The sequence below is a fragment of the Polaromonas sp. UBA4122 genome, from assembly GCA_002381615.1.
Classification (GTDB): Bacteria; Pseudomonadota; Gammaproteobacteria; order Burkholderiales; family Burkholderiaceae_C; genus Polaromonas.
Genome location: DFWY01000084.1, coordinates 30,158 through 78,775 on the forward strand (window position 1 = coordinate 30,158; position 48,618 = coordinate 78,775).

General features: G+C 59.1%; 42 protein-coding genes, 4 tRNA genes and 3 pseudogenes. 40 read left to right on the forward strand and 9 right to left on the reverse strand.

Annotation, left to right across the window (positions count from 1 at the left end; translation table 11 throughout):
- The 12 genes and pseudogenes from B3F77_RS11450 to B3F77_RS11505 form a co-directional block, all read left to right on the forward strand.
- Positions 1–561: efflux RND transporter periplasmic adaptor subunit (locus B3F77_RS11450; protein WP_414703002.1), on the forward strand; the 561-nt coding region annotated here is incomplete at its 5' end.
- Positions 562–696: 135 nt separating this feature from the next.
- Positions 697–798, forward strand: a pseudogene (locus tag B3F77_RS20985) (hypothetical protein); the annotation flags it as partial.
- A gap of 61 nt (positions 799–859) precedes the next feature.
- Positions 860–1,315: pseudogene (locus tag B3F77_RS11460) on the forward strand (efflux RND transporter permease subunit); the annotation flags it as partial.
- Positions 1,316–1,433: 118 nt separating this feature from the next.
- Positions 1,434–1,520 (forward strand) — tRNA-Leu (locus tag B3F77_RS11465).
- Positions 1,521–1,638: 118 nt separating this feature from the next.
- Complete coding sequence (tig, locus tag B3F77_RS11470; RefSeq protein WP_293605079.1) at positions 1,639–2,949, forward strand: trigger factor; 1,311 nt, start codon at positions 1,639–1,641, stop codon at positions 2,947–2,949.
- A gap of 92 nt (positions 2,950–3,041) precedes the next feature.
- A complete protein-coding gene (gene clpP / locus B3F77_RS11475) occupies positions 3,042–3,698 on the forward strand; it encodes an ATP-dependent Clp endopeptidase proteolytic subunit ClpP (RefSeq protein ID WP_293605080.1) in 657 nt (218 codons plus the stop codon).
- 126 nt (positions 3,699–3,824) lie between these two features.
- Positions 3,825–5,090 carry an ATP-dependent Clp protease ATP-binding subunit ClpX gene (clpX, locus tag B3F77_RS11480; RefSeq protein ID WP_293605081.1) on the forward strand — a complete coding sequence of 422 codons (1,266 nt, stop codon included), beginning with the start codon at positions 3,825–3,827 and terminating at the stop codon, positions 5,088–5,090.
- Between the two features lie 118 nt (positions 5,091–5,208).
- Positions 5,209–7,656, forward strand: a complete 2,448-nt coding sequence (gene lon, locus B3F77_RS11485; protein ID WP_293605082.1) for an endopeptidase La — start codon at positions 5,209–5,211, stop codon at positions 7,654–7,656.
- Positions 7,657–7,719: 63 nt separating this feature from the next.
- Positions 7,720–7,795: transfer RNA gene (locus B3F77_RS11490), tRNA-Gly, on the forward strand.
- A 97-nt stretch (positions 7,796–7,892) separates the two neighbouring features.
- A tRNA-Cys gene (locus tag B3F77_RS11495) sits at positions 7,893–7,966 on the forward strand.
- 65 nt (positions 7,967–8,031) lie between these two features.
- Positions 8,032–8,124 (forward strand) — tRNA-Leu (locus tag B3F77_RS11500).
- A 59-nt stretch (positions 8,125–8,183) separates the two neighbouring features.
- Positions 8,184–8,819: a DUF6806 family protein gene (locus tag B3F77_RS11505; RefSeq protein WP_293605083.1), complete on the forward strand. Its 636-nt coding sequence runs from the start codon at positions 8,184–8,186 to the stop codon at positions 8,817–8,819.
- Here the strand turns inward: B3F77_RS11505 and B3F77_RS11510 are convergent.
- Positions 8,816–9,499 carry a TetR family transcriptional regulator gene (locus B3F77_RS11510; RefSeq protein ID WP_293605084.1) on the reverse strand — a complete coding sequence of 228 codons (684 nt, stop codon included), beginning with the start codon at positions 9,497–9,499 and terminating at the stop codon, positions 8,816–8,818. The two genes, B3F77_RS11505 and B3F77_RS11510, sit on opposite strands and share 4 nt — an antisense overlap.
- Positions 9,500–9,673: 174 nt before the next feature.
- On the opposite strand from B3F77_RS11510, the gene B3F77_RS11515 reads away from it, so the two are divergent.
- From B3F77_RS11515 to B3F77_RS11525, 3 genes are read left to right on the forward strand one after another with little or no spacing between them, the layout of a single operon-like run.
- Complete coding sequence (locus B3F77_RS11515) at positions 9,674–10,912, forward strand: efflux RND transporter periplasmic adaptor subunit (RefSeq protein ID WP_293605085.1); 1,239 nt, start codon at positions 9,674–9,676, stop codon at positions 10,910–10,912.
- A gap of 12 nt (positions 10,913–10,924) precedes the next feature.
- The gene (locus tag B3F77_RS11520) at positions 10,925–14,104 is read left to right on the forward strand and encodes an efflux RND transporter permease subunit (RefSeq protein ID WP_293605086.1); all 3,180 of its coding nucleotides are present in this window, start codon (positions 10,925–10,927) and stop codon (positions 14,102–14,104) included.
- Positions 14,097–15,563 (forward strand): efflux transporter outer membrane subunit, encoded by a 1,467-nt coding sequence (locus B3F77_RS11525; protein WP_293605087.1) that lies wholly within the window; start codon positions 14,097–14,099, stop codon positions 15,561–15,563. The genes B3F77_RS11520 and B3F77_RS11525 overlap by 8 nt, the downstream gene beginning before the upstream one ends.
- A 61-nt stretch (positions 15,564–15,624) precedes the next feature.
- Here the strand turns inward: B3F77_RS11525 and murI are convergent, their stop codons facing one another.
- Both murI and B3F77_RS11535 read right to left on the reverse strand, forming a co-directional pair.
- Positions 15,625–16,446: a glutamate racemase gene (murI, locus tag B3F77_RS11530; protein ID WP_293605088.1), complete on the reverse strand. Its 822-nt coding sequence runs from the start codon at positions 16,444–16,446 to the stop codon at positions 15,625–15,627.
- A 45-nt stretch (positions 16,447–16,491) separates the two neighbouring features.
- Positions 16,492–18,045 carry a fumarate hydratase gene (locus B3F77_RS11535; RefSeq protein ID WP_293605089.1) on the reverse strand — a complete coding sequence of 518 codons (1,554 nt, stop codon included), beginning with the start codon at positions 18,043–18,045 and terminating at the stop codon, positions 16,492–16,494.
- Between the two features lie 118 nt (positions 18,046–18,163).
- On the opposite strand from B3F77_RS11535, the gene fumC reads away from it, so the two are divergent.
- The 3 genes from fumC to acs all read left to right on the forward strand — a co-directional run bounded on the left by fumC (position 18,164) and on the right by acs (position 23,088).
- Positions 18,164–19,576: a class II fumarate hydratase gene (gene fumC, locus B3F77_RS11540; RefSeq protein WP_293605090.1), complete on the forward strand. Its 1,413-nt coding sequence runs from the start codon at positions 18,164–18,166 to the stop codon at positions 19,574–19,576.
- Positions 19,577–19,627: 51 nt separating this feature from the next.
- Positions 19,628–20,809 (forward strand): Na+/H+ antiporter NhaA, encoded by a 1,182-nt coding sequence (nhaA, locus tag B3F77_RS11545; protein WP_293605091.1) that lies wholly within the window; start codon positions 19,628–19,630, stop codon positions 20,807–20,809.
- A 281-nt stretch (positions 20,810–21,090) separates the two neighbouring features.
- Complete coding sequence (gene acs, locus B3F77_RS11550; protein ID WP_293605092.1) at positions 21,091–23,088, forward strand: acetate--CoA ligase; 1,998 nt, start codon at positions 21,091–21,093, stop codon at positions 23,086–23,088.
- Between the two features lie 129 nt (positions 23,089–23,217).
- On the opposite strand, the gene B3F77_RS11555 is transcribed toward acs, so the two are convergent.
- Positions 23,218–23,532, reverse strand: a complete 315-nt coding sequence (locus B3F77_RS11555) for a c-type cytochrome (protein ID WP_293605093.1) — start codon at positions 23,530–23,532, stop codon at positions 23,218–23,220.
- A gap of 136 nt (positions 23,533–23,668) precedes the next feature.
- Between B3F77_RS11555 and B3F77_RS11560 the strand changes: the two genes are divergently transcribed.
- Entirely contained in the window at positions 23,669–23,911 is a 243-nt protein-coding gene (locus B3F77_RS11560; protein WP_293605094.1) for a TIGR04438 family Trp-rich protein, read from the forward strand.
- Between the two features lie 103 nt (positions 23,912–24,014).
- On the opposite strand, the gene ilvD is transcribed toward B3F77_RS11560, so the two are convergent.
- Complete coding sequence (gene ilvD / locus B3F77_RS11565; RefSeq protein ID WP_293605095.1) at positions 24,015–25,709, reverse strand: dihydroxy-acid dehydratase; 1,695 nt, start codon at positions 25,707–25,709, stop codon at positions 24,015–24,017.
- Positions 25,710–25,807: 98 nt separating this feature from the next.
- On the opposite strand from ilvD, the gene B3F77_RS11570 reads away from it, so the two are divergent.
- The 4 genes and pseudogenes from B3F77_RS11570 to B3F77_RS11585 form a co-directional block, all read left to right on the forward strand.
- Positions 25,808–26,806, forward strand: a complete 999-nt coding sequence (locus B3F77_RS11570) for a LysR family transcriptional regulator (protein ID WP_293605096.1) — start codon at positions 25,808–25,810, stop codon at positions 26,804–26,806.
- Positions 26,807–27,021: 215 nt separating this feature from the next.
- Entirely contained in the window at positions 27,022–27,837 is an 816-nt protein-coding gene (gene lgt, locus B3F77_RS11575; RefSeq protein ID WP_293605097.1) for a prolipoprotein diacylglyceryl transferase, read from the forward strand.
- A 298-nt stretch (positions 27,838–28,135) separates the two neighbouring features.
- Complete coding sequence (locus B3F77_RS11580) at positions 28,136–28,726, forward strand: malonyl-CoA decarboxylase domain-containing protein (RefSeq protein WP_349678411.1); 591 nt, start codon at positions 28,136–28,138, stop codon at positions 28,724–28,726.
- Positions 28,671–28,846 (forward strand): annotated as a pseudogene (locus B3F77_RS11585) (prolipoprotein diacylglyceryl transferase family protein); the annotation flags it as partial. The gene B3F77_RS11580 and the pseudogene B3F77_RS11585, both read left to right, overlap by 56 nt.
- 25 nt (positions 28,847–28,871) lie before the next feature.
- On the opposite strand, the gene B3F77_RS11590 reads toward B3F77_RS11585, so the two are convergent.
- Complete coding sequence (locus B3F77_RS11590) at positions 28,872–29,603, reverse strand: GntR family transcriptional regulator (RefSeq protein ID WP_293605098.1); 732 nt, start codon at positions 29,601–29,603, stop codon at positions 28,872–28,874.
- Between the two features lie 201 nt (positions 29,604–29,804).
- On the opposite strand from B3F77_RS11590, the gene dctP reads away from it, so the two are divergent.
- From dctP to B3F77_RS11655, 13 genes are all read left to right on the forward strand, one after another.
- Positions 29,805–30,827, forward strand: a complete 1,023-nt coding sequence (dctP, locus tag B3F77_RS11595; RefSeq protein ID WP_293605099.1) for a TRAP transporter substrate-binding protein DctP — start codon at positions 29,805–29,807, stop codon at positions 30,825–30,827.
- Positions 30,824–31,396 (forward strand): TRAP transporter small permease, encoded by a 573-nt coding sequence (locus tag B3F77_RS11600; RefSeq protein ID WP_293605100.1) that lies wholly within the window; start codon positions 30,824–30,826, stop codon positions 31,394–31,396. The genes dctP and B3F77_RS11600 overlap by 4 nt, the downstream gene beginning before the upstream one ends.
- A complete protein-coding gene (locus B3F77_RS11605) occupies positions 31,393–32,754 on the forward strand; it encodes a TRAP transporter large permease (RefSeq protein WP_293605101.1) in 1,362 nt (453 codons plus the stop codon). The genes B3F77_RS11600 and B3F77_RS11605 overlap by 4 nt, the downstream gene beginning before the upstream one ends.
- On the forward strand, positions 32,751–34,433 hold the full coding sequence (mdcA, locus tag B3F77_RS11610; RefSeq protein WP_293605102.1) for a malonate decarboxylase subunit alpha: 1,683 nt from the start codon (positions 32,751–32,753) through the stop codon (positions 34,431–34,433). The genes B3F77_RS11605 and mdcA overlap by 4 nt, the downstream gene beginning before the upstream one ends.
- 23 nt (positions 34,434–34,456) lie before the next feature.
- Entirely contained in the window at positions 34,457–34,774 is a 318-nt protein-coding gene (gene mdcC / locus B3F77_RS11615) for a malonate decarboxylase acyl carrier protein (protein ID WP_293605103.1), read from the forward strand.
- On the forward strand, positions 34,771–35,673 hold the full coding sequence (locus B3F77_RS11620) for a biotin-independent malonate decarboxylase subunit beta (RefSeq protein ID WP_293605104.1): 903 nt from the start codon (positions 34,771–34,773) through the stop codon (positions 35,671–35,673). The genes mdcC and B3F77_RS11620 overlap by 4 nt, the downstream gene beginning before the upstream one ends.
- A gap of 11 nt (positions 35,674–35,684) precedes the next feature.
- Positions 35,685–36,383, forward strand: coding sequence for a biotin-independent malonate decarboxylase subunit gamma (locus B3F77_RS11625; RefSeq protein ID WP_293605105.1), 699 nt, complete (start codon positions 35,685–35,687; stop codon positions 36,381–36,383).
- A 20-nt stretch (positions 36,384–36,403) separates the two neighbouring features.
- Positions 36,404–37,096 carry a malonate decarboxylase holo-[acyl-carrier-protein] synthase gene (mdcG, locus tag B3F77_RS11630; RefSeq protein ID WP_293605106.1) on the forward strand — a complete coding sequence of 231 codons (693 nt, stop codon included), beginning with the start codon at positions 36,404–36,406 and terminating at the stop codon, positions 37,094–37,096.
- A complete protein-coding gene (gene mdcB, locus B3F77_RS11635; RefSeq protein ID WP_293605107.1) occupies positions 37,093–37,980 on the forward strand; it encodes a triphosphoribosyl-dephospho-CoA synthase MdcB in 888 nt (295 codons plus the stop codon). The genes mdcG and mdcB overlap by 4 nt, the downstream gene beginning before the upstream one ends.
- A complete protein-coding gene (locus tag B3F77_RS11640) occupies positions 37,977–38,894 on the forward strand; it encodes an acyltransferase domain-containing protein (protein WP_293605108.1) in 918 nt (305 codons plus the stop codon). Before mdcB ends, B3F77_RS11640 begins: the two co-directional genes overlap by 4 nt.
- A gap of 169 nt (positions 38,895–39,063) precedes the next feature.
- Positions 39,064–39,291: a hypothetical protein gene (locus B3F77_RS11645; RefSeq protein WP_293605109.1), complete on the forward strand. Its 228-nt coding sequence runs from the start codon at positions 39,064–39,066 to the stop codon at positions 39,289–39,291.
- Positions 39,288–40,094: an enoyl-CoA hydratase/isomerase family protein gene (locus tag B3F77_RS11650; protein WP_293605110.1), complete on the forward strand. Its 807-nt coding sequence runs from the start codon at positions 39,288–39,290 to the stop codon at positions 40,092–40,094. The genes B3F77_RS11645 and B3F77_RS11650 overlap by 4 nt, the downstream gene beginning before the upstream one ends.
- Before the next feature lie 42 nt (positions 40,095–40,136).
- A complete protein-coding gene (locus B3F77_RS11655) occupies positions 40,137–41,657 on the forward strand; it encodes a malonate--CoA ligase (protein ID WP_293605111.1) in 1,521 nt (506 codons plus the stop codon).
- Positions 41,658–41,723: 66 nt separating this feature from the next.
- On the opposite strand, the gene B3F77_RS20990 is transcribed toward B3F77_RS11655, so the two are convergent.
- On the reverse strand, positions 41,724–41,981 hold the full coding sequence (locus B3F77_RS20990) for a universal stress protein (protein WP_414703003.1): 258 nt from the start codon (positions 41,979–41,981) through the stop codon (positions 41,724–41,726).
- Positions 41,978–42,907, reverse strand: a complete 930-nt coding sequence (locus B3F77_RS11665) for a DMT family transporter (protein WP_293605112.1) — start codon at positions 42,905–42,907, stop codon at positions 41,978–41,980. Before B3F77_RS11665 ends, B3F77_RS20990 begins: the two co-directional genes overlap by 4 nt.
- Positions 42,908–43,374: 467 nt before the next feature.
- Between B3F77_RS11665 and aceA the strand changes: the two genes are divergently transcribed.
- Positions 43,375–44,694, forward strand: coding sequence for an isocitrate lyase (aceA, locus tag B3F77_RS11670; protein WP_293605113.1), 1,320 nt, complete (start codon positions 43,375–43,377; stop codon positions 44,692–44,694).
- Between the two features lie 67 nt (positions 44,695–44,761).
- Here aceA and B3F77_RS11675 read toward each other — a convergent pair whose 3' ends face one another.
- Positions 44,762–45,121 carry a hypothetical protein gene (locus B3F77_RS11675; RefSeq protein ID WP_293605114.1) on the reverse strand — a complete coding sequence of 120 codons (360 nt, stop codon included), beginning with the start codon at positions 45,119–45,121 and terminating at the stop codon, positions 44,762–44,764.
- Between the two features lie 378 nt (positions 45,122–45,499).
- Between B3F77_RS11675 and thrS the strand changes: the two genes are divergently transcribed.
- The 3 genes from thrS (at position 45,500) to rpmI (ending at position 48,548) form a co-directional block, all read left to right on the forward strand.
- Positions 45,500–47,407, forward strand: coding sequence for a threonine--tRNA ligase (gene thrS, locus B3F77_RS11680; protein WP_293605115.1), 1,908 nt, complete (start codon positions 45,500–45,502; stop codon positions 47,405–47,407).
- Between the two features lie 87 nt (positions 47,408–47,494).
- Complete coding sequence (gene infC / locus B3F77_RS11685) at positions 47,495–48,103, forward strand: translation initiation factor IF-3 (protein ID WP_293605120.1); 609 nt, start codon at positions 47,495–47,497, stop codon at positions 48,101–48,103.
- Positions 48,104–48,344: 241 nt separating this feature from the next.
- Entirely contained in the window at positions 48,345–48,548 is a 204-nt protein-coding gene (rpmI, locus tag B3F77_RS11690; protein ID WP_293605116.1) for a 50S ribosomal protein L35, read from the forward strand.
- The last annotated feature ends 70 nt before the right edge of the window (positions 48,549–48,618 follow it).

Genomic DNA, 48,618 nt, shown 5'->3' on the forward strand with positions numbered 1-48,618 from the left:
ATGGCGGCGGGTACGCCGGTGGTGCGCATTGCGGCAGACGGCGTGCGAGACGTGGTGTTCTCGGTGCCCGAAGACAAGGTGGCCGGCATCAAGGTGGGCGCGCCCGTGAAGATCCGTATCTGGGCGCAAAACACCGAATTGCCTGGCAAGCTGCGCGAGGTGGCTGCGAGCAGCGATCCGGTAACGCGAACCTATCCCGTCAAGACTTCCACCAATGCCCAAGTGCCGCCTGCGCTGGGAACAACCGTTTACGTGGTGCCTGAAGCAGTGGGCGCGGTGGGAACACCGGTCATCAAGCTGCCGACCACGGCCTTGCGACAGGAAGGCAAGACCACGGCGGTGTGGGTGTTCGATAAGGCCAGCATGGCCGTCAAATCGCAGCTGATCCAGATCGCCACGCCGACGGCAACGATGTTGTTGTGGCGTCGGGTTTGCAGCCGGGGATGCTGGTGGTCAGCGCGGGCGTGCATGTACTGGCAGCCGGACAGAATGTCAGTATTTATAAGCAAAAAGGGGCTGAAACCGTCACCAGAACTGCACAAACAGCTCCTTATTTCGTAGCAACTCCTGCGGCGGCTGTGACTGCCCCTGCTTCTGGCGCGAAGTGAGGCCAGCATGACGCAAGCCTCCAAGTTCAATCTGTCCAGATGGGCGATGGACCATCCGGCGCTGACCCGCTACCTGCTGGTGGTACTGATGGTACTGGGCTTTGCGGCCTACTTCCAGCTCCGGCAGGACGAAGATCCGCCGTTTACCTTCCGGGCCATGGCGGTGCGCACCTACTGGACGGGCGCCACGGCGCAGCAGGTCGCCGAGCCGGTGACCGACAAGCTGGAGCGCACGCTGCAGAAAGTGTCCGCTGCTGATGCTGCAGTTGCAAAGTTTCAGCCGCGCCATGCTGGTATTTCTGACCGGGCCGCTCGGTATTGCCGGTGTGGCCGGCGCCCTGATTTTGTTGGGCCGACCCTTCGGATTTGTGGCTTTGCTGGGCGTTATCGCGCTGATGGGCATGATCCAGCGCAACTCCGTGATCCTGATTGACCAGATCGAGCAGGACCGTGCCCGGGGTGTGCCCGCCTGGGATGCGATTGTCGAGTCAGCCGTGCGCCGGTTGCGACCCATCGTGCTGACAGCCGCCGCCGCCGTGCTGGCCATGATTCCGCTGTCGCGCAGCGTGTTCTGGGGACCGATGGCGGTGGCCACAATGGGTGGGCTTGTCGTGGCGACCGTGCTGACCCTGCTGGCACTGCCGGCCATGTATGCTGCATGGTTTCGCGTAAAGCGCGAAGTGGGCGACCCACCGGCAACTGCATGAATCCGCTCAATGGAAGTTCGGCCGAGGAAAATCGTGGCCGATACAGGCTAAAATGAAAAGTTGACCGATTTCAAGCGGGAATTCAAAGTTTTTTCGGATTTCCGTTGTTATTTCAGGCGCGCGGGTGGCGAAATTGGTAGACGCACCAGGTTTAGGTCCTGACGCCAGTAATGGTGTGGGGGTTCGAGTCCCCCCCCGCGCACCAACCCTGAGTCTCTGTGGGCGGCAAGTGTCGCTCTCAAGCCATCAGGGGTTGCTGCATCGCCGCAGCATGTCAGGTGCAAGCCCTGTTTTGAATATTTTTTTGATTTTAGGAAACCATCATGGCCGTGACTGTTGAAACTCTTGAAAAGCTTGAGCGCAAAATGACGCTGACGCTGCCCCTCAATGCCATCCAGTCGGAAGTAGATACCCGTCTGAAGCGTCTGGCCCGCACGGTAAAAATGGACGGGTTCCGTCCCGGTAAAGTCCCCATGAGTGTGGTCGCTCAGCGTTATGGCTACTCGGTGCACTACGAAGTCATGAACGACAAGGTGGGGGAAGCGTTTGCCGCTGCAGCCAACGAAGCCAAATTGCGCGTTGCCGGCCAGCCCAGCATCAGCGAAAAAGAAGGTGCGCCAGAGGGCGAGCTGGTTTTTGATGCTGTTTTTGAGGTCTATCCTGAAGTCAAGATCGCCGATCTCGCGGGTGCTGAAGTTGAAAAGGTCAGTGCCGAAGTCAGCGATGCGGCCATCGACAAGACGGTGGATATCCTGCGCAAGCAGCGCCGCACCTTCGCTCAGCGCGCAGCTGATGCGCCCGCGCAGGACGGTGACCGCGCCACCATTGATTTTGAAGGCAAGATCGACGGTGAAACTTTTACCGGCGGAAAAGCCGAGGGTTTCCAGTTTCTGATCGGCGAAGGCCAGATGCTCAAGGAATTTGAAGATGCCGTGCGCGGCATGAAAAGCGGTGAAAGCAAGACATTCCCGCTGAATTTTCCCGCTGACTACCACGGCAAGGACGTGGCCGGCAAACAGGCGGATTTCCTGGTGACCGTGAAGAAAATCGAAGCAGCGCACTTGCCCGAAGTCAATGAGGCGCTGGCCAAGTCGCTGGGCATTGCTGATGAGACGGTGGAAGGCCTGCGTGCCGACATCAAGAAAAACCTGGAGCGCGAAGTTAAATCTCGCTTGTTGGCCCGCAACAAAAACGCCGTGATGGATGCGTTGGTTGCCAACGCCGAACTCGAGTTGCCGAAATCCAGCGTGCAGGCCGAGGTGGACCGCATGATTGAAGGCGCCCGCGCCGACCTGAAGCAGCGTGGCGTCAAGGACGCCGACAAAGCGCCAATTCCTGACGACCTGTTCCGCCCGCAGGCTGAAAAGCGTGTGCGTCTGGGTCTGGTTGTGGCCGAACTGGTGCGCGGCAATGACCTGCAAGTCAAACCTGAGCAACTGAAGGCCCACATTGAAGAACTGGCTGCCAGCTACGAAAAACCGCAAGAGGTGGTCCGCTGGTACCTGAGTGACAATCGCCGCATGGCCGAAGTGGAAGCGGTTGTCATTGAGAACAACGTGACCGAGTTTGTCCTGAATAAGGCCAAGGTCACGGACAAAGCCATTTCTTTCGACGACCTCATGGGCCAGAACTAACAGGGCGTAGCTTCTCCTGACGCTGGGGCTTGCGCTTTGCGGTGCAGGCCCCAATTCATTTTAGGTACAGTACAAACATCTTTGGAGAAAACATGATGGTCCGAAACAGTATTTATGGGGGTGCCTACGGCAACCCGCAAGGCAGCGCACAGGATACGCAAGGCTTGGGCATGGTGCCCATGGTGATCGAACAATCCGGCCGGGGCGAGCGCTCTTACGACATTTATTCGCGCTTGCTGAAAGAGCGCGTCATTTTTCTGGTCGGCCCGGTCAATGACCAAACGGCCAATTTGGTGGTGGCCCAGTTGCTGTTCCTGGAAAGCGAAAATCCTGACAAGGATATTTCCTTCTACATCAACTCTCCTGGTGGCTCTGTGACGGCTGGCATGGCGATTTACGACACCATGCAGTTCATCAAGCCGGATGTGTCCACCCTCTGCGTGGGCATGGCGGCCAGCATGGGTGCATTTTTGTTGTCGGCAGGCGCCAAAGGCAAGCGCTTTACGCTGCCCAATTCACGCGTGATGATTCATCAGCCTTCGGGTGGTGCACAAGGGCAGGCGTCGGACATTGAAATTCACGCCCGTGACATTCTGAAAACGCGTGACCAACTCAATCGCATCCTGGCAGCCAATACCGGCCAGACGATAGAAAAAATTGAACGCGACACCGAACGTGACTATTTCATGTTTGCCGATGACGCCAAGGACTACGGTCTGGTGGATCAGGTCATCTCCAAGCGCGCCTGATTAAAAGAGCAAATAGCTCAAAGTTGCACTGCAACAACGGCGTTTTTTGTAACAGAAACGCCGTTTTTTTATTGGTTATCATTAGTTAATAATTTCCCACGGCACCTCTTAAAGGCATCCCCACCCATGGCCGAAAAAAAAGGCTCCTCCAGTGAAAAGACTTTGTACTGCTCCTTCTGTGGCAAGAGTCAGCACGAAGTTAAAAAGCTGATCGCTGGCCCATCGGTCTTTATCTGCGATGAGTGCATAGATCTTTGTAACGAAATCATCCGCGACGAATTGCCCGCTGGCGCAGAGGTCCGCGATACGCGTAGTGACTTGCCTACACCGGCTGAAATCAAGGCGACGCTGGACGGCTATGTGATTGGCCAGGAACCAGCAAAGCGCACGCTGGCCGTCGCCGTGTACAACCATTACAAGCGCTTGCGCCACAAGGTAAATGCCAAAAAAGATGATGTGGAGTTGACCAAAAGCAATATTTTGCTGATTGGCCCCACCGGTTCAGGCAAGACCTTGCTGGCTCAAACGCTGGCTCGCACACTCAACGTGCCTTTTGTCATGGCTGATGCCACCACCTTGACAGAAGCCGGTTATGTGGGTGAAGACGTTGAAAATATCATCCAGAAATTGCTGCAAAGCTGCAACTACGAAGTAGAACGTGCCCAGCAAGGGATTGTGTACATCGACGAGATCGACAAGATTTCCCGTAAATCTGACAACCCTTCCATCACCCGTGACGTGTCGGGCGAAGGGGTGCAGCAGGCGCTGCTCAAGCTGATTGAAGGCACGATGGCATCGGTGCCCCCGCAAGGCGGTCGCAAGCACCCGAACCAGGATTTCCTGCAGGTCGACACCACCAATATTCTCTTCATCTGCGGCGGAGCTTTCTCCGGGTTGGAAAAAGTCATAGAGAACCGCACCGAGGCTTCTGGCATTGGTTTTGGCGCTACCGTCAAAAGTAAGAAAGCGCGCACCCTGACGGATGCGTTCAAGGAAGTCGAACCTGAAGACCTGATCAAGTTCGGCCTGATCCCCGAGTTGGTGGGCCGCATGCCCGTGGTCGCCACATTGGCCGAACTCAGTGAAGATGCACTCGTGCAAATTCTGACTGAACCGAAAAATGCCGTGGTCAAGCAGTTCAGCAAACTGCTCTCCATGGAGGGCGTGGATCTGGAGATTCGGCCTTCTGCACTGAAAGCTATCGCCCGCAAGGCCTTGGCCCGTAAAACGGGTGCACGCGGCTTGCGCTCCATTCTGGAGCAATCGCTGATTGACACCATGTTTGACTTGCCCAATGCCAGCAATGTAAGCAAAGTGGTTGTGGATGAGTCCACCATTGAGGAAAACAAGGCACCATTGTTGGTGTATCGCGAAACTGCAAAGAAAGCCTGAACGACAGAAAGGTCTGGGCGGGGATGCTTGAAAAAGCGGCTCCTGCGCCCCATGTCTGGGTTGACTGTGCTCCGCCTGACCAGGAAGCTGGTCTTCGCGTCTTACGTTTAAGGTTTATATGTCCGGACAAACTTCCCTGCCTTCCACCCTCATCGATTTACCCCTGTTGCCTTTACGGGATGTGGTGGTCTTTCCGCACATGGTGATTCCGCTGTTCGTGGGTCGTCCCAAGAGCATCAAGGCGCTGGAATCGGCCATGGAGGCTGAGCGCCGCATCATGCTGGTGGCTCAGAAAGCCGCAGCCAAGGACGAGCCCTCCGTTGAGGATATGTTCGAGGTGGGCTGTGTTGCCACGATCCTGCAACTGTTGAAGCTGCCCGACGGTACCGTCAAGGTCCTGGTTGAGGGACAGCAGCGCGCCAGAATCAATAAAATCGAAGAAGGCGAGCAGCACTTTACGGCCAAGGTCATGCCTGTCGAACCCGTAGCGGCTGTCGCTGGCGACAAGGGCAGCGAGATTGAAGCCTTGCGCCGCGCTGTGATGCAGCAGTTTGATCACTACGTCAAACTGAACAAAAAAATACCTCCGGAAATCCTCACGTCGATCTCGAGCATTGACGATGCAGGCCGCTTGGCTGACACGATTGCGGCGCACTTGCCGCTCAAACTCGATGCCAAGCAGGTGATTCTGGATCTCGCCAATGTCAAAGCCCGCCTCGAAAATCTTTATGAGCAGCTTGAGCGTGAGGTGGACATCCTCAATGTCGACAAAAAAATCCGAGGCCGCGTCAAGCGCCAGATGGAAAAGAACCAGCGCGACTTCTACCTGAATGAGCAGGTGAAAGCCATACAGAAAGAACTGGGTGAGGGCGAGGAGGGCGCGGACATTGATGAGATCGAGAAGAGGATCAAGGCGGCCAAGATGCCGCAGGAGGCGCGAAAGAAAGCCGAGAGCGAGCTCAAAAAGCTCAAGCTGATGTCACCCATGTCTGCAGAAGCGACGGTGGTTCGCAGCTACATCGATGTACTGACGGGCTTGCCCTGGAGCAAGAAAACCAAGATCAAGCACGACTTGGGCAATGCCGAAAACGTGCTCAATGAAGACCACTATGGTCTTGAAAAAGTCAAAGACCGCATTGTGGAATACTTGGCGGTGCAACAGCGCGTTGACAAACTCAAGGCCCCCATACTTTGCCTGGTAGGGCCTCCGGGCGTAGGTAAAACCTCTCTGGGGAAGTCGATTGCCAAAGCGACAGGGCGCAAGTACGTGCGTGTGGCTTTGGGAGGCATGCGTGATGAGGCGGAAATTCGCGGCCACCGCCGCACCTACATCGGCGCCTTGCCGGGCAAGGTGCTGCAAAGCCTGGCGAAGGTCGGCACCCGCAACCCGCTTTTTTTGCTCGATGAGATCGACAAGCTGGGCACTGACTTCCGCGGGGATCCTTCAAGCGCCTTGCTTGAGGTGCTCGATCCTGAGCAGAACCACACATTCGTTGATCACTACGTTGAGGTCGATTTTGATCTGAGCGATGTGATGTTTGTGGCGACGTCGAATTCGATGAACATTCCTCCGGCCCTGCTGGACCGCATGGAGGTTATCCGGCTTTCAGGCTATACAGAAGACGAAAAAACCAACATCGCAATGCGTTACCTGTTGCCAAAGCAGTTGGAGAACAATGGTGTCAAGGCGGACGAACTGGAGATCACCGAGCAGGCTGTGCGTGACATCGTGCGTTATTACACGCGTGAAGCCGGCGTGCGCTCGCTGGAGCGGGATCTCTCCAAGATTTGCCGCAAGGTCGTCAAAGGCATCCAGCTCAAGAAAATGATTCCCAAAGTGGTGGTGACGCCGGACAACCTCAACGACTTTCTAGGGGTTCGCCAATTCGATTATGGCCGTGCGGAGCAACAAAATCAGGTGGGTCAGGTGGTCGGTCTGGCATGGACTGAAGTCGGCGGAGATTTGCTGACGATTGAGGCTGCCGTCATGCCAGGCAAAGGTGTGATCACCCGTACCGGCTCGCTCGGCGATGTGATGAAGGAATCCGTCGAGGCCGCTCGCACTGTGGTTCGCAGCCGCGCAAAACGCTTGGGCATCAAGGATGAGATGTTTGAAAAACGGGACATTCACATTCACGTGCCGGATGGCGCCACGCCAAAAGACGGCCCGAGCGCCGGCGCTGCCATGACGACTGCGTTTGTTTCTGCACTGACCGGCATTCCGGTGCGCGGCGACGTGGCCATGACGGGGGAGATTACCCTTCGTGGCGAGGTGACCGCCATTGGTGGCCTGAAGGAGAAATTGCTGGCCGCTTTGCGTGGCGGGATCAAGACGGTGCTCATCCCCGAAGAGAATGCCAAAGACCTGCAAGAGATTCCGGACAATGTGAAGAGCGGTCTGGAGATCGTGCCGGTGAAATGGATAGACCAGGTGCTGCAGGTGGCACTTGAGCGCCAGCCCGTTCCGCTGCCAGATGAAGAGGCTGCAGTAGCCGCACCTGCTGGGGTTGCTGCACCTGCCGGGGCTGTCGTGCCTGCCGAAGCGGTGGGAACCGTGAAGCATTAGTCAAACTTTTTTAGCAGTCTTTGAAAAGCTGGAAAAAGTACGCTATAATTTAAAGCTGTGATCGCGGGAGTAGCTCAGTTGGTAGAGCGCAACCTTGCCAAGGTTGAGGTCGAGAGTTCGAGACTCTTCTCCCGCTCCAATTCAAAGGGCAGCACTTCAAAATGCTGCCCTTTTTTATTAGAGTAATCAGTTGTAGTCGATGGAGCTTACAAGCTTCACCGAAGCAGATAGAACATGGCGCGGTAACAAAGCGGTTATGTACCGGATTGCAAATCCGAGTAGGTCGGTTCGACTCCGGCCCGCGCCTCCATCAATTCCTTGCTGTCAGCCCCAATCAAGGGGCTTTTTTGTTTGACAATACAGTACGACGCTCTGGCCTGAGTGGTGAAATAGGTAGACACAGCGGACTTAAAATCCGCCGCTTCGTGAATAGCGGGCGTACCGGTTCGATTCCGGTCTCAGGCACCACTAGAGTTTCCAACCCCATGCGACGGGCGTCCCCTTGAAAACTGGGTAAGATAAATTCCATGTCCCGCTACAACACACCTTTTGAAATTCACGTTCACGGCGATGTGCCTTTGCGCGCGGACGTTACCTTTGAGCAATTGCAGGAGGCTCTCAAGCCGCTGTGGAAGTATGCGGGCTCAAAATCGCTGGCTGCGGGCGCTGCAAGTGCTTACGAAGAAGAACCCGGCATTCAATTTGATGTTCACAAACATTTGCTGCAGATGTGCTGGACGGTGCCGGGGGACGAAGATTTCCGTCAGGCACTTGATGAAATGTGCATGGGTTTGAATGACTTGGCCGAGATGGGCGCGCCCATTGAAGTGACTTTTTACGATTCGGACTTTGACGATGAGGAAGAGGGCGTGGATGACGAGGAGGCCCGTGATGACTTTGCCATGTACTTTGTCGGTCCTACGCCGGCCGCCATCATGCAGGTTCAGCGGGACTTGCTGGTGCAGGACATGATAAGCCTCATGGAGCGGCATTTCGATGCTTCAGAACTTGGCGAAGTCGTGGCGGCTGTGGACAGCTTGTTTGAGCGGCGCTTTGATTCCTTGGTCAATTCCATGCAGCTCGGCCGGCCACCGCGAGGACCCGGTGGGCCGCAGGGCGGGTCGGGCCACGGCGGTGGCCGTAAGCCCAGGCATCTGCACTAGACCGCTGGGGGTATGCGCTCGGCCTTGATAGTTGGGTCAAGCTCACTGGCAAAACCCATGCCGCGAAGGTAGACATTCATCACACATTGGCCCACTTCCAGTAGGTCAAAGGCTTGCGGGTCGAGCAGCCAGTTTTGTATCAAGCCGTCTATCAGGGCGTGTAAACCCTGCGCAGCCATGGAGGCGGAAATGGGCAGCTTGAGCTTCGTCTGACGGGACGTTGCGTTCATGCCTTGTTCAACAAAGCTTAAAAAGCCATGGCGCACTGCCAGATGGCGAAGGCGAACGGCCTGAAGCTCTTCGACATATTCCACTTTTTGTGTCGCGACCTCAAAGACACGACGGGTCTGCGCATCGCTAACGATCTGCTGGAGCGCGTTGACGGTGGCGCGCCGTATCCGGTAAAGCGCATTGGCATTGGAGGCGCTGGCCCCTGCCGGATCGCGATCTTCATGGTTGAAAGACGCCTCCATGGGCAGCGTGACCCGTTCCATCATGGCGTTGAACAGGTCGGCCTTGTCCTTGAAGTGCCAATAGACGGCACCGCGGGTGGCACCTGCACGCCGGGCAATGTCCTGCAGGCTGGTGCGAGACACGCCTTGCGCCTGAAACAGATGTTCGGCAGCATCCAGCAGCTTGTGGCGGGTTGCCAGAGCTTCTTCTTTGGTTCGACGGGCCAATCGATGTCTCCTGAAAGCAAATTTTTATGAGTACTGCCATACATTCATAAGTGTATGTAAACTATAACATTCGCAAAAACCCTTATTCTTCCCGTCTCCGGCGAAAGTGCTCTGTCTCAATCGCCGATGCCGCACTATTCTTTGCGCTTCCCCCAAAAAAAATCGAGGAACAGCATGCCTACGTCCCGCGTTGTCCATTCTTATTGGCTACCTAAATTTGTGCGTCGTCAGCCGCTTGTGGCCGTCGCCGCGCTTTCATTGCTTCTGGTTGGATGTGGCAAAGGCGGCAATGTCCCGGGCGGCGCGGCGCCGCCTCCCGCGCAGGTCGGTGTGGTGACGGTGACGCAGGGCGACGTCGGCTTGGTGACCGAACTGCCTGGACGGCTCGAAGCTTCGCGCGTCGCCCAAGTCAGGGCGCGTGCCGCCGGCATTTTGCAGAAGCGGCTGTTCCGTGAAGGCAGTGACGTGAAAGCCGGGCAGCCGCTATTCAGCATTGACGCGGCGCCTTATGCAGCCGCCGCCGCCAGCGCAAAAGCAGGCCAGGCGCGCGCGGAAGCCAATCTGGCGCAAGCGAGCGCTCTGGCCGAGCGTTACAAGCCGCTGGTCGAAGCCAATGCGATCAGCAAGCAGGAGTACGCCAACGCCGTGGCGTCGCAAAAGCAGGCAGAAGCCGATGTGGCTGTCGGCAAGGCCAACGTGCAAACGGCCAGCATCAATCTGGGCTATGCCTCGGTGACGGCCCCAATATCGGGCCGCATAGGCCGTGCGCTGGTCACCGAAGGCGCACTGGTCGGGCAGGGCGATGCCACCCAACTTGCGGTGATCCAGCAGATCAACCCCATGTACATCAACTTCACGCAATCCGCATCGGAGGTGATGAAGCTGCGCGCCGCTATGGAGAGCGGCCAGTTCAAGCGCGCCAGCGGCGCTGATGCGGCCAGCGTACGCGTCGTATTCGAAGATGGCACGGAATACCCGCGTCCAGGTCGCTTGCTGTTTTCCGATCTGACCGTTGATGCCACGACTGGGCAGGTGACCTTGCGGGCGGAGGTTTCTAATCCGGGCGGGCAATTACTGCCAGGCCTGTATGTGCGCGTGCGCCTGGAGCAGGCTCAGGCGACCAATGCCATCACCTTGCCCCAGCAGGCCGTGACGCGCACGGCGCAGGGGGACACGGTCATGGTGGTCGGGGCCGACGGGACAGTCACGCCGCGCAGCGTCAAGATCGGTTCAGCCAAAGGCGCGCAATGGGTGGTGCTGGAGGGCCTGAAAACAGGCGAGCAGGTCATGGTCGATGGCTTCCAGAAACTGCGGCCTGGTGCCCCAGTCAAGCCGGTGCCATGGCAGCCACTTGGCACCCAATCCGCCACTGCAAGCCCTGCTGCGCCCGCTGCTTCAGCGGCTGCAAAGTAAGGAGCCCGTCGCATGGCCAAGTTTTTTATTGATCGGCCGATCTTTGCCTGGGTGATTGCCCTGTTCATTCTGGTCGTTGGCAGCGTTGCGATCACGCAGTTGCCAATTGCCCAGTACCCGCCTGTGGCACCGCCTTCCATCGTGGTTTCAGCCAGCTATCCAGGCGCATCCGCCAGCACGCTGGAAGACAGTGTGCTGAGCGTGATTGAGCGCGAAATGAACGGCACTCCCGGCCTGCTGTATATGGAGTCGGTGGCCCAGGCCAATGGCACCGGCAACATCACCCTGAGTTTTCAGCCCGGTACCAATGCCGATCTGGCGCAGGTCGATGTGCAAAACCGGTTGTCGCGCGCGGCACCGCGCTTGCCGCAGGCCGTGACGCAGCAGGGTGTTCGCGTGGATAAATCGAACACCAACTTTCTTCTGTTCACGATTCTGTCTTCAACCAACCCGGCGATCGATCCGGTGGCACTGGGTGACTATGCGTCACGCAACATCATTCCGGAAATCCAGCGCCTGCCCGGTATTGGCCAGGCCCAGTTGTTTGGCACCGAGCGTGCCATGCGCATCTGGATTGACCCGGCCAAGCTTGCAGGGTTTGCGCTGTCTGTCTCTGACGTCACAGCTGCCATCCGGTCGCAGAATGCCCAGATTGCATCCGGCACGATTGGCGACCTTCCCAACGTGGCGGGTCAGGGCATTGCCGCCACCGTGGTCGTAGACGGGCAGCTTTCGAGTGTCGAGCAGTTTGGCAATGTGGTGCTGCGGGCCAACACCAATGGTTCTACTGTGCGCCTGAAAGACGTGGCGCGGATTGAACTGGGCGCTCAGACCTACGCCACGTCGGCGCGTCTCAATGGCAAACCTTCCACCGGCATTGGCGTGCAGCTCACGCCCACCGGCAACGCGCTGGATGCCGCCAAGGCGGTTCGCACCAAGATGGAGGAACTCAAGCGCTACTTCCCTCAAGGTGTCAGTTACACCATTCCCTATGACAGTTCGGGCTTTGTAAGCATCTCGATTCGCCAGGTGGCGGAATCCCTGGTTGAGGCAGTGGTGCTGGTGTTCCTGGTAATGTTCCTGTTCCTGCAGAGCATCCGCTACACCATCATCCCGACGATTGTGGTGCCTGTGGCCTTGCTCGGAACGTTTGCCACGCTGCTGGCGCTGGGCTTTTCCATCAACGTGCTGACCATGTTTGGCATGGTGCTAGTGATTGGTATCGTGGTGGACGATGCGATCGTGGTGGTGGAAAACGTCGAGCGCATCATGAGCGAAGAAGGGTTGCCGCCGCTGGAGGCCACGCGCAAGGCCATGGGTCAGATTTCCGGGGCCATTATCGGCGTGACGGTGGTGCTGATTTCCGTGTTTGTGCCGCTGGCGTTTTTTGCCGGCTCGGTCGGCAATATTTACCGGCAGTTTGCCACGGTCATGGTGGCGTCGATCAGTTTTTCCGCGTTCATGGCGCTGTCGCTCACGCCAGCGCTGTGCGCCACGCTGCTCAAGCCGGTGCAGGCCGGTCACAAGCATGAAAAAACAGGTTTTTTTGGTTGGTTTAACCGCGGCTTTGCGCGTACCGCCAAGAATTACGAAGGGCTGGTGGCGCGCCTGCTGCGCCGCGCCGGGCGCTACCTGATTATTTATGCTGCCATCATTGGCGTGCTGGCGCTGGTTTATACGCGCCTGCCCACTTCCTTCCTGCCGCAGGAAGATCAGGGCAACATGCTGGTCAATATCCAGTTGCCGCCGGGTGCCACTGAGGAACGCACGCGCGCCGTGATTGAACAGGTGGAAGGCTACATGCTCAAGCAGCCCGAAGTGCAGAGCATGGTGGGCGTGTTGGGTTTTAGTTTTTCCGGGCAGGGTCAAAACGCGGCGCTGGCCTTTGTGACGCTCAAGGACTGGTCAGAGCGCAAGGCCAAAGGACAGTCGGCGGACGCTTTGGCAGGGCGCGCCTTCGGTGCGCTATCCGGGATTCGTGATGCGTTCATTTTTCCCCTGAGCCCGCCGCCCATCCGCGAACTCGGTTCTTCCAGCGGCTTTAATTTCCGCCTGCAGGACCGCGCTGGCGCAGGCCATGAGGCTTTGCTGGCCGCGCGCAACCAGTTACTGGGCATGGCGTCCAAAAGCCCATTGCTGACACAGGTGCGACCCGATGGGCTTGAGGACGCACCACAGTTGCAGATCGACATTGACCGTGACAAGGCAAATGCGTTGGGTGTGAGCTTTGACGCCATCAATGCGGCACTGTCAACCGGGCTGGGTTCGAGTTATGTCAACGACTTTCCGAACCAGGGACGCTTGCAGCGCGTGGTGGTGCAGGCCGACGCACCCGCGCGCATGCAGCCCGATGACCTGCTCAAGCTCAATGCCAGCAACAGCCAGGGCCAGTCGGTCCCGCTGTCCGCTTTTGCCACCACGCGTTGGGTCAATGGCACCATGCAGTCGATTCGCTACAACGGCTACCCGGCCATGCGGATCGGCGGCAGCGCTGCGCCGGGTTTTAGCACCGGCGCAGCGATGGCTGAAATGGAAAAACTCGCGGCCCAACTGCCACAGGGTTTTGGCTATGAGTGGACTGGGCTGTCGCGCGAGGAAAAATTGGCGGGCTCGCAGGCTTTCATTTTGTATGGCTTTGCAATTCTGGCGGTATTTTTATCGCTGGCCGCGTTGTATGAAAGCTGGTCGATTCCGCTGGCCGTGATTCTGGTGGTGCCGCTCGGTGTGGTGGGCGTTTTGCTGGCGACCCTGCTGCGCAGCTATTCCAATGACGTGTATTTCCAGGTAGGTCTGATCACCATCATTGGCCTGTCGGCGAAAAACGCCATTTTGATCATCGAGTTTGCAAAAGACCTGCAGGCGCAGGGCAAGGGCGTGATCGAGTCGGCGCTGACTGCTGCGCATTTGCGTTTTCGGCCTATCGTCATGACCTCTATGGCCTTCATGCTCGGCGTGCTGCCGTTGGCGCTGGCGTCTGGCGCAGGTTCAGCGAGCCAGCGGGCCATCGGCACCGGCGTGATCGGCGGCATCATCACGGGCACCTCGCTGGCCGTATTCTTTGTACCTATTTTCTTTGTCATCATTCGCGGCTTTTTCAAGGGCAGCGAGCGACAACGACAGATCTATGCTGAACATGCCAGGGTGGCAGGCATCAAGGAAGATCAAGCCAATGAGGGGGAATCCCATGCGTAAAGCCCGGTTTGCGCCATTCGCGCTGGTGAGCGCTGCGTCACTGCTGGCGGGCTGTTCGATGATTCCGGTCTATGAACGTCCGGCAGTGCCAGTCGCTGCCAGCTATCCGGCCAACCCCGGCGCGGCTGCGGCCGCAGTGGATGATGCCGTGGCACCGCTGGCCGCTGATGTGGCTTGGCAGGACTTTTTTGCCGATGAAAAACTCAGGCACCTGATCGAACTGGCACTGGCCAACAACCGGGATCTGCGTGTGGCGGTGCTCAACATCGAGCAGACCCGCGCGCAGTATCAAATTCGGCGTGCTGATCAGTTCCCCAGCGTGAACGGCGTGCTCAGCGGTTCGCGCACGCCTTCGGGAAACGGTGGCATCACCAGTCTTTACAACGTCGGGCTTGCGGTCACGGCGTATGAGCTGGATTTTTTTGGCCGCGTCAGCAGCCTGAAGGAAGCGGCACTGAGCCAATACCTGGCGACCGGAGAGGCCCGCAAGACCGCGCAAATCAGCCTGATCGCCGCAGTGGCCAATACTTACCTGAGCGTTCTGGCAGACGAAGAGCTGCTGGACCTCACGCGCCAGACCCTGGCGACGCGCGAAGACTCCATGAAACTGAGCAAGCTGCGCTTTGACAATGGCGTGGTTTCCGAGCTCGACTACCGTCAGGCCGAATCGCTGGCTGAAGCGGCGCGGGTGGCTTACGCACAGCAGCAACGCCAGCGCGCGCTGGATGAAAATGCGCTGATCCTGCTGGTGGGCCAGCCCTTGGCTGGTGAATTGCCCACGGCTGCCGGGCAGGCCACGCCGCTTGCGCAAGCCCGACCCATGGCCGATGTGCCCGCCGGTTTGCCTTCTGACCTGCTTACTCATCGGCCCGACATCCGACAGGCCGAACAGCTTTTACTGGCCTCCAATGCCAATATTGGTGCGGCGCGTGCAGCGTTTTTTCCAAGGATTGCGCTGACGGTGGGCGCGGGCAGTGCCAGCAGCCACCTTTCAGGCCTACTGAAAGACGGCTCCTGGGGTTGGACCTTGGCCCCCCAACTGGTGCTGCCGATTTTTGACGCTGGACGCAACCTGGCCGGACTGGATTCGGCCAAAGCCGGGCGTGATATCGCCATTGCGCAGTACGAAAAAGCGATACAGACGGCCTTTCGCGAAGTCGCCGATGCGCTGGCCACCCGGGCCACCTTGGGCGATCAGTTGCGCGCCCAGCAGGCGCAAGCCAATGCCGAGGCAGTCCGTTTCAAGCTGTCTGACCTGCGTTACCAGAACGGCATTGCGAGTACCCTCGATGTGCTGGATGCGCAACGTGCGCTGTTCTCCGCGCAGCAAGCGGTGGTGCAAACCCGCCTGGCCCAGCTTCAAAGCCAGGTCACGCTCTACAAAACGCTGGGTGGCGGCTGGAAGGAGCCAGTGCAGGAGGCGCAGGGCCCGAGAGCGGAAAGTCTGCCCCGGCCTTGAGGTCGTCTATTTTATGAGTCTTTTAAGGCTCTAGCCCAATCAGCACGGGCGCATGCAGCTATTAAATAGATAGCTTTTTGACGGCGGCAGACAGACCCAGCCAGCGGCCGGCTGCCGCCTGCAACGTTTGCGGTTGGCCTGTGGTGAACAGGCTGACCTGTCCTTCGGCCGAAGGCGCGGGGAGGACTTCCGTCGGCACGGTTTGTACCAGCCGCTTCGTCTGGCGGGCGACGGCTATGCCGTTGTCAACGATTTGCACCTCCGGGCCGAGCAAGGCGCGCAGGTGTGCGCTGGCAAACGGGTAGTGCGTGCAACCCAGCACCAGCGTGTCGATCTGGTCTTTTTCAGTGCCAAATAGGCCCATGGCGCCCGTATAACGGGCGCAGAGTGCTATGTTTTTTGTAAAGTCACCAGTTTCGGCGCTGCGCTCTATGGCATCGGCCAGGCCGTCGCAGGGCTGCACGACGAAGGTGGCACGCTCGGCCTGCGAATCCAGCAGTGCCTGGAATTTGGCGCTGGCCAGCGTGCTGCGGGTCGCCATTACGCCGATGCGCCCGGTCTTGCTGAGCGCGACGGCTGGCTTCAGGGCGGGCTCGACACCGATGAGGGGCAACTCGGGATGTTCGGTGCGCAGCAGGTGAATGGTGGCTGCCGTGGCCGTGTTGCAGGCAATCACCAGCGCCTTGACGTTCTGGCTGACCAGGTGGCTCACGATGGCGCGGGAGCGGGCCAGCACATGCGCTTCATCGCGCTCGCCGTAGGGCGCATGGCCGCTGTCGGAGATGTAAATGAAGTGCTCGTGCGGCAGTTCGGCCCGCAGCGCCTGCAGGATGCTCAGGCCGCCGATGCCGCTGTCAAAAACCCCGATGGCCTGGGCCGTCAAGTGCTGCTTGCCCGTCGCAGGCTTTCAGGTTTTTCGGTGCACTTTTCAGGCACTGGTCACCGGAATGTTCTTGAACTCACCGGAGGCAATCTTTTTCTGCCACTCGGCCGGGCCGGTGATGTGCACACTGGTGCCGCCCGCATCCACCGCCACGGTGACCGGCATGTCCACCACGTCGAATTCGTAAATGGCTTCCATGCCCAGGTCGGCAAAGCCCACGACTTTGGCGTGCTTGATGGCTTTGGACACCAGATAAGCCGCACCGCCGACGGCCATCAGGTAGGCGCTCTGGTGTTTCTTGATGGCTTCAATCGCGACCGGGCCGCGCTCGGCTTTACCGATCATCGAGATCAGGCCGGTCTGGGCCAGCATCATTTCGGTGAAGCCGTCCATGCGGGTCGCCGTTGTCGGGCCGGCAGGTCCGACTGCTTCACCCTTGACGGGATCGACCGGGCCGACGTAATAGATCACCCGGTTGGTAAAATCGACCGGCAGCTTCTCGCCCTTGAGCAGCATGTCGGCAATGCGTTTGTGCGCCGCGTCACGGCCGGTCAGCATCTTGCCGTTGAGCAGCAGGGTGTCACCGGGCTTCCAGCTGGCGACTTCTTCCTTGGTCAAGGTATCGAGGTTGACCTTTTTGCTCTTGACGTAATCGGGCGTCCAGTTGACATTGGGCCAGAGGTCCAGGCTGGGCGGGGTCAGGTACACCGGGCCACTGCCGTCGAGCACAAAATGCGCGTGGCGCGTGGCGGCGCAGTTGGGAATCATGGCCACCGGTTTGCCGGCGGCGTGGGTCGGGTACATCTTGATCTTGACATCGAGCACGGTGGTGAGCCCGCCCAGGCCCTGCGCGCCAATGCCCAGCGCGTTGACCTTTTCGAACAACTCCAGGCGCAGCGCTTCGGTTTTTGTCAGCGGGTCGCCGGAAGAAGATTTGGCCTGCAATTCGTACATGTCCAGGTCGTCCATCAGGCTTTCCTTGGCCATCAGCACGGCTTTTTCCGCGGTGCCGCCAATGCCTATGCCCAGCATGCCGGGCGGGCACCAGCCTGCGCCCATGGTGGGCACGGTCTTGAGCACCCAGTCCACCACCGAGTCGCCGGGGTTGAGCATCGCCAGCTTGCTTTTGTTTTCGCTGCCGCCGCCTTTGGCCGCCACCGTGACGCGAATGGTGTTGCCGGGCACCAGCTCGGTGAAGATCACGGCAGGCGTATTGTCTTTGGTGTTTTTGCGCTCGAACTGCGGATCAGCAACAACCGACGCCCGCAAGGTATTGTCGGGGTGGGTGTAGCCCTGGCGCACGCCTTCGTTGATGGCGTCGTCCAGGCTGCCGGTAAAGCCTTCCCAGCGAACGTCCATCCCGACTTTCAAAAACACGTTGACGATGCCGGTGTCCTGGCAGATCGGGCGGTGGCCGGTGGCACTCATTTTGCTGTTGGTCAGGATTTGCGCAATCGCGTCCTTGGCCGCCGGGCTCTGCTCACGCTCATAGGCGCGCGCCAGGTGGGCGATGTAGTCGGCCGGGTGGTAGTAGCTGATGTACTGCAGGGCGGCGGCAATGGATTCGATGAGGTCGGCTTGCTTGATGGTTGTGGTCATGGTGCGTGATGAAAAAAGAGGTAAGGAGGGGAAGCGCGCTTATTTTCACGGCGGCCAAACTCTGCTACGGTAGCCGTCAGTCGTCTATTTTGACAGGTAACTCCGGCAGGTCCAGATCATGAAGACACGCATAGGCACACGTACAGAGCGCGACACCTTTGGCACTATCGAGGTTCCGGCTGACCGGCTGTGGGGCGCACAGACCCAGCGCTCCCTGCAGAACTTCGATATTTCGGGTGAACAGCAGCCGCGCGAACTGATTCATGCCCTGGCGGAGGTTAAACGCGCTTGCGCGATCGTCAACCACGCACTGGGCTTGCAGGACGAGAAAAAAACCAGCGCCATCGTTGCCGCGGCCGACGAAGTTATTGCGGGCCAGCACCCGGACGAGTTCCCGCTGGTGGTCTGGCAGACCGGGTCGGGCACGCAGACCAACATGAATGTCAATGAGGTGCTGGCCAACCGGGCCAGCGAACTGCTCGGCGGTGAGCGCGGTGAATGCCGGCTGGTGCACCCGAATGACGACGTGAACCGCAGCCAGTCGTCCAACGATGTGTTTCCTACAGCCATGCATGTGTCGGCCGTCGCGGCCATCACGCACAGGCTGCTGCCGGCCATGGCGAAGCTGCGCACCACGCTGGCGCAGAAGGCCACGGACTTTGAGGACATCGTCAAGATCGGCCGTACCCATTTGCAGGACGCCACGCCGCTGACGCTGGGCCAGGAGTTTTCTGGCTATGTGGCGCAACTGGAGCAGGGTGAAAAGCATGTGAGGGCTGCGTTGCCGCACCTCCACGAGTTGGCACTCGGCGGCACCGCAGTGGGAACCGGACTGAACGCCCCCAAGGGCTATGACGAACTGGTTGCGGCTGAACTGGCGCGCGTGACCGGCTTGCCCTTTGTGACAGCGCCGAACAAGTTCGAAGCCCTGGCCTCCTGTGATGCGTTGGTACATGCGCACGGGGCGCTCAAGACGCTGGCCGCCAGCCTGATGAAGATCGCCAACGACGTGCGCTGGCTCTCCAGTGGCCCGCGCAGCGGCATTGGCGAGTTGAGCATTCCGGAGAACGAGCCCGGTTCGTCCATCATGCCCGGCAAGGTCAACCCCACGCAGAACGAAGCGGTGACGATGCTGTGCTGCCAGGTGTTTGGCAACGACGTGGCCATCAACTTTGGCGGTGCCTCGGGCAACTTTGAACTGAATGTGTTCCGGCCCCTGATTGCCCACAACTTCCTGCAAAGCGTGCGCCTGCTGGCCGACGGGATGGTGAGCTTTAACGATCACTGCGCGGTGGGCATTGAGCCTAAGCGTGAGCGCATCGCGGAACTGGTCGGGCGATCGTTGATGCTGGTGACGGCGCTGAACCCGCACATCGGCTACGACAAGGCCGCGCAGATTGCGAAAACGGCGCACAAGGAAGGCAGCAGCTTGCGCGATGCCGCGCTGGCGTCTGGCTATGTGACGGGCGAACAATTTGACCGGTGGGTGGTGCCGGGCGATATGGTGGGCGCCAGAGCGGGCAAGGTATAGGCTCGCTAACGACTACACAAGATACCGCCAGGCGTCTGGGACAATAGTTCAATGCTTAAATTTGTTCACCGCACGTTTAATCAGTTCATCAATTCCCAGTCTCTCTCCGGCGTCGTTCTGGCGCTGGCCGCGGTGTTGGCACTGATTGTCAGCAACTCGCCCTGGAGCGAGGCTTACAGCCGCTTTGTGCAGTGGCCCGGCGAGTTGCGGGTGGGTCATGACTGGCTGGTGTTGTCAAAGTCGCTGCTGCATTGGGTCAATGACCTGTGGATGGCGGTATTTTTCTTCTTGGTAGGGCTTGAGATCAAGCGCGAAATGCTCGATGGCGAACTGGCCTCGCGCAGCCAGGCCTTGTTGCCTATTGGTGCGGCACTGGGCGGCATGGCGCTACCGGCACTCATTTATATGGGTATCAATGCCGGCGATGCAGTGGCATTGCGGGGATGGGCCATTCCTGCCGCTACCGACATTGCTTTTGCGCTGGGTATTCTGGTGCTGTTGGGCAGCCGCGTGCCGGTATCGCTCAAAGTGTTTTTAACCGCTGTGGCCATCATTGATGATCTCGGCGCCATCTTGATCATTGCGGTTTTCTACACAGAGGGTCTGTCGCTGTCCGCATTGATGGCGGCTGGTCTTGGTGTGCTCGTACTTGCCGCACTCAACCGGGCCAAAGTCATGGCCATCGGACCTTATGTGGCCGTGGGGCTGGTCATCTGGCTATGCGTTTACAAATCCGGGATACATGCCACGCTGGCAGGCGTGATTACCGCACTGGCCATTCCTTTGTCAGACGGCAGGGGCGGTTCGCCCCTGAGAAGGGCCGAGCATGCCTTGCATCCCTGGGTGGCCTTTGCCGTGTTGCCTATGTTTGCATTTGTGAACGCGGGAGTTTCACTGCAGGGTGTGACGGTGGCAACCTTGCTCCAGACCGTGCCGCTGGGCATCGCGGCGGGCTTGCTGCTGGGCAAGGTGATGGGCGTGTTTGGCGCGTCCTGGCTGCTGATACGCTTTGCCGGCGCGCGCTTGCCCGCCGAAGCCAGCTGGCATCAGTTTTTTGGCGTCTGCCTGGTCTGCGGTGTGGGTTTCACCATGAGCCTCTTCATAGGTGCGCTGGCGTTTGAGGGCCGGGCCGACGATTACCAGACACAGGTCAAGCTGGGGGTGCTGTGTGGCTCGCTGCTGTCGGGCGTGCTGGGGACCGTGATGCTGCTGCGCAGCGGGCGTAGCAACTGAAATGGCCGTTCAGTGATGGCCTTGACCCGCTTGACCTTTAGCACCGACGCATTCACATGGCCCAGCCACTCAGGCTGGGTCGGGGGCGAAAAATGGGAGCCTTTGAAAGAGTCTGGAAAGAGGGGGCTGTCATGACCAAAGAGTTTGAAATGCTGCAAAATCGTAGGCCACGCCATGCCTTAACCCATGTTTGGAAGCTGTAAGGTTCAAGGCAGTCAGTGGCCTGTAAGTGCGAGGCATGAAAGTATCAGCTATTCAATGACAAACAGGAGACAAAACCAATGACTATCCCTAGCTCTACCATCGAGTCCATGCTGGTTGAAAACCGCGTGTTCCCGCCCAGCGATGCCATGGTCAAAGCTGCCCGCATCTCGGGCATGGACGCTTACTATGCGCTGTGTTCGGAGGCCGAGAAGGACTTTGAAGGTTTCTGGGCTCGCCTTGCCCACGACAACCTGGTCTGGAACAAGCCTTTTACACAGACCCTGGATGAATCCAACGCGCCTTTTTACAAGTGGTTTGCGGATGGCGAACTCAATGCCTCAGCCAACTGCCTGGACAAACACATGGGCACCCCGGTAGAGAATAAGACGGCAGTCATTTTCGAGGCCGACGACGGTACGGTCACCAAAACCACATATAAGGAACTGCTGGACCGCGTAGGCCAGTTTGCCAATGCGCTCAAGGCCGAAGGCATCCAGAAGGGCGACCGGGTTCTGATTTACATGCCCATGACGCTCGAAGGCGTGATTGCCATGCAGGCTTGCGCGCGCATCGGCGTCACGCACAGCGTGGTGTTTGGCGGCTTCTCGGCCAAGGCGCTGCAAGAGCGCATCATTGATGCCGGTGCGGTGGCGGTCATCACAACCAATTACCAGATGCGCGGAGGCAAGGAATTGCCGCTCAAGGCCATCGTGGATGAAGGCCTGGCGCTGGGCGGCTGCGAGTCCATTAAAACCGTGTTGGTGTACCAGCGCACGGCCACCGCCTGCAACATGGTGGCGGGACGCGACAAAACCTTCACCGAGGCGCTGGCAGGCCATGGCACCGAGTGTGCGCCGGTGTCCGTGGGTGCTGAACACCCGCTGTTCGTTCTCTATACCTCGGGTTCCACCGGCAAGCCCAAGGGCGTGCAACATTCCACGGGCGGCTATCTGCTGTGGGCCAAGCTCACGATGGACTGGACCTTCGACCTCAAGCCTTCCGACGTGTTCTGGTGCACCGCCGACATAGGCTGGATTACGGGCCACACCTACGTGGCCTATGGCCCGCTGGCGGCAGGAGCCACACAGATCATCTTTGAAGGCGTTCCGACCTACCCCAACGCCGGGCGCTTCTGGCAGATGATCGAGCGCCACAAATGCTCCATTTTCTATACCGCGCCCACGGCCATCCGTTCCCTCATCAAGGCGGCGGAAGCTGACGAAAAAGTGCATCCGGCGCGCTCCGATCTCTCCAGCCTGCGCATCCTGGGATCGGTGGGTGAACCCATCAACCCCGAGGCCTGGATGTGGTACTACAAAAATATCGGTGGCGAGCGCTGCCCGATCGTGGACACCTTCTGGCAAACCGAGACGGGCGGCCACATGATCACCCCCTTGCCTGGTGCCACACCGCTGGTGCCGGGTTCATGCACGTTGCCGCTGCCTGGCATCATCGCTGCCATCGTCGACGAGACAGGTAAGGATCTGCCCAATGGGTCGGGCGGAATTCTGGTCGTCAAGCGGCCCTGGCCCGCGATGATTCGCACCATCTGGAACGATCCAGAGCGCTACAAGAAAAGTTATTTTCCTGAAGAAATGGGCGGCACGCTGTACCTGGCCGGCGATGGCGCGGTGCGTAGCGCCGATCGCGGTTACTTCCGCATCACCGGCCGCATTGACGACGTGCTGAACGTGTCAGGCCACCGCATGGGCACGATGGAGATCGAGTCGGCGCTTGCCGCCAAAACCGATCTTGTGGCCGAAGCGGCCGTGGTGGGCCGCCCCGACGACCTGACCGGCGAGGCGATCTGTGCCTTCGTGGTGCTCAAGCGCCCGCTGCCGTCCGGCGACGAGGCCAAGCAGATTGCCAAGGAACTGCGTGACTGGGTGGCCAAGGAGATTGGTCCGATCGCCAAGCCCAAGGACATCCGCTTCGGCGAGAATCTGCCAAAGACCCGTTCCGGCAAGATCATGCGTCGCCTGCTGCGTTCGATTGCCAAGGGTGAGACGGTGACACAGGATACCTCCACGCTAGAAAACCCGGCGATTCTGGACCAGTTGGGCCAGGCCTACTGAGAGGGGAAGCACTCGCTGGGTGCTATCGAAGTCATAGCTGCTTCCGCCCGTCATGTAAGGGCTGGAGCAGAAAAATACCATTAAAAAAGCCCGCTGAGTGAGCGGGCCTTTTGCTTTGGGGCGGGCTGATTATTTCAGCGTCAGGACCCAAGCCACCAGTTTCTTGGCTTCGTCAGGGCTGACCTGGGTATTGGCAGGCATGGGCACGGGGCCCCAGACGCCGGAGCCACCCTTCATGACTTTGGCGGCGAGCTTGTCGGCAGCGTCTTTCTGGCCAGCGTATTTGGCGGCAACATCTTTGTACGCGGGCCCCACCAGTTTTCTGTCGATTGCATGACAAGCCATGCAGTTTTTGGCCGTGGCCAACTGCAGGTCAGCCAAGGCAGGCGTTGACACTGCAAAACCTGCAGCCACGGAAGCGATGGCCAAAAGAATATGTTTCATGAGTTGTCCTCGTGTAGGGGTATGGATTCGGTTACAGTGAATTAACGTCATTGTAGGGACGCTGGTTGACCTTCTTTTCAAGGGGGGCAACATCAGCGGAGCAACCTGCTCTGGCCAAAATCTTCAGGAGTTACCTATGTATTTTTTATTGATTGGCATCGTCGTCCTGACCCTGAAATACTTGGAGATTGGCCCGGTGGCCACCTTGAGTTGGTGGATCGTATTGCTACCTTTTGCACTCGCGGTGGCTTGGTGGGCCTGGGCTGATGCCTCGGGTTATACCAAGCAGAAGGAAATCGACAAGATGGCCAAGCGCAAACAGCACCGCATTGACAAACAGCGCGATGCCATGGGCATGCGGCTTAAAAAAAGAAAATAAAAGTTCAAGTTTAGCGGCCCGCCTGAAGCAGTCCTGATATCAAAGTAAAGAGCCCGTGAAGTCTGTGATTCACGGGCTCTTTGTATTTACAAATCAGCAGGTATCAATAGTCGTCGAGCACTGCACCTTTGCTGGCACTGGACGCGTTGAAGGCAAACTTGGCCTGCACGCCGCGGGTGTAACGCGGTGCCGGTGCCTTCCAGCCGACTTTGCGGCTTTCCAGTTCGGCGTCGCTGATGTTCAGTTGCAGCAGAAGCTGACGAGCATCAATCGTGATGGAGTCGCCCTCGTTGATAAACGCGATGTTGCCGCCGGCAGCGGCTTCGGGCGCTACGTGACCGACCACCATGCCCCAGGTGCCGCCCGAGAAGCGCCCGTCGGTGATCAGGCCGACACTTTCGCCCAGGCCCGCGCCAATCAGCGCACCCGTGGGCGCCAGCATTTCTGGCATGCCGGGGCCGCCTTTGGGGCCGAGGTAACGCAAGACCATCACGTCACCGGCCTTGATTTTTCCGGCCAGGATGGCTGCGAGTCCAGACTGCTCATCATCAAACACGCGGGCCGGACCCGTCATGACGGGGTTTTTCAGTCCGGTGATTTTGGCCACGCAACCTTCAGGCGACAGATTGCCCTTGAGGATGGCGAGGTGGCCCTGTGCATACATCGGGTTGCTGATGGGGCGGATCACGTCCTGGTCGGCACGCGGTACATCGGGCACGTCCTTGAGCACCTCCGCGATGGTCTGCCCGGAAATCGTCAGGCAGTCGCCGTGTAGCAGGCCGGCTGTCAGCAGCGTCTTCATGACTTGCGGGATGCCGCCTGCGCGATGCAAGTCCACGGCCAGGTATTTGCCGGAAGGTTTCAGGTTGCACAGCACCGGTGTTTTCTGGCGGACGCGCTCGAAGTCGTCAATCGTCCATTCCACGCCGGCGGCATGCGCAATGGCCAGGAAGTGCAGCACGGCGTTGGTCGAACCGCCGGTGGCCATGATCACGGCCACGGCGTTTTCAATGGCTTTCTTGGTGACGATATCGCGCGGCTTGATGTCTTTCTTGATTGCTTCGACCAGGACCTTGGCGGATTCTTTGGCCGAGTTCATTTTCTCGTCGTGTGGATTGGCCATGGTACTGGAGTAGGGCAGGGAGATGCCCAGTGCCTCAAAGGCGGACGACATCGTGTTGGCGGTGTACATGCCGCCACACGAGCCGGGGCCGGGGACGGCGCGACGCTCAATTTGCAGCATATCTTCATCGCTCATGCGGCCGGCGGCGTTTTCGCCCACGGCTTCAAACACGCTCACGATGTTGAGGTCTTGGCCTTTGTAATGGCCGGGCAGGATGGTGCCGCCATAGACGTAGATGGCAGGCACATTGGCGCGCAGCATGCCCATCAGTCCGCCCGGCATGTTTTTGTCGCAGCCGCCGATCACCAGCACGCCGTCCATCCACTGGCCCTGCACGCAGGTCTCAATACAGTCGGAAATGACCTCGCGTGACACCAACGAATACTTCATGCCTTCGGTGCCCATAGACATGCCATCCGAGATGGTGGGCGTGCCAAACACCTGCGCGTTGCCACCGGCTTCTTCAATCGCGGCAATGGCTGCGTCAGCGAGCTTTTGCAGGCCGCTGTTGCAAGGCGTGATGGTGCTGTGGCCGTTGGCCACGCCGATCATCGGCTTCTTGAAGTCCTCTGCCTCGTAGCCCATGGCGTAGTACATGGAGCGGTTGGGCGCGCGCGATTTGCCTTCGGTGATGTTTTTGCTGCGGGGATTGAGCTGGATAGTTTTTGTTTCCATGGGGTGTCTCGTGAGGATTTTTATCGGAAAGCCAAGTATGCGTGCTTTGACTAATTCTTTCAAATCCATTGTTTATGTTGTATTAATATGTATGGCGTATGAATAATCTCGTCACCATCACTGATTCCCGTAAACCGCCTTTGATTGAGCTTCGCCTGTGGCGCCAGTTCGTGACCGTGGCCGAGGAACTCCATTTCAGCCGTGCGGCCCGGCGCCTGAACATGACACAGCCGCCCTTGACCCAAGCCATTGCGCAGCTTGAGACCACGCTGGGCCTCAAGCTTTTTGACCGCACCAAGCGCAGCGTTCAGCTCACTGCGGCGGGTGCTGCTTTGTTGCCTGAGGCGCGCGACCTGCTGGCGCGTGCCCAGGCCTTGCCCGCTTATGCGCGCGCCAGTGCCGACGGCGAAGCGGGGCGCTTGCGGCTTGCCTTTGTTTCCACGGTCGGGTTTGATTTGCTGCCGCGCTGGGTCCGGGCCTTCCGTGAGCAGCACCCCAAGGTGCAACTGGAGCTGATTGAAGCGACCGGCGATGTCCAGCTTCAGGCGTTGGAGCGCGGCGAAATCGACGCCGGTTTCATCCTGCATTCGCCTGGATTTGCGCCGCCTGGCCTGGCGTTCCAGCGCATCGCCCGAGAATCCTTGGTGGTGGCGATGCCTGAGCAAAGCGAGCTCGCGGGCAAAGACAGACTCACGCTCAAGGAACTGCTGGAGCAGCCCCTGGTGATTTTCCCGCGGCGCATCCTGCCTTCGCTCTATGATGCGATTTTTACGATGTACCACGCCGCCGGGCAATTGCCGCGCGTGGCACAGGAAGCCATCCAGATGCAAACCATCGTGAATCTGGTATCCGCTGGCCTCGGTGTTGCGTGGGTGCCTGAAAGTGTGCGGCAGTTCCAGCGGGCGGGTGTGGTTTACCGCAGCGTGTCTGCCGGAAAACCGCCGGAAAGAGCTGTGGGTAGAGCCGTTAGTGCCCAGAACGCTCAGGCTGCCCAAAGTGAGGTCCCTGAATGTGAGACCAGCCTGGTCTGGTCCAGCGCGAACGTGAACCCGGTGCTGTCGCGCTTTGTTGCGTTTATCGGCCAAGCGCCCAATTGAAGGCTTTGTCTCACCCACAACTCGTGTAGGGGCCACAGACCGACCGCCGGGCCACCCCAAAGCCGTAGGGGCAATGCAGTACGCGAAGTGAAAAGCGTGGGAGCCATCGAACGCAGCGCCGGGCCGCCCCAAGCAAGTTCAGCCCCCTCGGGGGGCAGCGCATTACACGAAGTGAAAAGCGTGGGGGCCATATCACTTGCGTGCAAAATACCCCCATGCTCGTTTATCCGCAAATCAACCCCATCGCGCTTCAGCTTGGCCCGATCGCCATTCACTGGTACGGCCTGACCTACTTGGCGGCCTTCGGCCTGTTCTTTTTTCTGGCCACCCGGCGTCTGCGGCATGAACCGTATGCGTCCATCACCGGCCCCGGAGCCTGGTCACGCAAGGACATTGAAGACATCCTATTTATGGGGGTCATGGGTGTGGTGATCGGCGGGCGACTGGGCTATTGCCTTTTCTACAAGCCCGGGTACTACGCCTCCCATCCATTGGAGATTCTGGCGGTCTGGCAGGGCGGCATGAGCTTTCATGGCGGCATGCTGGGAGTGCTGGCTTCGCAGCTGTGGTTTGCGCGCTCGCGCCAGCGGCCCTGGCTGCAAGTCATGGACTTTATTGCGCCTTGCGTGCCCACGGGGCTGGCCGCAGGAAGGGTGGGCAACTTCATCAATGGTGAGCTGTGGGGACGTTTCAGCGACCCCGATCTTCCGTGGGGCATGGTATTTAAGAACAGCGGCTCCATGCTGCCGCGCCACCCGTCGCAGGTCTACCAGTTTTTGATGGAAGGCCTGCTGCTGTTTGTGCTGCTGTGGCTGTACGCCCGCAAACCGCGCAAGATGGGGCAGGTCTCAGGGGCCTTCCTGGTGGGCTATGGCGTATTCCGTTTCATCGCCGAGTTTTTCCGTGAGCCCGACGACTTTCTCGGCATCCTCGCCCTGGGTCTGAGCATGGGCCAGTGGCTGTGCGTGCCCATGATCGCCGCGGGCATCTGGCTCTGGGTTTGGTCTACAAAACGCGGAATTCCCTTATAAAAAGGACATAAACAGCTATTTATTTGATCGCTAATCGGCTCGCGCCCGATGGCCCGTTCTGGAGCTCCGGACGGAAGGTACGCGGGGTTTTACCTGTGGTTTTATGGTGCAGTCCGCTTGATTTCGGATTTCCTGCTCTTCATAATTACACGTAATTATTTGAAATTACCGCAGCGATGGGGTCTGTGTAGCTTGGGCTGATAGAAGGGCGGTAGGTAGAGGGCTAGTCAGACGTTCCTTGGCCCCGGAAAAGGCGGCCTTGCGCGGTGCGCGCTTTGGCGATTCGCTGATCAAGCGCGTGGTTGAAACGCTCAAGGAAGAGTTTCCAAAGCTCAAGACATTTGCCACGCTTTCGCCGATTCCGGGATTTCGGAGTTGGCTGGGCAAGAATGCGGCCGCCATGCTTTCGACACTGGGCGACAAGGAGCGCTCAGCGCTGGGTCGCGCCATCGGTGTTGAGCCGCCCACAGCAGGACCCTTGCTGTCTGCCGCCGAAGACGCGCTGGCCTTGCCTGAGAAATCGCCTGTCCGCCTGATGCTGCTGCAATGTGCAGCGCATTACCTGGGTCAGGTACTGCAAGAGGGCAAGCCCATCGACCCGGTGGCGCGCTTTCATCTGGGCAACGGCGCTCGCATTGAGCGGATCAACTGGGCTGGCGACCCTTCACCCAAAGGGCTCAAACAGTCTTACGGCTTGATGGTGAATTACCTTTACAACTTGAAGCGCCTGGACAAGCACCGCGCCTTGCTTGCCGGGGGAAAATCCCCGCATCGGCCAGCATTGAAGATTTGTATATTTGATCTGTACTTAGAACTTGTCCGGCCTCAGGACCTTCCTTGTGGGCTATGGTGTGTTCCGTTTCATCGCCGAGTTTTCCCCCGAGCCTGACGACTTTCTCGAGGTCTTCGCCTTGGGCATGAGCATGGGCCAATGTTTGAGTGTGCCCATGATTTTTGGGGGGCGGGACTGTGGTGGTGGTTCGGGAAAATCACGGCACGTTGTCCCTGAACAAGCCAACGGAATAGTTGGCTCTTTATGTGGTCAGTGCATCTTTGGTTTTTGGTGCCAGATTCCGCGGCGCGGATGGTACGAGCTGCAATGCGTTGATCTGCGCTAATTCCATTTGCGCCAAGCCTGCGAGCAGGTCAGTAAAGCGCTCCCCCTGCACCACGACATGCCCCCGTATTGTGGCGGCAGCTCGTTCTTCATCATTCTCACGAAGGGCGTCGAGAATGGTTTGATGCTCATCGAATGATTTTTTTAGGCGATTATGGACCCGCAGTTGCAGCCGCCGGTAAGGCCTGAGCTTGCGTTGGAGCGCAAACGCCTGCTCGCTTAAGTAGGTGTTGTGTCCGGCCAGGTAAATTTTGTGGTGGAAGTCTTCATTGGCATAGAAGTAGGCGTCAGGGTCGCTGCTTGCCGCTGCGTTGCGGCACTGTTCATGGGCTGACTCCAATGCCAGCAGCTCTGCTTCGGTTATCCGCCGCGCGGCCAGCCGCGCACACATGGACTCAAGTTCCCCCATCACCTCAAACATTTCGATCAAACGCTGTGGTGTGACCCGCGCCACCACCGCACCGCGCCGGGGGCGTATTTCCAGCAGACCTTCACCAGCCAGCAGACTGATTGCTTCGCGGATCGGGGTTCTTGATACGTTGAACCGATTAGCGAGATCGGTCTCGTCAAGATGCGCGCCGGGCATCAAGAGGCCGGTGGCAATCTCTTCCTCAATGGCTTCGCGTAAATACTCTGATAACTTGCTCATGCAATTATTCTATATGTCTGATGTATGCCTTAACGATCTCATCTGTATTTTCTAGGGTATTCACCTAATACATAGACTATATGTCTGTATACATAATTCAGTCAAATCCAATTTTTTGCGATTTTTTTATAATTTTTATTCCCTACTTTTCGAATAGAGGCGGTGAAAAATTGCCCATCCATTTCAACCAAGGAGACAACAATGACTTTGACAAGACGAAATTTCATCGGTTCTGTGGGCGGTGCCGCTCTCGGTGGGCTGGCGGATGGGGCTTGGGCCCAAGCCGGAGGGGGATTGAAAATCTCCCACCAGTTTCCCGGTGGATCCCTGACAGAGGGCGACTTTCGTGATCGGCTGTGCCGGCGGTTTGCAGTCGAGGTCGAAAAGAGAACGGGTGGGGCACTTAAGGGCTCTGTCTACCCTGGTTCATCGCTGATGAAGACGAACGCCCAGTTCTCGTCGATGCGTAAAGGCGCGCTCGACATGAGTCTGGTGCCGCTGTCGTATGCTGGCGGCGAGGTGGCCGAGACTAACATCGGCCTGATGCCTGCGCTGGTGCCGAGCTATGAGCAAGGCGCGGCCTGGAAGACCGCCGAGGTTGGAAAACTGCTTGCCAAGGTGCTCGACGACAAGGATGTGATCATCGTCAGCTGGGTCTGGCAGGCCGGCGGGGTGGCCAGCCGGTCCAGGCCGCTGGTGACGCCCAACGATGCCAAGGGCCTGAAGGTGCGCGGTGGCAGCCGCGAGATGGACATGATGCTCAAGCAAGCCGGCGCTTCGGTTATCACGCTGCCCTCGAACGAGATTTACGCCGCGATGCAGACCGGTGCGATGGAAGCAGCGATGACCTCAAGCACCAGCTTCATCTCGTTCAAGCTCGAAGAGATCGCCAAGCACCTGACCTCCGGTCGCAACAGGACCTACTGGTTCATGTTCGAGCCGCTGATGATCTCGAAAGAGGTGTTCGGCAAGCTGCCCAAGGCCCAGCAGGATGTGGTCATGGCGGTGGGTGCCGAACTCGAAGTCTTCGCCCGCGACGCCGCCCGCGCGGACGATCAGGCTGTTGTCGACATCTACGCGAAGGCAGGCGCCAAGGTCTATGACATGGACGAGGCCACGCTTAAGAAATGGCAGGTCATCGCGCGCGAGACGGCGTGGAAAGACTTCGGCGGGAAAAGCGAGTCCTGCGCTGCGCTGCTGAAAGCCGCACAAAAACTGCTATGACCCATGGTATTGAAATCGGGTCTGCCATAGTTGGCATTGATCCCGACACGCCGAGGCTACTGCAACCGCTGGCCCGCGTGCTGCTGCGGGTCAATCAGGCCTTGGTCACGCTGGGCATGATCGCGTTGCTCGTGGCCTCGGTCGTGCTAACTTACAGCGTGATTTCACGCTACGTGATGAAAGCCTCCACTGACTGGCAGGACGAAGCGGCGGTATTCTGCCTCGTCGGCGCCACCTTTCTGTGCAGCGCGTTCGTGCAGGCGTTGCGTGGCCATGTGGCCATCGAAGCCGTCGCGGGCATGCTGCCGAGGTCGCTGAACCGGCTGCGCCTCATGCTCGTTGACCTGTTGGGCGTGATGTTCTGCACCTTCTTCGCGTGGAAGTCATGGACGCTATTCCACGAGGCTTGGGCCGAGCACCAAACCACCTCGTCCTCGTGGGCGCCACCCCTATGGATTCCATATGGGTTCATGGCGGCGGGCATGACGCTGCTTAGCCTGCAGCTATTCGTGCAACTCAGTGCCCGCGTCAATGCGCTCACGAAGAAGCCCGTGGGAGTCACCGAATGACCATGCTCACACTTGGCCTGATGTTTGGGGCGGTGACGTTGATCTTCATGTTCTCGGGTGCGCCGATCTCCTTCGCGCTGGGCAGCGTGGCGGTGCTCTTCATGTACCTGTTCATGCCGGCTTCGGCGCTCAACACCGTTACGCAAAATGTGTACGAGGAGATGGCAAGCATCACGCTGCTGTCGATTCCACTCTTCATCCTGAAGGGAGCAGCGATCGGCAGGTCGCGCGCGGGTCAGGACCTTTACGCGGCGATGCACGTGTGGATGGGCCGCATCCCCGGCGGTCTGGGCATTGCCAATGTGTTTGCCTGCGCCCTGTTCGCGGCCATGGCTGGCTCCAGCCCGGCCACCTGCTCGGCCATCGGCAGCGCCGGCATCCCGGAAATGCGCAAGCGCGGCTACTCGCCGGGCTTTGCCGCCGGCATCATCGCCGCGGGAGGCACGCTGGGCATCCTGCTGCCGCCGTCGATCACGATGATTCTCTATGCGGTCGCAGCCGAGCAGTCACTCGGGCGGCTATTCCTTGCCGGCATCTTTCCCGGCGTGCTGCTGGTGATGTTGTTCGCTGGTTATGCGGTTCTGCGCTATCGCAAGGAATACAAGCTCGCCGAGGCCGAGTACAAGCGGTCGGGCACGGCTTCGGCGCTGCTGGCAAACGAAACCTTCACGACCCGCCAGAAGTTTGAGATGCTGCCGCGCGTTGTGCCTTTCGTGCTGCTGCTGATCGGCGTGATGGTCGCGCTATACGGCGGCTTTGCCACGCCGTCCGAGACCGCTGGACTGGGTGCCCTGCTCGCATTGGCGTTGATTGCGTTGATCTATGGCGTGTGGCGTCCGAAAGATGTGGCGCCCATCCTCACCTCGACGTTGAGAGAGTCGACCATGCTGATGATGATCATCGGCATGTCGCTGCTTTTCTCGTACGTGATGAGCTATCTGCACATCAGCCAGTCCACTGCGGAATGGGTCGTCGGCATGCACCTGTCAAAGTGGTTCCTGCTCGCAACGATTCTGGTGATGGTTATGCTGCTCGGCTTCTTCCTGCCGCCGGTCAGTATCATCCTCATGACGGCGCCCATCATCCTGCCGCCGCTCAAGGCCGCGGGCTTCGACCTGATCTGGTTCGGCGTGCTGATGACGATCGTGATGGAGACCGGTCTAATCCATCCGCCAGTGGGTTTGAACCTCTTCGTCATCAAGAACATCGCACCTGACATTTCCCTCAACGACATCATCTGGGGTGTGCTGCCCTTTGTGGGTTTGATGCTGCTGGCGGTGGTGCTGATCTGCGTGTTTCCCGGCATTGCCACCGCGCTACCGGACGCGGTGATGGGCGCGGTCGCTGTCAGGCCATGAACGCCCACGCCGAGCCACGTGCCTGGAATACCCGGGCTGCCAACCGCACGCAACGTCTGGCGCGGGTGGCCGGCGCACTTGGCCCGGCGCTACAGGGTAAGAGCGTGGCCAGCGAACACGCAGTCGCGCTGCTCAATGCGGTGCTCGAACCCTTCGACCGCGTCTGCCTGGAGGGCAACAACCAGAAGCAGGCCGATTTCCTGGCACGGGCGCTGGTGCAGGTGGACCCGCAACAGATACACGACCTGCACATGGTGCAGTCGGTGCTCGCATTGCCCGAGCACCTTGACGTGTTCGAGAACGGTATCGCATCCAAGCTTGACTTCTCGTTTTCCGGCCCGCAAGCGTCGCGCCTGGCGCAATTGGTGTCTCAAGGCCGCCTGCAGATTGGCGCAATCCACACCTACCTCGAACTCTTCGGCCGCTACTTCATGGACCTGACACCCCGGGTCTCGTTGATCGCCGCGCATGCGGCCGATGCCCAGGGCAACCTCTACACCGGGCCGAACACCGAAGACACGCCCGCCATCGTCGAGGCCACGGCGTTCAGCGGCGGCATTGTGATCGCGCAAGTCAACGAGATCGTCGACAAGGTGCCGCGCGTCGATGTGCCGGCCGGCTGGGTCGACTACGTCATCCTCGCGCCCACGCCCAACGTCATCGAGCCGCTGTTCACACGCGACCCGGCGCAGATATCCGAGATCCAGGTGCTGATGGCGATGATGGCGATCAAAGGTATCTACGCCGAATATGGCGTGCAGCGTTTGAACCATGGCATCGGCTTCGACACCGCGGCCATCGAACTGCTGCTGCCTACCTACGGCGAATCGTTGGGCCTGCGCGGCAAGATATGCAAGCATTGGGCGCTGAACCCGCACCCGGCGCTGATTCCCGCCATCGAAGCGGGCTGGGTCGAATCGATCCACTCGTTCGGCTCCGAACTAGGCATGGAAAACTATATTCGTGCCCGCTCTGATGTATTTTTCATCGGCGCCGATGGAAGCCTGCGCAGCAACCGTGCGTTCTGCCAGGCGGCGGGCCACTATGCCTGCGACCTGTTCATCGGATCCACCTTGCAGATCGATCTCGCGGGTAACAGCTCCACCGCCACGCTGGGCCGCATCGCCGGCTTCGGCGGTGCACCCAACATGGGCGCTGATGCGCGCGGCCGGCGCCACACCAGCCCGGCGTGGCTGAAGGCTGGGCGCGAGGCCCGCACCGGGCTGTCCGGTGCACGCGGCACGCCGCGTGGGCAGAAGCTCGTGGTGCAGATGGTCGAGACCTTTCGCGAGCACATGCAGCCAGCTTTCGTCGAGACGCTCGATGCCTGGCAGCTTGCCGATCAGTCCGGCATGGCCTTGCCGCCCATCATGATCTACGGCGAGGATGTGACCCACATCCTTACCGAAGAGGGCATTGCGAATCTGTTGCTGTGCCGTAGCGATGAAGAACGCGAGCAGGCAATCCGCGGTGTGGCGGGCTTTACGGTTGTGGGTCTGGCTCGTGATCGCCGCATGGTCGAGAATTTGCGGGATAGAGGCGTGATCCGCCGTCCCGAAGACATTGGTATCGACCCGCGCAGCGCTACACGGAACCTGTTGGCAGCACGCTCCATGCGCGATTTGGTCCGCGCATCGGGCGGACTGTACCAGCCGCCCAAGCGTTTCAGAAACTGGTGATTCAGAAAACCGCAGAGGTCCCCATGAGCATTCCCACAAGGATTGAAGTCCTCACATTTGAATTTCCCGGTACAAAGCCCGCGGGCAAATTTTCCCCGGTGCTGGTTGGCGTCGTCGGCTCCGGAAATCTGGAAGTGATGCTTGAGCCTGCAACGTCAATGCAATGCGTTTTTCATGTGGAAACCTCTGCCCGTGGCTTCAGAACCATTTGGGAGGCCGTGGTGCGGAATTTTCATGAACAGCACAAACTCTCAGGCGTCGTCGTCTCCATCAACGACATGGGGGCTACACCGGCCGTTGTCAGTCTGCGGCTTAACCAGGCCGTATCGGAGTTGACATGACCGTAGCGCCCACTATCAGCTATCTGGAATGTTCGGCGCGCGAGCGTCTGGCCTACCTGCTTGATGCTGGCAGCTTCCAGGAATGGCTGGGTCCGGCGCAGCGGCTGACCAGCCCGCACTTGGCACAGCTTGGCGTCCCTTCCGCTTTTGATGACGGCGTTGTCATCGGACGCGGTGCGATTGGCGGGCAGCCGGTTATGGTGGCGGCCCAGGAAGGCGCCTTCATGGGAGGCGGCGTTGGCGAAGTGCATGGGGCCAAACTGACCGGCCTGCTGCGGCGCGCCCAGCGCGACAGGCCCGCCGCAGTACTGTTGTTGGCCGAGTCGGGCGGGGTGCGTTTGCATGAAGCCAATGCCGGCCTCATTGCCGTGTCGGAAGTGATGCGCGCGTTGCTGGACACGCGGGCGGCAGGCATCCCAGTAATTGTACTGATTGGCGGCGCTAACGGATGCTTTGGCGGCATGGGCATTGTCGCTCGTTGTGCCGACCACATTGTGATGAGTGACGTGGGGCGCATGGCGATGTCCGGTCCTGAAGTCATCGAGGCATCGCATGGCGTGGAAGAGTTCGATTCGCGCGATCGCGCACTCGTGTGGCGCACCACGGGCGGCAAGCATCGCTATTTGACGGGCGACTGTGATCAGTTGGTGGAAGACGATGTGCAGGCTTTTCGTTCCGCTGCATTGAACGCACTGCCGGCGATCCGGCCGTTGACCCTTGACGCTTTGGAAGAAGAGCATACCCTGCTGGTGCGGCGCTTACAAGATGCCGGCGAGGGTGCCGACGCCATTGCGCTATGGGCGCGGCTGGGTATCTCGCAGGCTGCGCAGGTACCAGATATGGATGTAGACACAGTGCGATCCTTGCGCCATCCGTCAGCAGCCTTGGTTGCTCACTGAGGAGAACATTGATGGAATGGAATACCCTGGCCCAGAAACTATTCGGCGCGTCTGCCGGCATTGTCGCCGAGGATGATTTTTTACATGGAACGGTGCAATTTGACGGGAACCCTCTGACGGTCATTGGCACAACGCACCATGCGCCGATTGGTGTGGCGTTAGCGCTGGCCCAGGCGCGGGCGGTGCTCGACACCATGGCCCGGTATCCAGGGCGGGCTATCCTGCTGCTGATCGATACCCAGGGGCAGCAACTGCGTCGGCGGGATGAGTTGCTCGGCATCAACCGTGCCATGGCGCATCTGGGCTGCTGTATCGATCTGGCACGTCGCCGTGGTCACCGCGTGATCGGACTGGTGTACGACCAGGCGCTGTCGGGTGGCTTCATTACCTCAGGTTTGATTGCGGATGCATGCTACGCACTGCCGGAAGCAGAGATTCGCGTCATGCGGATTCCTGCTATGGCTCGCGTCACCAAGCTCTCCGAAGAACACCTGACCCAGCTGTCTCAAGCTAACCCAGTGTTTGCGCCCGGCGTGCAGAACTACGTGGCTATGGGGGGGGTGCGGGGCCTTTGGCAGGGTGACCTGCAGTCCTCCTTGCGTGACGCACTGGCCACCACGCCGACACAAGACGTGCGTGCACAAGACGGCGCTGCGCGCGGCGGCCGAAAACTGGCCGAATTCGTGATGCAGCAGGTGCTCTCCGCCTGAGTCATCTGGAGATTAGGGACATGGCAGCGCAGCGACGACATCAACTGGTGCGGCTCAGCAATGCAGGATGGGCCAGCGTGCTCTCGATGACATGGGATGAGCAGGCTCGCGAGTGTCTGGTCTATTGGGCAACGCATCATTTCCCTTTGGTAGTGACAAGGCAGGGCGCGGAGCTGCCAGAGGACATGCTTGCGCTTGGCTTGCCTGCCCCGCAGCGCTGGGAGCGGCGCAGGCTATGCGTGCAAGCGGCGCAATGGAATGTACTGTCCTTTGATGAATTTGCGCCAGCGCTTGCTGTTTACGGATTGCTGCCGCAGCCGGTGCGTCCCATGTGGCGCCAGCTGTGCGGTGAGCTAGCGAAGCTGCACGTGACAGCGCTTGTCTACGGCAGCTACGGCTGGCAATACATCACGGGACTGGAATACCTACGTGACCAATCGGACCTGGATCTTTACCTCTTCGTGGACAGTCCCGATATAGCCGATGCGGTGTGCGAACTTCTCCACCATGCGACGATGACCCATCCCCGGCTGGATGGAGAAGTCGCTTTTTATGATGGGTCCGCAGTGGCCTGGCGCGAGTGGCGGCAATGGCGAACAGGCCGGGTCGGTAGCGTGCTGGTCAAGCGGCTCAATGGTGTTGCCCTTGAGCGGGGAAAATCCTGGCTTCGGCAGCCACCAGGCGAACACATCGGCACCATGGCCGTGGCATGAGTGCGCCAAACTTGGCCTGCGTTGCCAGCAATCGCCCGGTTCGGCCTGCAGTGGCCGACGCAGCGCTACTGCGCATCGGCCGCGCAGCCACGGCCGCACTCTATGATGAGCTTGCTCTGGATCCAAAACCGGGTCTGGTCTCCTTTGTAGACGCAGGCAGCCATCACGACATGGATGCCCGCACCTTTATGCGCAGCCTGTTTTCCCTGCGCCACTACTTCCCATGTATTGCCGCACTGGGCGCTCAAGCCGCCTCCTTTTTCTTGCTGGAGCAGGCGGGCTTGGCGGCCGAAACCCGTATGCTGAAGGCGACGCAAGGCGTCAACACCCACCGTGGCGCCATCTTCAGCCTCGGTCTGTTGTGTGCCAGTTCCGGCTGGCTGCTCGCGAATGAAAAACCCTTGAGCCCTGGTGCGATACAGGAGAGATTGCTTTCTCAGTGGGGTGACGCGCTGGTACAACGCTGTGGTCACGGGTCGATTTCCAACGGCCAAAGTGCGGCGCGGCTTTTCGGCCTACGCAGCGCGGGAGAAGAAGCCTCTCTCGGTTTTCCTGTTCTTTTCAACACGGCGGTGCCGGTGCTGCGCGCGTCATTGAGGCAAGGTCTGGACGTCCGATCCGCCCGGATCGAGGCACTGTTTCACATCATCGCCCACCTGGATGACACCAACCTCGCTCACCGGGGCGGTCTTGCGGGACTGCGCTATGCGCAGCAGGCTGCCCGTGATTTTCTTGGTGCTGGAGGAGCTGCCCGGGCTGATGGCATGGCCCATGCCCAGTCTATTCATCAGGCCTTCGTGGCGCGCCATTTGTCACCGGGTGGCGCCGCCGACATACTGGCGGCTGCCTGCTGGGTCATGAAGGTCTGCAAAGGCTTCCCATGAGTCTGGCGCTGCTCTTCCCGGGACAGGGAATCCAGCATCCGGCGATGCTGCCCTGGATTGATGGCGGATCGCAAGCAGGCAATCCGCTGTCTTTGCTGGAGAGAGAACTGGGAAGCGACTGGCGAGCTCGTTTGGATGATCCTGCGTGGGCCACGCAGAACACGGTTGCTCAGTATTTGTTGACAGGGCTATGCCTTGCGGCTTGGCAACAGCTTGCTTCCCGGTTGCCCGTTCCAGTGGCGATCGCAGGCTACAGCGTTGGGGAGTTGGCCGCCTTCTGTGCCGCAGGGGTGTTCGAAGCGGGCGAGGCCATGCGCCTGGCTCGATGTCGTGCCATTGAAATGGACCTCAGTGTCGCAGGGCTGGACACAGGCCTGCTGTCCGTCAGCGGCCTCAGGCCGCATGACATTAGCGAAATATGTACACAATACGGCCTGGCAGTGGCCATCAGGATTAATGATGAGAGCGTGGTTTTGGGTGGCCCCTGCGCCGCGCTGACCGCTGCGGAGCAGGCCGCTGTTCGCTCGGGTGCTCATTGCTCAAGATTGCAGGTTCGACTGGCTTCCCATACGCCCTGGATGGCATCCGCAGCACAGGCCTTCGCTCGGACCATTGAACCGATGCTGTTCAAGGCGCCACGTGTGCACCTTGTGGCGAATCTCACCGGCGGCAGCGTGCGCGAAGTCTGCCAACTTAAACAGGCGTTGTCAGGTCAGATTGCCAGCACTGTGCAGTGGGACCGCTGCATGGAGACGCTGGCGGAGCGCAGGGTGCGCTGTGTGCTGGAGGTCGGCCCAGGGCAAAGCCTGTCCAGAATGTGGAATGCCCGATACCCTGATGTCCCGGCCCGTTCGGTAGATGACTTTCAAAGCGGGGATGCCGTGGTGGCCTGGGTGTCCCGAATGTTGGATTGAGGCCCGTGATACGGTTGACGAAAAGCACTGCCCCGAGCTGGCATGACACCCTGAGCGGGCGCTGAAACGCCGGCCACTTTTTGGAACAGGGCAAAATCTCCACCTTTAGCGGCATCACAGATATATATCTTCATGTTTTCTTTTCGAGTCAGCGAGGGCAGGAGCAAACATGACATTCAGCCTTGAAGTAAAGCGCTCCCGGCGCGTTGTGTTGCGTGCTGTGGCGGTCGGCATGGTGGCGTTGTCCCTCGGCAGCCACGTCCATTCGGGCTGGCCAACCAAACTGGTGACAGTGGTGGCCGAATTTCCCGAGGGGACTGAACTGGCCTGGGGCGGCCCTGCGCTGCGTGCTGTTGCCCCGACGCTCCGCGCTGTTTGGCCGATGAGTGTCCTATGAGCGGCACCGTTTCGCTGGAGAACTCGGGCTCGGTGGCGTGGGTGACTCTCTCTCATCCGGGCAAGTTCAACGCCATGTCACGATTGATGTGGCGTGAGTTGCGCGCCGTGTTTCAGCACGTCCAACAGAGTCGTGAGGTGACTTGTGTGGTGGTGTGCGGCCACCGGTTGAAAGGCAGCCCTGAAGGCACCGGCCACTTTTGCGCGGGGGGTGATATTTCTGAATACGCGGGTTTCCGCTTCAATGAAACCAGCCTGCGCGACTTTCATGAAAACGACGTGTGGGGCGGTTTGCAGGCCATGCTCGACTGCGACGTGCCCATTCTTGCCCAGATTGAGGGTAACTGTATGGGGGCCGGCGTGGAAATTGCCAGTTGCTGCGACATCCGGATTGCCAGCGACACCGCCCGCTTTGGCGCGCCGATTGCCAAGCTCGGCTTTCCCATGGCGCCGCGCGAGGCGGCGCTGGTCATGCGCGCCGTGGGCGAGCTGACCGCACGCGAGATGCTGCTGTCGGCGGCCGTGCTGGATGCGGCCGAGATGAAGCAGCGCGGTTTCCTGACCAAACTGGTGCCAGCGGGTGAGATTAGCGCTGCGGCGCTGGCGTTTACCCGCCATATCAGCCAACTTGCGCCGCTGGCCGCACGCCTGAATAAACAGACATTTAGGGCTCTATCGCCCGTCCTGAATTCGCAGGCAGCTACTGATTTAATAGCAAATTCATACGACTATGCGGCCTCTGCCGAGCACCGTGAGGGCGTGACAGCTTTCATTGAAAAACGCCCGCCGCAGTTTGTTCACTGAACATAGAGCTTGAAGTTCCAATTTCCTGACAGTCTGATTCCTATGAAAAACCACAACCTGTTTGCAACGCTGCGTGCTGCCTTTCCCGCCTCGCTGGATGAGGTAGCTATTGAAACCGACAACAGCCTGAATTATTCATGGCGTGATCTGGATCGCGCCACGGCCATGATGGCCAACCTTCTCCAGTCGCTCGGGCTTCCGGCCGGATCCCGGATCGCGGTGCAGGTTGAAAAATCGGTAGAGGCCATGGTGCTTTACCTGGCGACCTTGCGCGCAGGCTATGTATTTTTGCCCCTGAACACCGCCTACCAGAGCGCTGAAATCGAGTACTTCATCGGCAACGCAGAGCCGGCGGTTGTGGTGTGCAGCAGCAAAAACTTTGGCTGGGTCAGCAAGATCGCCTTTAAGGCGGGCACGCAGAACGTGTTCACGCTGGACGACGATCGCAGCGGCTCCTTGCTGGATCGCGCCGCGCACTGCAGCGATCAGCACGCGGTGGCCGTCATGCAAGAGGACGACCTGGCCGCGATTTTGTACACCAGCGGCACCACCGGCCGCAGCAAGGGCGCCATGCTGTCGCACGGCAATATGCTGAGCAATGCGCTGGTACTCAAGGACTACTGGGGTTGGAAGAAGGGCGATGTGCTGATTCACGCCTTGCCCATCTTTCACGTACACGGCCTGTTTGTGGCCATACACGGCGCGCTGATCAACGGCAGCAAGATGATCTGGCTGTCTAAATTTGACCCCAAGCTGGTGGTGAAAAAGCTTCCCGAAGCCACCGTGTTCATGGGGGTTCCTACGCTCTATGTGCGCCTGCTTGCCGAGCCGGGACTGAACCGAGAAGCCTGTCGCAACATACGCCTCTTCATCGCGGGGTCGGCCCCCTTGCTGATTGAAACCTTCAACGAATGGCAGCAGCGCACCGGCCACACCATTCTGGAGCGTTACGGCATGTCCGAGACCGCCATGCTCACCTCCAACCCTTACCAGGGCGGCGAAAGGCAGGGCGGCACCGTGGGTTTTGCGCTGCCGGGCGTGAGCCTGCGCGTGCAGGGTGATGATGGCCAGCTTTTGGCCGCTGGCGAGATTGGCGGTATTCAGGTCAAGGGGCCGAATGTCTTCAAGGGCTATTGGCGCATGCCCGAAAAAACCGCAGAGGAATTTACGGCGGACGGTTATTTCAAAACTGGCGATGTGGGGAAGATTGACGAGCGTGGCTACATCACCATTGTGGGGCGCAGCAAGGACCTGATCATCAGTGGTGGCTACAACGTCTACCCGGCCGAGATTGAAGGCTATATCAACGACATGCCAGGCGTGGCTGAAAGCGCGCTGGTAGGTGTGCCCCACCCGGACTTTGGCGAAGTGGGCGTGGCTGTCGTCATCCCTAAACCGGGTGTCACGCTGGATGCTGGCCAGATGGTGGCCGCGCTCAAGTCCAAGCTGGCCAATTTCAAGATTCCCAAGCAGTGCTTTGTGGTCAGCGAGCTGCCGCGCAACACCATGGGCAAGGTGCAAAAGAACGTACTGCGCGAGCAGCACAAGCGCCTGTTCATCTGAAAAGACGCCTATTTGCTATTGATTCAGGAGCTGATTTCTCCTATGCAGTATGGGCTACAGGCCGTTTTACATTAAAACCAGAACCGGAAGGTGCGAGTGCGTCAGGACATGCTGCGTTGCGCTGCCCAGCAGCAGACGCTTGAGCCCGCGGCGGCCATGTGAGGCCATCACGATCAGGTCGCACTTGTGTCCCGACTTCATGTCGATGCGCCTTTTCTTGCCGGACCTGTCTTTGCCGCAGAGGGCTGCCTCTTGGATCCTTGTTCGATATGGCGGACCGCAGCGAAGTGACGACCGAGCATGGCGCGGTCTGGCTGCTGCTATTCGGGCTTTTCTAGCCCACGTTGTGGCAAGGTAGCCAGCACCACGCCGGTTAACGCGATGGCGAACGCGCCGACCTGAGTGCCGTTGAGTGTTTCGCCTAGTGCGATGACGCCCACCGCCGCCGCGCTGACAGGCAGCAGGACGGTGAACACACCGGCCTGATTGGCGGGGATGGTTTTAAGCCCGGTCATCCAGAGCCAGACGGTCCACACGCTGGCGGCCAGTGAATAAAACAGCAGCAGCAACCAGGCCGACGGCGCCACATGAGCAAAGTCAAACCCCCAGGCCATCCACAGGCCCAGCGGCGTGATCAATGCAAATCCCCAAAGATTGATGAGCGCCGTGATGCGCTTCGGGCTGAGCACGCCCGTGAGTTTTTTCCCGATCACGGCATAGGACGCCTCGCACAGCACTGCGACCAGCAGCAGCAGATTGCCCAGCCATGAGGTTTTTGATACAAAATTTGCCGTTAGCCCAGTATCCACGGGCATAAGCAGCTCATTTTTTGATAGCGACACCAGGCCAATGCCGATGACTCCGCAGGCGACAGCGCCCCAGACCCGCGGGTTGACGCGTTCCCGCAGGAAAAGCCAGCTCATCACCGCCACTGCGGCCGGAATGGACGCCATGATGACGCCGGCGGCCACCGCGCTGGTCATGCTCATGCCAAATAGCATGCAGATCGTAAACAGGAAATTGCCCAGAAACGACTCGAGAAACAGCAGGCGCCGTGTCTGACCGCTCATGGGGATCTCGAGGGCGGGCTTTTTGAGCCAATGCATCATGCTCAAGCCGCCTATGCCGAAGCGCAGCCAGGCCAGCAGGAAGACCGGCAAGGCCGCGACCAGAGGTTTGGAAAGCGCCACGTAGCTGCCCACTAAAGACATGCTGAGCGCGAGGCAGGCATACGCCACAATGCGGTTCATTAAATTCTGGATCCCTGTTGCAAACGGCCCTGCGGCCGGTCGGGTTGAGTGGCCAGGTTGGTCGATGTAACGGTCAGGCGCCAGCCTGAAATCATGCCTTACTTTGAACAAGGATTTGAACCCTGCACCCCCGGGTGGGTGAGTCGGGACAGAGTGCAGGGTTGTTCTCTCCTGTTGATCGCCCGCTGGAATCCCCGATTATTGGTATTGCGATGTTGATTACACATTGGATTTCATAATCCAATAAATTGATGTCGCAATATGAAAATTAAAAATGGTGCAGTGCAAAAAATTTCTCAATATAAGAAATTAAATTTCATATAGCAATATTTTAATGAAATGTAATTGATTTCATTGAGATTAATTTTCATCTTATATAAGACATAAGAGCGTAAAAATATCTTGTAGAAGACTTAGAGTTAACCCATCAAGTTAATCCACTTTCTATTCAACCTCCGGAGCAAACCATGCCACAAACCTTCACCGAACAATTGAGCCGCGACCAACAAATCTCTACACTTGAAAAAGACTGGGCGACCAATCCGCGCTGGAAAGGCATCAAGCGCGGCTACAGCGCCGCCGATGTGGTCCGCCTGCGTGGCTCTTTCCCGATTGAACACACCCTGGCGCGCCGTGGTGCCGAGAAGCTGTGGAACATTCTGCACAGCGAGCCCTATGTCAACTGCCTGGGGGCGCTCACGGGTGGTCAGGCCATGCAGCAGGTCAAGGCCGGGGTGAAAGCCATCTACCTCTCGGGCTGGCAAGTCGCTGCCGACAACAACAACTACGGCTCCATGTACCCGGACCAGTCGCTGTACCCGGTGGACTCGGTGCCCAAGGTTGTGGAGACCATCAACAACACATTCCGCCGTGCCGACGAGATCCAGCATTCCAAGGGCATCGACGCGGGTGACAAGGGCTACATCGACTACTTCGCGCCCATCGTGGCCGATGCCGAAGCCGGCTTTGGCGGCGTGCTCAACGCGTTCGAACTGATGAAGGCCATGATCAAGGCTGGTGCCGGCGGCGTGCACTGGGAAGACCAGCTCGCCTCCGTCAAGAAGTGCGGCCACATGGGCGGCAAGGTGCTGCTGCCCACCCGCGAGTCCTGCCAGAAGCTGATCGCCGCCCGCATGGCGGCCGACGTGTGCGGCGTGCCCACGCTGGTGATTGCCCGCACCGACGCGGAAGCCGCCGACCTGCTGACCTCGGATTACGACGAGATCGACAAGCCCTTCCTCACCGGCGAGCGCACGGCCGAAGGTTTCTACAAGACCCGCAAGGGACTGGACCAAGCCGTGGCGCGCGCCAATGCCTACGCCCAGTATGCCGATCTGGTGTGGTGCGAAACCGGCACGCCTGATCTGGACTTCGCCAAGAAGTTCGCCGACGCGGTGCACAAGGTTCACCCCGGCAAGATGCTGGCCTACAACTGCTCGCCCTCGTTCAACTGGAAGAAAAACCTGGACGACGCCACTATTGCCAAGTTCCAGCGCGAACTCGGCGCCATGGGTTACAAGTACCAGTTCATCACGCTCGCCGGCATCCACTCCATGTGGTACAACATGTACGATCTGTCGGAGGACTACGTCCAGCGCGGCATGACGGCCTATGTAGAGAAAGTGCAAGAGCCTGAATTCGCGGCACGCGACCGTGGCTACACCTTTGTGTCGCATCAGCAGGAAGTTGGCACCGGCTACTTCGACGAAGTCACCACCGTGATCCAGGGCGGCAAGTCCAATGTGACCGCGCTGACCGGTTCGACCGAAGAAGAGCAGTTCCACTGATCTGGAGCGTCGAGCTGCTCACAAAAAAGCCCCGGGGCGTTGCTCCCGGGCTTTTTTTTATCGGCTCTTAATGTACCCAGCCGCCACCGCGCAGATGCCAGTTGCCGCGCTGGCCCTGGACCCAATGATGAGGTTCCCAGCGATAGCCGGGGCGTGGGCGCTCGTATCGGCCGGGGACCCACTGGTGTCGCCCCTGTGACCAACCCCAATACCCGCTGATCCAGAGCGCGCCCAGGAAAGGTGCTACGGGCATGACTTCCACGTACGGTGCGGGGGGTGCTACGCCAACCATGATTTCAGGTTCACCCGGGGCTGGCTGGGCGTAAACCAACTGACGTTGCGGGTACGGAGCGACCACGCATGCCGACAGCGCCATCGTGGTGGCCGCGCATACGGCGGCGATGCGAAAAACGGAGCTTGAATTCATCATGTATCTCCTGAGGTTGATCATTCCAAAACGGCTGATCGTTATGCTTACCAACGCTTGCTGATCGTTCGGAGCCGACACGGCCCAGCTTCGGAGCGCTTCTTTACCGTATTGTTACACCCTGATGCAGTGACGGCCTGTCCTGAGGCGGGCAGTTAGAATCCACCAATCAAGTTTAGTCACATCAACAGCCATTGCAAGAGCGAGAAAGGCACATGGTCATGACACCGCGAACTACACCGATGAGGTTTTTTACGCCCTGAAGGTCGCTAGTGCGCCGCGCGCCTTCGGCGCCAAGTACCCATCAACTCAATTCCAAAGCACGGCAGCCGCGCTTTGTTCCTTGCCCCCCCCTTCTTTCGCCATTTGCCATTTGCCATGATCCAGATTACGCTTCCCGACGGTTCCCAACGCGAATTTCCCCATCCGCTGACTGTGGCCGATGTGGCCGCATCCATTGGCGCCGGTTTGGCCAAGGCGGCTCTGGGCGGCAAGGTCGATGGCAAGGTGGTCGACACCAGCTACCTCATCAACAAGGACAGTGCGGTGTCCATCGTCACTGCCAGGGATGCCGATGGCCTGGAGCTGATTCGCCATTCCACCGCCCATTTGCTGGCCTACGCGGTCAAGGAGTTGTTTCCAGAGGCGCAAGTCACCATCGGGCCGGTGATCGAAAACGGCTTTTTCTACGACTTTTCCTACAAACGACCCTTCACTCCGGAAGACCTGGTCACCATTGAAAAGCGCATGACCGAACTCGCCGCAAAAGACGAGCCGATCACGCGCCGCGTCTTGCCACGCGATGAAGCAGTGGCGTATTTCAAGGGAATTGGCGAGCATTACAAGGCTGAAATCATTGCCAGCATTCCTGCCAATGAAGACGTGTCGCTGTACCGCGAAGGCGCGTTTGAAGACCTGTGCCGTGGGCCCCACGTGCCCAGCACGGGCAAACTGAAATTCTTCAAGCTCATGAAGGTGGCCGGCGCTTATTGGCGGGGCGACCACCGCAACGAGATGCTGCAACGTATCTATGGCACCGTGTGGGCCACCAAAGATGAGTTGCAGCAGCACCTGACGATGCTTGAGGAGGCTGAAAAGCGCGACCACCGCAAGCTGGGCAAGGAGCTGGACCTGTTCCATATCGATGACCACGCGCCTGGCCTCGTGTTCTGGCATCCCAAGGGCTGGACGGTCTGGCAGGGCGTTGAGCAGTACATGCGCAAGGTATACCAGGGCAACGGCTACCAGGAGGTCAAGGGACCGCAGATCATCGACAAGACGCTGTGGGAAAAGACCGGGCACTGGGACAAATACCGCGAGAACATGTTCACGACCGAAAGCGAAAAACGTGAATACGCGCTCAAGCCGATGAACTGCCCCGGGCACATCCTGATTTTCAAGCAGGGCATCAAGAGCTACCGCGACTTGCCGCTGCGCTACGGTGAATTCGGCCAGTGCCACCGCAACGAGCCTTCAGGCAGCCTGCACGGCATCATGCGCGTGCGCGGCTTCACGCAGGACGACGGCCACATCTTCTGTACCGAGGAACAGATACTGGAAGAATGCAGCAACTACACGACCTTGCTGCAGAAGGTCTACAAGGATTTTGGCTTCAACAACATCATCTATAAGGTGGCCACCCGCCCGGAAAAGCGCATTGGCGCCGATGAAGGCTGGGACAAGGCCGAACACGCGTTGATGGAAAGCCTGCGCGCCTCGGGTTGCGAATTCGAAATCTCCGCGGGTGAAGGCGCGTTTTACGGCCCCAAGATCGAGTACACACTCAAAGATGCCATTGGTCGGCAGTGGCAGTGCGGCACCATGCAGGTCGATTTTTCGATGCCGGAGCGCCTGGATGCTGAGTATGTGGGCGAAGACGGCGCCCGCCACCGCCCCGTAATGCTGCACCGGGCGATTGTGGGCAGCCTTGAGCGATTTATCGGTATCTTGATCGAGGAACACGCTGGTGCGCTGCCGACTTGGCTGGCTCCCGAGCAGGTTTCCGTGCTCAATATCACCGATTCCCAGGCTGATTACGCCCGGGAAGTTGCCAAAATGCTGCAAAATCAAGGGCTTAGGGTCAACTTGGACCTGCGCAACGAGAAAATTACGTATAAAATACGCGAGCACTCGCTGCAAAAGCTGCCTTACATCCTTGTCGTGGGCGACAAAGAGAAAGCCGCTGGAGCGGTTTCAGTGCGCGCCCGGGGCAACAAAGACCTTGGAGTAATGTCCCTTGAAGCGTTTGCCGAGAAGATCGCTTCCGACATTGCACAAAAAGCCTGATTTTTGACAAATTTGTTGATGAATTCGGCCTCTCGTCATTGTGAGACGGGCGCAAGCAGCTATAGCTTTTATAGCAAATATTGAAGGATTAGCACCATCGCTACTGAATTTCGTGACCGTCGTCACCGCGAAGAACGCAAGCACCGCTTGAACCGTGAAATCATGGCCCCTGAAGTACGTCTGACTGGGCCAGACAACGAGCCTTTGGGTGTTGTCAGCATCATGGAGGCGCTGCGCTTAGCGGGTGAGGCAGATGTAGACCTCGTTGAAATCTCCCCCACGGCGGTGCCGCCAGTGTGCAGACTCATGGACTACGGCAAGTTCAAGTATGCCGAGCAGAAGAAGGCAGCGGAAGCGAAGTCCAAGCAAAAAGTGATTGAGGTCAAGGAAATCAAGTTCCGGCCCGGCACTGACGAGGGCGACTACAACATCAAAATGCGCAACATCAAGCGTTTTTTGGAAGATGGGGACAAGTGCAAGATTACCTTGCGTTTTCGTGGTCGCGAAATCACCCACCAGGAACTGGGCTTGGCCCTTCTGGCGCGTATTCGTGATGAGTTGGCAGATTTGATATTGGTGGAGCAGTTTCCCAAACTTGAGGGTAGGCAGATGGTCATGATGATCGCGCCGGGCCGCAAGAAAGTTGGAGCCAAGCCGGTGGCAGAAGCTGCACCGGTGCCGTCCGCCGCAGCCTGAGGGCCGGGCTAATTTTTTTAACAAGGCTTGCTGGTTGAATTACCAGCGGGCTATTGAAGGGGGTGCCTGACGGCATTCCGGTGGAGGCAGGCGACAAGCTAGCCTCCCGAAGGTGACGGTGGTAAATGCCGTCACGACAAGTGGCAGGCTTTAAAACTTGCCACTAACAAGTGGCTCGGGGCTGTCAAGTCTGCGGAAGGTTCGCAGCGCCTCACGAGCACAAATGAAAAGGAGCATTGATATGCCCAAAATGAAGACCAAGAGCGGCGCTAAAAAGCGTTTCCGCGTTCGTCCTGGTGGCACCGTTAAGCGCGGTCAAGCCTTCAAGCGTCACATCCTGACCAAGAAGACCACCAAAAATAAACGTCATCTGCGTGGTTCAGTGGCTGTTCATGAGACCGATATGGGTCGCATGGCACAGATGCTGCCGGGCCGTGGCATTTAATTAACGACGAACAAGGAGTACATACATGCCTCGCGTCAAACGTGGTGTAACGGCTCCCCCCCCCCCCCCC

Excerpts from the sequence above, each read along its gene's own strand:
- tig (WP_293605079.1), top strand. The coding sequence starts at position 1,639 with ATGGCCGTGACTGTTGAAACTCTTGAAAAGCTTGAGCGCAAAATGACG.
- clpP (WP_293605080.1), top strand. The coding sequence starts at position 3,042 with ATGATGGTCCGAAACAGTATTTATGGGGGTGCCTACGGCAACCCGCAA.
- clpX (WP_293605081.1), top strand. The coding sequence starts at position 3,825 with ATGGCCGAAAAAAAAGGCTCCTCCAGTGAAAAGACTTTGTACTGCTCC.
- lon (WP_293605082.1), top strand. The coding sequence starts at position 5,209 with ATGTCCGGACAAACTTCCCTGCCTTCCACCCTCATCGATTTACCCCTG.
- B3F77_RS11505 (WP_293605083.1), top strand. The coding sequence starts at position 8,184 with ATGTCCCGCTACAACACACCTTTTGAAATTCACGTTCACGGCGATGTG.
- B3F77_RS11515 (WP_293605085.1), top strand. The coding sequence starts at position 9,674 with ATGCCTACGTCCCGCGTTGTCCATTCTTATTGGCTACCTAAATTTGTG.
- B3F77_RS11520 (WP_293605086.1), top strand. The coding sequence starts at position 10,925 with ATGGCCAAGTTTTTTATTGATCGGCCGATCTTTGCCTGGGTGATTGCC.
- B3F77_RS11525 (WP_293605087.1), top strand. The coding sequence starts at position 14,097 with ATGCGTAAAGCCCGGTTTGCGCCATTCGCGCTGGTGAGCGCTGCGTCA.
- B3F77_RS11535 (WP_293605089.1), bottom strand. The coding sequence starts at position 18,045 with ATGACCACAACCATCAAGCAAGCCGACCTCATCGAATCCATTGCCGCC.
- fumC (WP_293605090.1), top strand. The coding sequence starts at position 18,164 with ATGAAGACACGCATAGGCACACGTACAGAGCGCGACACCTTTGGCACT.
- nhaA (WP_293605091.1), top strand. The coding sequence starts at position 19,628 with ATGCTTAAATTTGTTCACCGCACGTTTAATCAGTTCATCAATTCCCAG.
- acs (WP_293605092.1), top strand. The coding sequence starts at position 21,091 with ATGACTATCCCTAGCTCTACCATCGAGTCCATGCTGGTTGAAAACCGC.
- B3F77_RS11555 (WP_293605093.1), bottom strand. The coding sequence starts at position 23,532 with ATGAAACATATTCTTTTGGCCATCGCTTCCGTGGCTGCAGGTTTTGCA.
- B3F77_RS11560 (WP_293605094.1), top strand. The coding sequence starts at position 23,669 with ATGTATTTTTTATTGATTGGCATCGTCGTCCTGACCCTGAAATACTTG.
- ilvD (WP_293605095.1), bottom strand. The coding sequence starts at position 25,709 with ATGGAAACAAAAACTATCCAGCTCAATCCCCGCAGCAAAAACATCACC.
- B3F77_RS11570 (WP_293605096.1), top strand. The coding sequence starts at position 25,808 with ATGAATAATCTCGTCACCATCACTGATTCCCGTAAACCGCCTTTGATT.
- lgt (WP_293605097.1), top strand. The coding sequence starts at position 27,022 with ATGCTCGTTTATCCGCAAATCAACCCCATCGCGCTTCAGCTTGGCCCG.
- B3F77_RS11590 (WP_293605098.1), bottom strand. The coding sequence starts at position 29,603 with ATGAGCAAGTTATCAGAGTATTTACGCGAAGCCATTGAGGAAGAGATT.
- dctP (WP_293605099.1), top strand. The coding sequence starts at position 29,805 with ATGACTTTGACAAGACGAAATTTCATCGGTTCTGTGGGCGGTGCCGCT.
- B3F77_RS11600 (WP_293605100.1), top strand. The coding sequence starts at position 30,824 with ATGACCCATGGTATTGAAATCGGGTCTGCCATAGTTGGCATTGATCCC.
- B3F77_RS11605 (WP_293605101.1), top strand. The coding sequence starts at position 31,393 with ATGACCATGCTCACACTTGGCCTGATGTTTGGGGCGGTGACGTTGATC.
- mdcA (WP_293605102.1), top strand. The coding sequence starts at position 32,751 with ATGAACGCCCACGCCGAGCCACGTGCCTGGAATACCCGGGCTGCCAAC.
- mdcC (WP_293605103.1), top strand. The coding sequence starts at position 34,457 with ATGAGCATTCCCACAAGGATTGAAGTCCTCACATTTGAATTTCCCGGT.
- B3F77_RS11620 (WP_293605104.1), top strand. The coding sequence starts at position 34,771 with ATGACCGTAGCGCCCACTATCAGCTATCTGGAATGTTCGGCGCGCGAG.
- B3F77_RS11625 (WP_293605105.1), top strand. The coding sequence starts at position 35,685 with ATGGAATGGAATACCCTGGCCCAGAAACTATTCGGCGCGTCTGCCGGC.
- mdcG (WP_293605106.1), top strand. The coding sequence starts at position 36,404 with ATGGCAGCGCAGCGACGACATCAACTGGTGCGGCTCAGCAATGCAGGA.
- mdcB (WP_293605107.1), top strand. The coding sequence starts at position 37,093 with ATGAGTGCGCCAAACTTGGCCTGCGTTGCCAGCAATCGCCCGGTTCGG.
- B3F77_RS11640 (WP_293605108.1), top strand. The coding sequence starts at position 37,977 with ATGAGTCTGGCGCTGCTCTTCCCGGGACAGGGAATCCAGCATCCGGCG.
- B3F77_RS11645 (WP_293605109.1), top strand. The coding sequence starts at position 39,064 with ATGACATTCAGCCTTGAAGTAAAGCGCTCCCGGCGCGTTGTGTTGCGT.
- B3F77_RS11650 (WP_293605110.1), top strand. The coding sequence starts at position 39,288 with ATGAGCGGCACCGTTTCGCTGGAGAACTCGGGCTCGGTGGCGTGGGTG.
- B3F77_RS11655 (WP_293605111.1), top strand. The coding sequence starts at position 40,137 with ATGAAAAACCACAACCTGTTTGCAACGCTGCGTGCTGCCTTTCCCGCC.
- B3F77_RS11665 (WP_293605112.1), bottom strand. The coding sequence starts at position 42,907 with ATGAACCGCATTGTGGCGTATGCCTGCCTCGCGCTCAGCATGTCTTTA.
- aceA (WP_293605113.1), top strand. The coding sequence starts at position 43,375 with ATGCCACAAACCTTCACCGAACAATTGAGCCGCGACCAACAAATCTCT.
- B3F77_RS11675 (WP_293605114.1), bottom strand. The coding sequence starts at position 45,121 with ATGAATTCAAGCTCCGTTTTTCGCATCGCCGCCGTATGCGCGGCCACC.
- thrS (WP_293605115.1), top strand. The coding sequence starts at position 45,500 with ATGATCCAGATTACGCTTCCCGACGGTTCCCAACGCGAATTTCCCCAT.
- rpmI (WP_293605116.1), top strand. The coding sequence starts at position 48,345 with ATGCCCAAAATGAAGACCAAGAGCGGCGCTAAAAAGCGTTTCCGCGTT.